This window comes from Sphingopyxis granuli (assembly GCF_001559015.1).
Taxonomy (GTDB): Bacteria; Pseudomonadota; Alphaproteobacteria; order Sphingomonadales; family Sphingomonadaceae; genus Sphingopyxis; species Sphingopyxis granuli.
Genome location: NZ_CP012199.1, coordinates 2,990,733 through 3,048,403 on the forward strand (window position 1 = coordinate 2,990,733; position 57,671 = coordinate 3,048,403).

45 protein-coding genes (2 of these 45 cut by a window edge) are annotated in these 57,671 nt (G+C 63.0%); 12 read left to right on the forward strand and 33 right to left on the reverse strand.

The window, feature by feature from the left end; all coding sequences use genetic code 11:
- From pyrH to rpsB, 3 genes are all read right to left on the reverse strand, one after another.
- On the reverse strand, nt 1–80 hold the beginning of the coding sequence (gene pyrH / locus SGRAN_RS13885) for a UMP kinase (RefSeq protein WP_067111641.1). Its footprint begins 643 nt before the window's first position; the window shows 80 of its 723 coding nt (coding positions 1–80); the start codon lies at nt 78–80; the stop codon falls past the left edge of the window.
- Nucleotides 81–195: 115 nt separating this feature from the next.
- Complete coding sequence (gene tsf, locus SGRAN_RS13890; protein WP_067184572.1) at nt 196–1,122, reverse strand: translation elongation factor Ts; 927 nt, start codon at nt 1,120–1,122, stop codon at nt 196–198.
- A 133-nt stretch (nt 1,123–1,255) separates the two neighbouring features.
- Nucleotides 1,256–2,080: a 30S ribosomal protein S2 gene (gene rpsB, locus SGRAN_RS13895; protein ID WP_067111647.1), complete on the reverse strand. Its 825-nt coding sequence runs from the start codon at nt 2,078–2,080 to the stop codon at nt 1,256–1,258.
- Nucleotides 2,081–2,402: 322 nt separating this feature from the next.
- Here rpsB and SGRAN_RS13900 point away from each other — a divergent pair, with 322 nt between their 5' ends.
- The gene (locus SGRAN_RS13900) at nt 2,403–2,660 is read left to right on the forward strand and encodes a hypothetical protein (protein WP_067111649.1); all 258 of its coding nucleotides are present in this window, start codon (nt 2,403–2,405) and stop codon (nt 2,658–2,660) included.
- On the opposite strand, the gene SGRAN_RS13905 is transcribed toward SGRAN_RS13900, so the two are convergent.
- The gene (locus SGRAN_RS13905; protein ID WP_067111652.1) at nt 2,644–3,414 is read right to left on the reverse strand and encodes a CDP-alcohol phosphatidyltransferase family protein; all 771 of its coding nucleotides are present in this window, start codon (nt 3,412–3,414) and stop codon (nt 2,644–2,646) included. The two genes, SGRAN_RS13900 and SGRAN_RS13905, sit on opposite strands and share 17 nt — an antisense overlap.
- Before the next feature lie 11 nt (nt 3,415–3,425).
- Nucleotides 3,426–4,160, reverse strand: a complete 735-nt coding sequence (locus SGRAN_RS13910) for a phosphatidylserine decarboxylase (RefSeq protein WP_067111655.1) — start codon at nt 4,158–4,160, stop codon at nt 3,426–3,428.
- A gap of 157 nt (nt 4,161–4,317) precedes the next feature.
- Here SGRAN_RS13910 and SGRAN_RS13915 point away from each other — a divergent pair, with 157 nt between their 5' ends.
- Together SGRAN_RS13915 and SGRAN_RS13920 are read left to right on the forward strand one after the other, a co-directional pair.
- Nucleotides 4,318–5,532: an NADP-dependent isocitrate dehydrogenase gene (locus SGRAN_RS13915; RefSeq protein ID WP_067111658.1), complete on the forward strand. Its 1,215-nt coding sequence runs from the start codon at nt 4,318–4,320 to the stop codon at nt 5,530–5,532.
- A 50-nt stretch (nt 5,533–5,582) separates the two neighbouring features.
- On the forward strand, nt 5,583–7,367 hold the full coding sequence (locus SGRAN_RS13920) for a cation:proton antiporter domain-containing protein (RefSeq protein WP_067111661.1): 1,785 nt from the start codon (nt 5,583–5,585) through the stop codon (nt 7,365–7,367).
- A gap of 18 nt (nt 7,368–7,385) precedes the next feature.
- Here SGRAN_RS13920 and SGRAN_RS13925 read toward each other — a convergent pair whose 3' ends face one another.
- Nucleotides 7,386–10,322 carry a M16 family metallopeptidase gene (locus tag SGRAN_RS13925; protein ID WP_067184575.1) on the reverse strand — a complete coding sequence of 979 codons (2,937 nt, stop codon included), beginning with the start codon at nt 10,320–10,322 and terminating at the stop codon, nt 7,386–7,388.
- Between the two features lie 86 nt (nt 10,323–10,408).
- Here SGRAN_RS13925 and SGRAN_RS13930 point away from each other — a divergent pair, with 86 nt between their 5' ends.
- Nucleotides 10,409–11,287, forward strand: a complete 879-nt coding sequence (locus SGRAN_RS13930; protein WP_067184578.1) for a carbon-nitrogen hydrolase family protein — start codon at nt 10,409–10,411, stop codon at nt 11,285–11,287.
- A gap of 547 nt (nt 11,288–11,834) precedes the next feature.
- On the opposite strand, the gene SGRAN_RS13935 is transcribed toward SGRAN_RS13930, so the two are convergent.
- Both SGRAN_RS13935 and SGRAN_RS13940 read right to left on the reverse strand, forming a co-directional pair.
- Nucleotides 11,835–12,077, reverse strand: coding sequence for a hypothetical protein (locus SGRAN_RS13935; RefSeq protein ID WP_076077951.1), 243 nt, complete (start codon nt 12,075–12,077; stop codon nt 11,835–11,837).
- A 174-nt stretch (nt 12,078–12,251) separates the two neighbouring features.
- Nucleotides 12,252–13,034 (reverse strand): NUDIX hydrolase, encoded by a 783-nt coding sequence (locus tag SGRAN_RS13940; protein ID WP_404950377.1) that lies wholly within the window; start codon nt 13,032–13,034, stop codon nt 12,252–12,254.
- A gap of 119 nt (nt 13,035–13,153) precedes the next feature.
- Here SGRAN_RS13940 and SGRAN_RS13945 point away from each other — a divergent pair, with 119 nt between their 5' ends.
- A complete protein-coding gene (locus SGRAN_RS13945; protein WP_067184584.1) occupies nt 13,154–13,774 on the forward strand; it encodes a DUF4126 domain-containing protein in 621 nt (206 codons plus the stop codon).
- A gap of 3 nt (nt 13,775–13,777) precedes the next feature.
- Here SGRAN_RS13945 and SGRAN_RS13950 read toward each other — a convergent pair whose 3' ends face one another.
- The 4 genes from SGRAN_RS13950 to SGRAN_RS21775 all read right to left on the reverse strand — a co-directional run bounded on the left by SGRAN_RS13950 (nt 13,778) and on the right by SGRAN_RS21775 (nt 21,801).
- On the reverse strand, nt 13,778–15,010 hold the full coding sequence (locus SGRAN_RS13950; RefSeq protein ID WP_067184587.1) for an NAD(P)/FAD-dependent oxidoreductase: 1,233 nt from the start codon (nt 15,008–15,010) through the stop codon (nt 13,778–13,780).
- A 70-nt stretch (nt 15,011–15,080) separates the two neighbouring features.
- Nucleotides 15,081–17,522 carry a porin family protein gene (locus tag SGRAN_RS13955; protein ID WP_067184590.1) on the reverse strand — a complete coding sequence of 814 codons (2,442 nt, stop codon included), beginning with the start codon at nt 17,520–17,522 and terminating at the stop codon, nt 15,081–15,083.
- Between the two features lie 338 nt (nt 17,523–17,860).
- Nucleotides 17,861–18,394: a hypothetical protein gene (locus tag SGRAN_RS22270; protein WP_148650879.1), complete on the reverse strand. Its 534-nt coding sequence runs from the start codon at nt 18,392–18,394 to the stop codon at nt 17,861–17,863.
- A 128-nt stretch (nt 18,395–18,522) separates the two neighbouring features.
- A complete protein-coding gene (locus SGRAN_RS21775) occupies nt 18,523–21,801 on the reverse strand; it encodes a TonB-dependent receptor domain-containing protein (protein WP_210434142.1) in 3,279 nt (1,092 codons plus the stop codon).
- A 429-nt stretch (nt 21,802–22,230) separates the two neighbouring features.
- Between SGRAN_RS21775 and SGRAN_RS13965 the strand changes: the two genes are divergently transcribed.
- Both SGRAN_RS13965 and SGRAN_RS13970 read left to right on the forward strand, forming a co-directional pair.
- Nucleotides 22,231–22,746 carry an RNA polymerase sigma factor gene (locus SGRAN_RS13965; RefSeq protein WP_067108402.1) on the forward strand — a complete coding sequence of 172 codons (516 nt, stop codon included), beginning with the start codon at nt 22,231–22,233 and terminating at the stop codon, nt 22,744–22,746.
- Entirely contained in the window at nt 22,743–23,771 is a 1,029-nt protein-coding gene (locus SGRAN_RS13970) for a FecR family protein (protein WP_067184594.1), read from the forward strand. The genes SGRAN_RS13965 and SGRAN_RS13970 overlap by 4 nt, the downstream gene beginning before the upstream one ends.
- Nucleotides 23,772–23,828: 57 nt before the next feature.
- Here the strand turns inward: SGRAN_RS13970 and SGRAN_RS13975 are convergent, their stop codons facing one another.
- The 21 genes from SGRAN_RS13975 to hcaB form a co-directional block, all read right to left on the reverse strand.
- Nucleotides 23,829–24,266, reverse strand: coding sequence for a DUF2147 domain-containing protein (locus tag SGRAN_RS13975; protein WP_067184595.1), 438 nt, complete (start codon nt 24,264–24,266; stop codon nt 23,829–23,831).
- Nucleotides 24,267–24,471: 205 nt separating this feature from the next.
- Nucleotides 24,472–27,843, reverse strand: a complete 3,372-nt coding sequence (locus SGRAN_RS13980; protein WP_082737267.1) for a TonB-dependent receptor domain-containing protein — start codon at nt 27,841–27,843, stop codon at nt 24,472–24,474.
- A 93-nt stretch (nt 27,844–27,936) separates the two neighbouring features.
- On the reverse strand, nt 27,937–29,034 hold the full coding sequence (locus SGRAN_RS13985) for a FecR family protein (protein ID WP_067184597.1): 1,098 nt from the start codon (nt 29,032–29,034) through the stop codon (nt 27,937–27,939).
- On the reverse strand, nt 29,018–29,584 hold the full coding sequence (locus SGRAN_RS13990; RefSeq protein WP_067184599.1) for an RNA polymerase sigma factor: 567 nt from the start codon (nt 29,582–29,584) through the stop codon (nt 29,018–29,020). The genes SGRAN_RS13985 and SGRAN_RS13990 overlap by 17 nt, the downstream gene beginning before the upstream one ends.
- Nucleotides 29,585–30,068: 484 nt before the next feature.
- Entirely contained in the window at nt 30,069–33,530 is a 3,462-nt protein-coding gene (locus SGRAN_RS13995; RefSeq protein WP_067184601.1) for a pyruvate carboxylase, read from the reverse strand.
- Nucleotides 33,531–33,565: 35 nt separating this feature from the next.
- Nucleotides 33,566–34,504 carry an electron transfer flavoprotein subunit alpha/FixB family protein gene (locus SGRAN_RS14000; protein WP_067184603.1) on the reverse strand — a complete coding sequence of 313 codons (939 nt, stop codon included), beginning with the start codon at nt 34,502–34,504 and terminating at the stop codon, nt 33,566–33,568.
- Nucleotides 34,501–35,250, reverse strand: a complete 750-nt coding sequence (locus SGRAN_RS14005; RefSeq protein ID WP_067184608.1) for an electron transfer flavoprotein subunit beta/FixA family protein — start codon at nt 35,248–35,250, stop codon at nt 34,501–34,503. The genes SGRAN_RS14000 and SGRAN_RS14005 overlap by 4 nt, the downstream gene beginning before the upstream one ends.
- 101 nt (nt 35,251–35,351) lie before the next feature.
- Nucleotides 35,352–36,527, reverse strand: coding sequence for an acyl-CoA dehydrogenase (locus SGRAN_RS14010; RefSeq protein ID WP_067184609.1), 1,176 nt, complete (start codon nt 36,525–36,527; stop codon nt 35,352–35,354).
- A gap of 221 nt (nt 36,528–36,748) precedes the next feature.
- Nucleotides 36,749–38,920: a TonB-dependent receptor gene (locus SGRAN_RS14015; RefSeq protein WP_172709657.1), complete on the reverse strand. Its 2,172-nt coding sequence runs from the start codon at nt 38,918–38,920 to the stop codon at nt 36,749–36,751.
- A gap of 396 nt (nt 38,921–39,316) precedes the next feature.
- Nucleotides 39,317–41,404, reverse strand: coding sequence for a 3-hydroxyacyl-CoA dehydrogenase NAD-binding domain-containing protein (locus tag SGRAN_RS14020; RefSeq protein ID WP_067184611.1), 2,088 nt, complete (start codon nt 41,402–41,404; stop codon nt 39,317–39,319).
- The gene (locus SGRAN_RS14025) at nt 41,397–42,536 is read right to left on the reverse strand and encodes an acyl-CoA dehydrogenase family protein (protein ID WP_067184612.1); all 1,140 of its coding nucleotides are present in this window, start codon (nt 42,534–42,536) and stop codon (nt 41,397–41,399) included. Before SGRAN_RS14025 ends, SGRAN_RS14020 begins: the two co-directional genes overlap by 8 nt.
- Nucleotides 42,537–42,538: 2 nt before the next feature.
- Complete coding sequence (locus SGRAN_RS14030; RefSeq protein ID WP_067184615.1) at nt 42,539–43,732, reverse strand: acyl-CoA dehydrogenase family protein; 1,194 nt, start codon at nt 43,730–43,732, stop codon at nt 42,539–42,541.
- Between the two features lie 15 nt (nt 43,733–43,747).
- On the reverse strand, nt 43,748–44,956 hold the full coding sequence (locus SGRAN_RS14035) for a 3-oxoadipyl-CoA thiolase (protein WP_067184616.1): 1,209 nt from the start codon (nt 44,954–44,956) through the stop codon (nt 43,748–43,750).
- A 4-nt stretch (nt 44,957–44,960) separates the two neighbouring features.
- On the reverse strand, nt 44,961–46,178 hold the full coding sequence (locus SGRAN_RS14040) for a CaiB/BaiF CoA transferase family protein (RefSeq protein WP_067184623.1): 1,218 nt from the start codon (nt 46,176–46,178) through the stop codon (nt 44,961–44,963).
- A 189-nt stretch (nt 46,179–46,367) separates the two neighbouring features.
- On the reverse strand, nt 46,368–47,795 hold the full coding sequence (locus tag SGRAN_RS14045) for an aldehyde dehydrogenase family protein (protein ID WP_237233512.1): 1,428 nt from the start codon (nt 47,793–47,795) through the stop codon (nt 46,368–46,370).
- A 34-nt stretch (nt 47,796–47,829) separates the two neighbouring features.
- Nucleotides 47,830–48,375, reverse strand: coding sequence for a 3-phenylpropionate/cinnamic acid dioxygenase subunit beta (locus SGRAN_RS14050; RefSeq protein WP_067184627.1), 546 nt, complete (start codon nt 48,373–48,375; stop codon nt 47,830–47,832).
- A 24-nt stretch (nt 48,376–48,399) separates the two neighbouring features.
- The gene (locus SGRAN_RS14055; protein ID WP_067184628.1) at nt 48,400–49,782 is read right to left on the reverse strand and encodes an aromatic ring-hydroxylating dioxygenase subunit alpha; all 1,383 of its coding nucleotides are present in this window, start codon (nt 49,780–49,782) and stop codon (nt 48,400–48,402) included.
- 33 nt (nt 49,783–49,815) lie between these two features.
- Entirely contained in the window at nt 49,816–50,583 is a 768-nt protein-coding gene (locus SGRAN_RS14060) for an HpcH/HpaI aldolase family protein (protein WP_067184629.1), read from the reverse strand.
- 5 nt (nt 50,584–50,588) lie between these two features.
- Nucleotides 50,589–51,392 (reverse strand): 2-oxo-hept-4-ene-1,7-dioate hydratase, encoded by an 804-nt coding sequence (gene hpaH / locus SGRAN_RS14065; RefSeq protein WP_067184635.1) that lies wholly within the window; start codon nt 51,390–51,392, stop codon nt 50,589–50,591.
- Nucleotides 51,393–51,396: 4 nt separating this feature from the next.
- Nucleotides 51,397–52,251 carry an alpha/beta fold hydrolase gene (locus SGRAN_RS14070; RefSeq protein ID WP_067184637.1) on the reverse strand — a complete coding sequence of 285 codons (855 nt, stop codon included), beginning with the start codon at nt 52,249–52,251 and terminating at the stop codon, nt 51,397–51,399.
- A gap of 57 nt (nt 52,252–52,308) precedes the next feature.
- Entirely contained in the window at nt 52,309–53,121 is an 813-nt protein-coding gene (gene hcaB / locus SGRAN_RS14075) for a 3-(cis-5,6-dihydroxycyclohexa-1,3-dien-1-yl)propanoate dehydrogenase (RefSeq protein ID WP_067184641.1), read from the reverse strand.
- Nucleotides 53,122–53,514: 393 nt separating this feature from the next.
- On the opposite strand from hcaB, the gene SGRAN_RS14080 reads away from it, so the two are divergent.
- From SGRAN_RS14080 to SGRAN_RS21780, 5 genes are all read left to right on the forward strand, one after another.
- Nucleotides 53,515–54,429, forward strand: a complete 915-nt coding sequence (locus tag SGRAN_RS14080; protein WP_067184647.1) for a VOC family protein — start codon at nt 53,515–53,517, stop codon at nt 54,427–54,429.
- Between the two features lie 105 nt (nt 54,430–54,534).
- On the forward strand, nt 54,535–54,849 hold the full coding sequence (locus SGRAN_RS14085) for a non-heme iron oxygenase ferredoxin subunit (RefSeq protein ID WP_082737270.1): 315 nt from the start codon (nt 54,535–54,537) through the stop codon (nt 54,847–54,849).
- A 3-nt stretch (nt 54,850–54,852) separates the two neighbouring features.
- Nucleotides 54,853–55,872, forward strand: a complete 1,020-nt coding sequence (locus SGRAN_RS14090; protein ID WP_067184653.1) for a 2Fe-2S iron-sulfur cluster-binding protein — start codon at nt 54,853–54,855, stop codon at nt 55,870–55,872.
- Between the two features lie 170 nt (nt 55,873–56,042).
- Nucleotides 56,043–56,969 (forward strand): LysR family transcriptional regulator, encoded by a 927-nt coding sequence (locus SGRAN_RS14095; RefSeq protein ID WP_067184656.1) that lies wholly within the window; start codon nt 56,043–56,045, stop codon nt 56,967–56,969.
- Nucleotides 56,970–56,976: 7 nt separating this feature from the next.
- Nucleotides 56,977–57,671, forward strand: the 5' portion of a protein-coding gene (locus SGRAN_RS21780; RefSeq protein WP_082737271.1) for a 2Fe-2S iron-sulfur cluster-binding protein. Its footprint extends 280 nt past the window's final position; only the first 695 of its 975 coding nucleotides appear in the window; its start codon is at nt 56,977–56,979; the stop codon falls past the right edge of the window.

A 57,671-nucleotide genomic window follows, 5' to 3' on the forward strand; every position in this document is an offset into this window, starting at 1 on the left:
TCGATCCCGAACGGCGTCGTGCCCATCAACGCCTCGCCCGACAGCTTGAGCAGGATGCGTTTCATGCCGGGCAATGCCATGTCGAGGAGAACCTTCACCAAGGGGTCGAAAAACCAATGGCGCGCACCCTAGTCAGAGTGCGCGCCATTGCCAAGCGGACTGCCGCACCGATCGGGCGGCAGCCGCGGATCGTCATCAGCGGCCGGCGGCAGCGGCGACTTCGGCGGCGAAGTCGCTCTCTTCCTTCTCGATGCCTTCGCCAAGCTGGAAGCGCACGAAGCCCTTGAGGGTGATGTCCGCGCCGACGTCCTTGCCGGCGGCGGCGACGACTTCGGCGACCGGGGTCTTGCCGTCGATCACGAACGGCTGCGACAGCAGCGCGTTTTCCTTGCGGAACTTGGCGATCGTGCCGTCGACCATGCGCGAGACGATATCGGCGGGCTTGCCCGACTGGGCGGCCTTTTCCTCGGCGATCGCGCGTTCGCGAGCGATCAGTTCGGCGTCGAGTTCGTCGCCGTTGAGCGCGAGCGGGTTGGCGGCGGCGACGTGCATCGCAAGCTGCTTGCCGAGCGGTTCGAGGACATCGGCGCCGGCGCTCGATTCAAGCGCGACGAGCACGCCGATCTTGCCGAGACCCGGCGCGGCGGCGTTGTGGACATAGCCGGTGACGACGCCCGAGCCGACCGAGAGGATGGCGACGCGGCGCAGCGACTGATTCTCGCCGATCGTGGCGATGTTCTGCGTCAGCGCCTCGGCGACGGAGCCGCCCGCGGGATAGGCGGCGGCGCCCAGCGCGTCGATGTCGGCGATGTCGCCGGCCAGCGCGACCTGGGTCACGTCGCGGACGAAGCCCTGGAACTGTTCGTTCTTGGCGACGAAGTCGGTCTCGCTGTTGACCTCGACCATCGCGCCGCGGGTGCCGTCGGTGACGACGCCGACCAGCCCTTCGGCGGCGACACGGCCGGCCTTCTTGGCGGCGGCGGCGAGACCCTTGGTGCGCAGCCAGTCGATCGACGCTTCGATGTCGCCGTCATTCTCGGCGAGCGCCTTCTTGCAATCCATCATGCCCGCGCCGGTGCGTTCGCGCAGTTCCTTGACGAGGGCGGCCGTGATCTCAGCCATGGGGTGATCCTTTCCAAAAGGGGGGCGGGCCATCGGATCGGCCCGCCGCTGCGCCGCGCGCATGGCGGCGCGACAAGACAGGAGGATGACAGGGACGGCGCCTGTCGCGGCGCCGGCCCGTCACGCAGCGCGCTTATGCGTCGCTCTGACGCTCGGTTTCGGCAGCCGCTTCGGCCGGAACCTGCTCGTCCTCGGTCGCCGGGGTTTCGGCGAGCACGGGCTCGGCGATCGGCTCGACCGCCGCGCCGAGGTCCTCGCCGCGATCGACGCGCGCCTGCTGGCCGCCGCGGGTCGCCGCCTGGGCGACCGCTTCGCAGTATAGGCGGATGGCGCGCGCGGCGTCATCGTTCGCCGGAACCGGGAAGGCGATGCCGTCGGGCGAGACGTTCGAATCGAGGATCGCGACGACCGGGATGCCCAGGACATTCGCTTCCTTGATCGCCAGCTCTTCCTTGTTCGCGTCGATCACGAACATCACGTCGGGAATGCCGCCCATGTCGCGGATGCCGCCAAGGCTCAGTTCAAGCTTGTCGCGCTCGCGCGTCCTGTTGAGCACTTCCTTCTTGGTGAGGCCCGAGGTGTCGCCGGCAAGCTGTTCCTCGAGCGTCTTGAGGCGGCGGATCGAATTGGAGATCGTCTTCCAGTTGGTGAGCATGCCGCCCAGCCAGCGGTGGTTGACGAAATGCTGACCCGATGCGCGCGCGGCGTCGGCGATCGGCCCCTGCGCCTGGCGCTTGGTGCCGACGAACAGCACCTTGCCGCCCGCCGCCGCGGTCGAGGACACGAAGTCGAGCGCGCGCGCGAAGAGCGGCACGGTCTGCGACAGATCGAGGATGTGGATGCCGTTGCGCGCGCCGAAGATATACGGCTTCATGCGCGGATTCCAACGGTGGGTCTGGTGGCCGAAGTGGGCGCCCGCTTCGATAAGATTCTGCATCGTGACGACAGGTGCCGCCATGGTCTTTCTCCTTCCGGTTAGTCCTCTGGAAGGCAAGAACCGAGACATCCGCGAAGGGATGGACCCGGCACCGGTATGTGCGCCTTCCATGTGGAATGCGCGGGCCGTTAGCCGCATCGCCGCCGGGAATCAAGGAAAAAGCCGCTGCCGGGTGCACGCCCGCCGCATGAACGCCGGGCGCAGTCAAAACGATTCATCGACGATAAGCACCGCTTCATCGCAGGATGATTGAGAACATATCATGAACATGGAACGAAGCGGATAGCGAAACCGTCATGCCGATGCGGGAGGTTTCGCAGACCGAAACCGAAAGGACAAGTCGATGCTTCAGGTCGCTGCCGCTCTCCTCTTCACCCTTGCTGCGGGGCTTGGCCTCGCCGTGATCCTGGCGATGCTGACATCGAATGGCGATGCGATCCTTTCGGCGCTTGCGGGCGACGGAGCTTTCCCGGCCGACGGCGTTCCGGCCTCCCCGGCTCCGGCCGCCGCGACGACGCGCCAGCGCCCCGCCCGCCGTCTTCCCGTCGGTTCGGTTTCGCGCGCGATGGCCGCGCAGCCGCTGTTCAGCCGCGCAGCCTGACCCGCGCATAGCTCGCGATGCCGAACGGCAGCAATGCGACGTAGATGACGCAGATCGCGAGCAGGCTGTGCCAGGGTGCGGTGACGAGCGCGGCACCGAGCAGGCCGACGCCGGCGAGCGCGAAGAGCCGCCACGACCGGCGCAGACGGATCGACGACCAGCCATAGGTGGGGATCGCGGAGATCATCAGCATCGCGATCGCGAGCACCCACGGCATCACGACATACCATTCGCGGAACAGCGTCTCGCCGGTCACCAGCCACAGATAGACGGGGACGAAGGCCAGTCCGGCCCCGGCCGGCGCCGGAATGCCAGTCAGAAAACCCGCCGCCTTGTGCGGCTGGACATCGGCGTCCATGCGCGAATTGAAGCGTGCGAGGCGCAGCGCGCAGCACACCGCGAGCGCCAGCGCCGCGGTCCAGCCGAATTTCGGCGCATCCTGCAGCGACCAGAGGAACATCACCATCGCCGGCGCGACGCCGAAGGCGATCACGTCGGACAGCGAATCGAGCTCGGCACCGAAGCGGCTCTGGGCGCGGAGCAGCCGCGCGATGCGTCCATCCATCCCGTCGAGCACCCCCGCGAAGATGATCGCGGCGAGCGCCTTTTCCCACTCCTCGCCGATCGCGAAGCGAACCCCCGTCAGCCCAAAGCAGAGCGCCAGCGCCGTGACCGCGTTGGGCGCGAAGGCGCGCAGCGGCAGGCCGACGATCCGGCGCTCGGCTGCATCCGCCTGTCGATCGGCACCATCCATCGCCGCCGCCCCTATTGCCCGATGCCGTCGATCGTCTCGGCGTGACCGATCCGCGCGATGACGGTTTCGCCTGCCAGCGCGCGCTGGCCGAGCAGCACCTGCGGCGTCGTGCCTGCGGGCAGATAGACGTCGACGCGGCTGCCGAAACGGATCAGCCCGACGCGCTGTCCGGTCGTCACCTCGTTCCCCATGCTGACGAAGGGCATGATCCGCCGCGCGACGAGACCCGCGATCTGGGTAAAGCCGATCCGCACCCCGTCGGCGCGCTCAACGACGAAATGCTGGCGCTCATTCTCCTCGCTCGCCTTGTCGAGGTCGGCGTTGACGAACTTGCCGGGGATATAAACGAGCTTGCGCAGCGTCCCCGCGACCGGGGTGCGGTTGATATGGACGTCGAAGACGCTCATGAAGATCGACACGCGCAGCATCGGCGCGTCGCCGAGGCCGTCGGGTCCGGCGATCTCGATCGGCGGCGGAACCTCTGCGATCTGGGTGACCAGCCCGTCGGCCGGAGCGATGACAAGGTCGCGCGCCGTCGGGGTCACGCGCACCGGATCGCGGAAGAAGGCGGCAACCCAGATGGTCAGGCCGAACATCAGCCAGCCGGCGATCTCCCAGCCCAGCAGCCAGAAGCAGAGGGTGACGACGCCCGCGATCAACAGGAACTTGCGCCCCTCCGGATGGATCGACGGCCAGCGCCACTTGATGCCGCCGCCGGGACGGTTCGAGGAAATGGTGGAGGACATAGCGGTCTTTCTAGGGGGGCGGTTCCAAAGAGACAATCGAGTTGTGCAATCGTTCCGCGCCTCGCCCGATCAGGCGCATCACCACGGCGGTTGAACAATCGGGCCGCATTGCCTAAGGCGCCCTGCAATTCGACTCCCCACAGGAAAAGGCACGCACATGGGCAAGATCAAGGTAGCCAACCCGGTCGTCGAACTCGACGGCGACGAAATGACCCGGATCATCTGGCAATGGATCCGCGAGCGGCTGATCCTGCCCTATCTCGACATCGACCTGCACTATTACGACCTCGGCATCGAGGAGCGCGACCGCACCGACGACAAGATCACCGTCGAGGCGGCGAACGCGATCAAGAAGCATGGCGTCGGCGTCAAGTGCGCGACGATCACCCCCGACGAGGCCCGCGTCGAGGAATTCGGCCTGAAGAAGATGTGGAAGTCGCCGAACGGCACGATCCGCAACATCCTGGGCGGCGTCGTCTTCCGCGAGCCGATCGTGATGAAGAATGTCCCGCGGCTAGTTCCCGGCTGGACCGACCCGATCGTCGTCGGCCGCCACGCCTTTGGCGACCAGTATCGCGCGACCGATTTCCGCGTCCCCGGCCCCGGCAAGCTGCGCATGGTGTTCGAGGGCGAGGACGGCACCGTCATCGACGAGGAAGTGTTCCAGTTCCCGTCGTCGGGCGTCGCGATGGGCATGTACAATCTGGACGATTCGATCCGCGATTTCGCGCGCGCCAGCCTCAACTACGGCATCGCGCGCCAGTGGCCGGTCTATCTGTCGACCAAGAACACCATCCTCAAGGCCTATGACGGCCGCTTCAAGGACCTGTTCGAGGAAATCTATCAGACCGAATTCAAGGCGAAGTTCGACGAACTGGGCATTACCTATGAGCATCGCCTGATCGACGACATGGTCGCGTCGGCGCTGAAATGGTCGGGCAAGTTCGTGTGGGCCTGCAAGAATTACGACGGCGACGTCCAGTCGGACACCGTCGCGCAGGGCTTCGGCTCGCTCGGCCTGATGACCAGCGTGCTGATGACCCCCGACGGCAAGACGGTCGAATCGGAAGCCGCGCACGGCACCGTCACCCGCCACTATCGCATGCACCAGCAGGGCAAGGCGACCTCGACCAATCCGATCGCGTCGATCTTCGCGTGGACGGGCGGGCTCAAGCACCGCGGCAAGCTAGACGGCACGCCCGAGGTGACGCAGTTCGCCGACGACCTCGAGAAGGTCTGCGTCGCCACGGTCGAAAGCGGCAAGATGACCAAGGACCTCGCGCTGCTGATCGGTCCCGACCAGAACTGGCTGACCACCGAAGGCTTCTTCGAGGCGATCGTCGAGAATCTCGACAAAAAAATGGGCGGCTAACCAACCAAAAAAGTTGAGATACGACCGGCCGACCTGCATAAGGTCGGCCAATGGTCACCGAAGCCGAAACATCCGCCATCGGCAACGCCCTCGTCGTGCTGGGCGCGGCGGGCGTCGTCATACCCGCCTTCGCGCGCTTCCGCATCTCGCCGGTCATCGGCTTCATTCTCGTCGGGCTGCTCGTCGGGCCGTCGGGGCTGGGAAGCTTCACCGCCGATTATCCCTGGCTGAGGCACGTCACCATCTCGTCGCCGGACGATATCGCGCTGTTCGGCGAACTCGGCATCATCCTGCTGCTCTTTTCGATCGGCCTGGAGCTTTCGTTCCGCCGCCTCTGGCAACTCCGCAAGCTGGTGTTCGGGATCGGCGCCGCCGAACTGCTGTTGGGCGGAGCGATCCTCGGCACGGCGCTGATGCTGGTCAGCGATCAATCGACGGCATCGGCCTACGGACTGGGCATCGCGCTCGCGCTGTCGTCGACGGCGCTCGTCCTTCCCATCGCCGGCACACAGTCGGCGGTCGGCCGCGCCTCCTTTTCGATGCTGCTGTTCGAGGATCTGGCGCTCGTCCCGATCATCTTCATCCTCGCAGCCCTGTCACCGGCGGCGTCGGGCGACAGCGCCGAACTGCTGCTGACCACGCTGTGGCAGGGGGCGCTGGTCGTCGCGGCGCTGGCGATCGGCGGCTGGTTCCTGCTGCCGCGCATCTTCGCGCAGGCGGCGCGCGCCAAGGATCCGGAACTGTTCCTGGCCGCCAGCCTGCTCGTCGTCATCGTCGCCGCGCTGGCGACCGCGGCGGTCGGCCTGTCGCCGATCGTCGGCGCGCTGCTCGCCGGGCTGATGATCGCCGAGACCGAATATCATACCGAGGTCGAGGCGATCACCGCGCCGTTCAAGGGACTTGCGCTCGGCGTGTTCCTGATCAGCGTCGGCATGGGGCTCAATCTGCGGACGATTGCCGGACTGTGGCCGCAGCTCATCGCCGCGGTGGTCGGCGTGGTGCTGATCAAGGCGGTCGTCACCGCCGCGCTGCTGCGTTTTTCGGGCGCGGCGCGGCGCGGCACCGCGGCCGAGGTCGGGCTGTTGATGGCCAGCCCCTCGGAAACCACGCTGATCGTGCTCGCGACCGCGCTCCAGGCGCAGATCATCAGCCGCACCACCGCCGAATTCTGGCAGCTCGTCACCGCGATCGGCCTGACCATAACGCCGCTGCTCGCACGCGTCGGCCACGACATCGCCCGGCGCATCGAGATACGGGTCGCCGAAGCCGAAGCCGACGACGACGGACCGCCGCCGCGGCGCACCGTCGTCGTCGGCTTCGGCCGCGTCGGTCGCATCGTCGCCGGATTGCTGAAAGAGCATGAGCGCCCCTATATCGCGGTCGATGCCGACATCGACGCCGTCGCCGCGGCGCGGCGCGACGGCTTCGCGGTGCGCTTTGCCGACGTCGGACGGCCGGGCAGCCTCGACCGGCTGGGCATCGATACCGCCGAAGCGGTCGTCCTGACCATGGACGACCCGGTGCAGCAGCTTCGCATGACGCGGCGGCTGCGGCGCAAATATCCCGACCTGCCGATCATCTCTCGCGCGCGCGGCGCCGACCATGCCGCCGCCCTCTATCAGGCCGGCGCCACCGATGCCGTTCCCGAAACGCTCGAAAGCTCGCTTCAACTCGCCGAAGCGGTGCTGATCGACCTCGGCGTCGCGATGGGGCCGGTGATCGCGTCGATCCACGACGTGCGCGCGAAGATGCGCCACGACATCATGACCAAGGGCCACCTCGACCGCGAGCCGCGCATCCAGAGGCTGCGGCCGTTGCCCGGCGAGGACGGCTAGGGAGCAGGCCCTTTTCCGCTACTGCCCGCCGGCCCGTCCATCCGCGCGGCCAAGCGCCGACGCGTCGGCGAGCGACATTCCCTGCGGCAGGACGACCCCCGACCACTGGCGGTCGGGCTTCAGATAGCGCCGCGCGAGACGCTGGATGTCGGCCGCGGTGACGGCGGAGATATCCTCCCCGATCGACAGCGCCGCCGCCGCCACGCGCGGGTCGCGGGTCGCGCCTTCGAGCAGGAACATCCAGTAGAGATTGCCCGTCGAGGCGCGCGCGACCTGCTCGCGGATCGGGCCCGCATTGCGCGCCAGTTCGTCCGCGCTCACCGGTCGCGCGACGAGGTCGGCGGCGATGCCGCGGGCGATCGCATAGAAACGGTCGATGTCCTTCGGCGCCAGCAGACTGCCGACCAGCAGATAACCGCCGCTGTCGAAGGCGGTCGGCCAGTGGCTGTCAACGACGGGCCCGTAGCTGGCCCCCTGCTCGGCGCGCAGCCGATCGAAGAGCCGGTCGTTGAAGATCGCCGCCAGCACGTCGAGCGCGCGCGCGTCGCGCGGCGCCGCGAGACCGCCGCCCGTCGGCCACGCCGTCATTGCCGCCGCCTGCCCACGCTCGCCGCGGTGATAGGCGATCATCGGCGTTTTGCTGTGTTTCGCGAAGGCGACCGCCTGCCCTTCGGTCGGTGCAAGCGGGCTGCGCGGCGGCAGCGCCCCCAGCGTATCGGCGAGGATCTGACGATAATCGACCGAAGAAAGATCGCCGAACAACTGAACCTCGATCGGCCCGCTCGCGAGCCGCGGTTCCCAGAAGCTGCGGAAAGCCGCGGGCGTCAGCGCCTCGATCTGCGCCTTGTCGGGCGCCGCCCAGCGCGCGTCCCCGGCGGTCAGCCAGCCGCGCAGATTGCGGTCGAGCACCGCATTGGGCGTCGCGTCGTTGACGTCGTAACCGGTCAGAAAGCCGACGCGCAGCCGCTCGACCGGCGCAGCGTCCCAGCGTGGGAAGGCGAGCTTGCCGGCGATCAGCTTCATCTGGTCGGCGAGGTCGACGGGCCTGCTTTCCGCCGCCAGCTCGAAGGCATCGTCGTCGATATCGAAATTGAGCTGAATCTGCCGCCCGTTGGTGATCTGGTCGATCTCGTTCTGACCCCAGGGCCCGATGCCGCTGGCGACCAGCGCATAATCGCCCGTCCACAACAGATTGGGCGCGTCGGCAGCAACGCTGCGGTTGCCCGATCCGAAACGGACGTTGACGCGCACCTTGCCGGGCTCCACCGCATTGTTCGACACCAGCGCGGTCACGCCGTTGGCGAACTCGATCCGTTCGGCACGCAATCCGGGAATCTGCGTCGCCGACACGATCGTACCGGGCTGGCCGATCGCGGGCAGTTCGCCGATGTCCACCTTCGCCACCGCCAGCCGGTCATCGCGAATCTGTGCGGGGACGGCGAGCGCGGCGAGCAACGCCTTGTCCCCGCCCTCGACCGCCGTCGGCGTCGTCAGCACGACGCGCGTCACCGGCGCCGCAAAGATCGCGCGGCTGATGTCGAGCATCACCTGCGGCGTCGCCGACGCACGGATCGCCTTGAACATATCGACCTGCCCCTGCGGGCTGGTCACGGTTTCGCCGATGTCGACCGCTCGCACCATGTCATCAGCCAGGCGGGCGCCGGGTTCGTTACGCGCATTTTCGAGCTCCTTGGCGAGGAACGCCTCGATCTCGTTCGCCTCGCGGTCGATGTCGGCCTGCGACGGCGGCGTCTGGACCGCGTCGGCAATCACGCCGCGCACATCGGCGAGCGCGGCCTTCCAATCGCCGAGCGGCACGATCTGCGCCATCGTCACATCGGCGCTGCGGCTGACATATTCCTGCCCGACCGTGGCGACGAGGTAGCTGCCGCCGCTGCGCGCCCGGTTTTCGAGCCGCCGGTTGACGAGCGCCTGCGCCAGATATTCCAGATAGAGGCGCCGCGTATTCTCAACCGTGTCGATCCGCTTCTTCCACGGACGGATCATCGCGAGCGTCAATGCCGCGGGCTGGCCCGGCTCGACGATCTCGCGCGCGACCGCCGCCTTGGGGTCGGGTGTACCGAAATCGGGCGGCGTCGGATTCGATCCATCGGCGCTCCAGTCACCGAAATATCGGGCAATCAGCCGCTCGAATTCCGCCGGATCGGCATCGCCGACAACTACGATGACCGCGCGGTCAGGGCGATACCAGCGATCGTGAAACGCCGCGACGCTGTCGGCGCGCGCGCCGGCGAGCGTTTCCTGGGTGCCGATCGGCGAGCGGTCGGCAAGCGGCTGGCCGGCAAAGAGATGGGCGTTGGTGGCATCGGCGATGCGCTTTTGCGGCCCGTCCGATTCGCGCAGTTCGGAAACCACGACGCCGCGCTCGGCCTCGACCGCCGCGGACGAGATGCGCGGCTCGCGGATCATGCCCGACAGCAGTTTCATACTCTCGTCGAGATTGGCGGCCGTCACGCTGGGCAGGTCGAGTTGATAGACCGTCTGCGTCGGTGTCGTCTGGGCGTTGGTATCGCTGCCGAAGGAAACGCCGAAACGCTGCCAGATGCGCTTCGCCTCGCCATCGGGGATGTGGACCGATCCACGGAAGGTCAGATGTTCGAGGAGATGAGCGAAGCCACGCTCCTTCTCGGTCTCGAACAGCGATCCGACATCCATCCGCACCCGGATCGACACCTGCCCCGGCGGGACCCCGTTATTGCGGACCGCATAACGCAGCCCGTTGGCGAGCGTGCCGAAGCGCCACCCGGCATCGCGCGGAATGTCGCTTCCGGCATAGAGCCAATCGTCGCCAGCGGCCTGTGGGGAAGAGAGTGTCGAGGTCGCAGCCTCTTGCGCCGGAGCGCGCACGGGCGCGAGCAGCAGCATGGCGGTCGCGCATGCAGTCAGCAGAACAGGAAAGCGGCGCCGCGCGGCGCGCGTGAGAAAAATCGACATCGCGCCAGTGTATCGCCTTCGAACCTTGCTGGCCACTGAACCGTCGCCCTCTTGTCCCCGGAAAGACATCGGCCTAGCCAATCGGGATGGAACAGCAAGCCGCCGCCCCGCTCGCCGCGCTCGTCCAGATGACGAGCGGCATCGACCCCGATGCGAATCTGGCGACGATCGACCGCGCGATGGCGGCAGCCGCGGCGCAGGGGGCTTCGATGGTCTTCCTGCCCGAAATGTCGCTATTGCTCGACCGCGATCGCCAGCGGTCGGCGCCGCATATCCGGCGTGAAGCGGACAGCGCTTGGCTGCCTGCTTTGCAGGCGATGGCGCTGCGCCATGGCATCTGGCTGCACAGCGGTTCGATGCCGCTGCTCGCCGACACGGGCGACCGGCGCGTCAATTGCAGCCATGTCATCGCCGCCGACGGCAGCATCCGGGCCCGCTACGACAAGATCCACATGTTCGACGTCACGCTGCCGTCGGGCGAGAACTGGACCGAATCGGCAGCCTATGCCGGCGGCGACGCGCTGATCGTGGTCGATACGCCGCTCGGCCGACTGGGGCTGAGCATCTGTTTCGACCTGCGCTTTCCCGAACTCTATCGCGCGCTGGTCGACCGCGGCGCCGAAGTGATCGCGATTCCCGCCGCCTTCACCGTGCCGACCGGCGCGGCGCATTGGCATGTCCTGCTCCGCGCGCGCGCGATCGAAACGGGCTGCCACGTCATCGCGGCGGCGCAGGGCGGCACGCACGCCGACGGGCGCGCCACCTATGGCCACAGCCTGGCCGTCGATCCATGGGGCCGCATTCTGGCCGAGATCGTCGAAGCCGGAGGCGACTCGACGCTCGCGCTGGTACCCATTGCGAAAGAGGCCCGACAGGAAGCCCGTACCGCCATTCCCTTGGCGCGCTCGCGCGCCGCGCGGCGGGCGATGATCGACAGCGTCTGCGATGGAGATCGGAACGACTGACTGACGGTTTCGGAAATGCTGGGGCCGTTCAAGCGCGCCGCAAACGGCGCTGCCCTTCCGGCAGTCAATGAAAATACGTGCTTCAAACTGTAGAGCGACGTGCGATAAATCGGAATCGTGCCCAATCCGTTCGTGCTGAGCTTGTCGAAGGGCAGTTATTTCTTTCGACGCTGCCGACGGAAGAACGGTGCTTCGACAAGCTCAGCACGAACGATGACGGGGTGTCGCGGATCAAACACATGCCCCTCCGGATTCTGATGACTGTAGATTGCCCACTTCGTCATTGCGAGCGGCGAAGCCGCGCGGCAATCCAGAGCGGTTACCGCACGCTCTGGATTGCCGCGCGGCTTCGCCGCTCGCAATGACGAGTCGGTTTAATGTCATCATGGTCCAGCAACGGCAGCATCGGCGCCAATGCGACGGCAAGCGAAGCATCACGATGCATGAATGCCGTCAGAAACCGACGCAGTCGCGGACACCAGATATGCAAACGGCCCCGAGCAGGAGCTCGAGGCCGTTCGGAAACTGGTTCCGACAAGAGCCGCGATTACGGGCTGGTCGGGTTGTCGTCGTTGTTGTCCGAAGCGATCACGATGCCGACAACGATGGCAGCCAGGGCGAGAAGGCCGATGATCCAACCGCTACCCGTGAGTTCACTTTCGCCTTCGGCGGTCGAGGTCGCACGAGCCCCGTCGAACGCGGCAGCCGCAGGAGCAGCCGAAGCCACGACCGGAGCCGCAATCATCGAGGTCGCCGCGAGGGAGACCGCAGCTTTCTTAAGCAGATTCATCTTATTCTCCGTCCACTGGATCAATGGTCTTGTCGAATCACACCAGAAAGCTCTCGCTCCCGATCTGGTTCTGCAATGCCCTCCTAGGCGTAACCATCGGCAATTGCAATGCTGTTTTGGCCTAGCCGATCATTTCCTATCAAATTGCTAACGCGTCGATAAATCGCACTCGTGTCAGCTACGCCGCGCGCGCTCGAAGGCCTCGGAAGTCACCGGATAGCCGAGCCCTTCCGGGATACACAGATACGGCCGTCCACCGCGATCTTCGATCCAGGGTGTGATCAGCTCGATCGGATATTCCCCCGCATGTCTTGCAAAATCCTCGAAATCCGTCCGCTGCGCCAACCGCTCCAGATTGCGCCGAGTCGGAAAGATCACCGATGCCTCCCCACGCTCGGCCATCGCCAGCGTCGCATGCGCACTCGCCCAGAAAATCTGGCTGTGCTCGGCCTCTTCGACGGTGAGTTCGTGGCCATGGGTTGGCGCCGGCACCGCATAGAAGCGCGTGTCAAAGGTCCGCGCCTCCTTGAAATTGGGGCACCAGCGCGCGAAGGGCACGAGCGCGTCGAGCGCGATCCGCTCGTCGCGCGACGCCAATATGTCCGACAGCAGCGTCCCGCCCAGCAACGCCCGCCGCACGGCCGCGATTTCGCGGTCGCGCAGCCCGTCCCAGCCGACCGCGAGCCCCGTCTCCTCGATCGTCTCGCGCAGCGCGGCAACCCGGGCCGCGCCCTCGGGATCATGCGGCGCAAAGCCGTGACGCTCGGCAACCAGATAATCGTCGGGGTCGATCCGACCGCCGGGGAACACCAGCGCGCCGGCGGCAAAGGCCATGTTCGTCGCGCGCTTCACCATCAATATCTCGTCGGGACCGCCATGGTCGGAAGGCCGCATGATCACGAGCGTCGCGGCGGGGATCGCTCCCTCGGGCACCGGCGGCGACGCGTGGGGTCGCAAGGTGGAATCATTCATGATCCAGGCGATACGCCGCGTGCCCGCGCTTGTCATCCCGGCATTGCGGGGACGCCCTTGCAGGTGCAAGATGGCGCCGACAGCGCTGCAGCGGGAGCGGACCGTTGGGAATCTTGGAGATATTGGGAGTCGCCGGAAGTCTGAGTCTGCTGGCGGGATGGCGACTCTATCTGACGATCCTCGTCACCGGCATCGCGATGCATTTCGGCTGGTTGCCGCTGCCCGAACATCTGAAGGCGCTCCAGATCCTGGCCAACCCATGGGTGCTGGGCGTCGCCGCGATCGGCACCCTCGCCGAATTCCTGGCCGACAAGGTGGCGTGGGTCGATTCGATCTGGGACGGGGTTCACGGCATCGTCCGCCCGCTCGGCGGCGCACTGCTCGCGCTGGCGCTGGTCGACTCGTCCAACCCGGCCTGGCAGGTGGTGGCCTTGCTGCTCGGCGGCGGCGGCGCGTTGTTGAGCCACGGCGCGAAGGCGACGACACGCGCGGTCGTCAACGTCAGCCCCGAACCCTACAGCAATGCGGCCGTTTCGACCGGCGAAGACGTCGCGACGAGCGGGCTGCTGGCGCTCGCCATCGCCTATCCTCCGCTTGCCATTGGGATTGCGGTGCTTCTGTCGGTTGCGGCGGTGATCGTCATCGTGGTGCTGCGCCGTCTGCTGCGCGGCATCAGGACGACGCTGAAGCAGGCGCTTGGCGATGCGCCGCCCGGGGCTGTGTGAGCATCAGGGTGCGAGGAGTTCCTTGAGCGGGGTCCGGGTGTCGGCGAGTTGCCCGGGGGTTGCCAGCAGCCCCGCGGTGACGATCATGCGGCCCTGGACATAGTCCTTCGTCGCATTGACGCAGTCGATCGCGATCACCCTGCCCTGCTTCAGATAGACGACCGAGAAGCTGCGCGTCGCGGGGTCGCCGCGCAGCACCGCCCGGTCGTGCCCGGTCGACAGGCCCGCGGTCTGGAGCTTGAGGTCATACTGGTTCGACCAGAACCACGGGATCGCATGATAGGGCGCTTCGTCACCGACGATGCCTTTGGCGACGACATTGGCCTGGTCATTGGCGTTCTGCACCGATTCGAGCCGGATCACCGCGCCTTCGGCAAAGGGGTTTTCGTGCGCCGCGCAGTCGCCGATCGCGTAGATGTCGGGAAGGCTCGTCTTGCAATGGCGATCGACGAGCACGCCCCCGCTACCGCTCGCGCCCTCGGCACCCGCCGCGAGCAGCGGTTCCACCGCCGGGACGATGCCGATGCCGACGATGACGAGGTCGGCGGGGATGACCTCGCCGTCCGACAGGCGAACGCCGGTGACATGCGCCTCGCCCTCGATCGCCTCGACGCAGACGCCGAGCCGGAGGTCCACCCCATGCTCGCGATGCTCCTTTTCGTAGAAGCGCGACAGCGCCTCGCCCGCGACGCGCGCGAGCACCCGGTCCTGCGCCTCGAGCAGCACGACCTTCTTGCCCGCCTTGGTCAGCACCGCCGCCGCCTCGAGCCCGATATAGCCGCCGCCGATCACGACGATCTGCCTCGCCGTCTCCGACGCCGCCTTCATCGCATCGGCATCGGCGCGGGTGCGCACCCCCTGCACCCCCGGCAGGTCGCCGCCCGGGATCGGCAGCATCCGCGGCGCGCCCCCCGTCGCCCAGACGAGCTTGCCGTAGCCGATCGTCTCGCCGCCGTCGGTCGTGACGGTGTGCGCCGCCGGGTCGACACCGACCACGCGCTTGCCGAGCAGCATCGTCACGTCGCGCTCGTCCCAATATCTGGCCGGGCGGAGCTGGATGCGCTCGAATTCCTTCTCGCCCGCGAAATACTCCTTCGACAAGGGCGGGCGCTCATAGGGAAGCTCCGGCTCGTCGCCGACAATCGCAACGCTCCCCGCAAACTTCTGCGTCCGCAGCATCACCGCAACCTGCGCACCACCGTGACCGCCGCCCACAATCAATACCTCAAAATGCATCGATAACGCTCCTGCCCCCAGGGTCGCGCGTCCCTTGCACGGCCGGCAAGTCATGACAAGCCGGGCGCGGCTAGAAGCGTTTCCTTGCGGTCAGGCTCAGCGTGCGGCCGAGCGGGTCGATTTCGTTGCGGCTGTAGCCGGAGGGCACGCGGCCGTCGGCGAGCGTCACCCGGCGGTATCCGTTGAAGAGATTGCGGACATCGACCGAAATCTTGAGACCGTTCAGCGCGCCTTTCTTGCCCGACAGTGCGAACAGGCGATCGGGTTCGACGAACGCGGACAGGTTGAAGGTCAGCGGCGGCTTGAACCGGAAGGCCGCATCCGCATCGTCGGCCGCGCCGCGCAGGCGGCCCGGGCTGCTCCAGTTGCCGCTGAGGTTCGCGCCGATGCCGCGCTTGCCCACCGAAAGCTGCATCGAAAGATTGTGGCGCGACTGCCCGCCGGCGCGAAGCTGGTCGATCGCGGGGAGCCCGGAGCGCGTGAGCAATTCGCTTTTCAGGCGGAAGCGGTGGTTGAGGGAGACGCTGATTTGCAAAGGTTCTGGCGCGGCCTTGCTGCGTTCGCCCGCGCGCGCCTGCCCCAGGCGCAGCGCGATGCCGGAGGAGAGTTCGGCGTCGGTATCGCGGGCGATGTTGATCGCGCGGGCGTCGATCGCGACCAGCCGCCCCTCCGCATCGCGCGTCACGCGCTCGGGAAAGGCCGCCTCGATTGCGGGTGTCAGCTCGGGAAACCCCGCGACGCCGCCCTTCGCGACCGACTGGCGATAGCCGAGGTTGAGCGTCAGCGCCTGACCGCCGAGCGGGCGCAGCGTCGCGGCCAGCGACACGCTCTGCCGGCTGCCGCCGCGCAGGTCGGGATTGCCGCCGGTGATCCACAGCGGCTCGGCCACCTCCTGCCGCGCATAGTCGAAGACGCGGGTCACCGTCGTTTCGATCGGCGCGTCGAGCTGGTCGAAGGACGGCGCCGCCTCGGCGCGGTCGATCGACCCGCGAAGCTGGACGATGGACCACGGCGACCAGCTGACATTCGCGCCATAGCGCTTTTGCGCGCGGCTGCCCGTCATCGCCTGCGTGCTGGCGGACAGGTCGAGCGACAGGTCGCCGAGCCACGCCGGCCCCGCCTCCCCGCGCCGCGCGATCGGCAGGCTGAGCGTCATCTGGCCGCTCGTCTGGTGGCGGGTCGTGCGGCGCTCCACCGCCCCCGCGTCCCCGCCCTCCTGCCAACTATGCGAGCGGTTGCGGCTGGCGTTGGCGGTCAGGTTCCAGACCATCGGCCCGGCGGGCAGGTCGATGATGGTCTTGTGGACGTTGAGCCGCGCGCTGAGATTTTCGCTGCGCGTCCGGCCGCGCGTGGCGAGCAACAGCGATTCGTCCCACGGGCCATAGGGGTCGAAGGCCGCGTCGGCGGCGATCGCCTGCTGAATGCGCGTGCGGTCGATGCCGGTCTCCAGCAGGTTGCTCGCCAAGTTGCGCCCATAGTTGACGCCGAAATTGGTCTGCCAGCTGCCGATACTGCCGTTCAGCGTCAGCGACGCGCCGAGCGCGGTCGAATCATTGGCGTTGCGCAGCGCGCGCTCACCCGCGAAGGGGCGGGTCAGCAGAACGTCGTCGGCAAAGGGCGACCAGGGGCTTCCCGCCGGGATCAGCACCGACACCATCGGCAGGCCGCGCTCCCCCTCGCTGCTGCTGCGGCTGGCGTTGAGGTTCAGCGCGGCGGTGAAGGCGCCGAGCGGGCGAGTGACGCCGATGGCGAGCGAGGCGGTGCGGCGCGACGATTGCAGCGTTTCATAGGCGTTGGGATCGACGGGGTGGAGCGCGTTCGCGGTCGCGGCGAAATCGGCGAGGCCCGGCACGCCTGCCCCCGCCCCCGCGCCCGCCAACCATTCGGGCGGGATCGCGGCGGCGGTCACCGGCTCCCCGGCGATCAGGCTGAGCGCGGGGTCGATCTCTCCGCCATCGGGAGCGGAGACGAAGCCGACGCTGTCGAAGACCCCCTCGCGTGGTGGCAGCGCGCGCGCGCTCTTGCGAAAGGCGCTGTCGGCGCCGATCCGCGCCGTGGCGTTCCAGCGCGTATCGCCGCTGATCGCGGTGCGGTTGGCGGACAGCTTGCCGCCAACCTGGCCGCCGGCGGTCGCGAAATCGACGCCCGCGTCGGCGTTCCACATAGAGAAATGCTTTTTCAGGATCAGGTTGACGACGCGCTTGCCGGCGGGTTCGCCATATTGCGCCGCGGCCTCCGGCTTCAACACCGCCAGCCGTTGCAGCGCCTCGGCCGGGTAGGAAAGGATCGAGCGGTCGAAACCCGCGGGCTTGCCGTTGATCAGGATCACCGGCTCTTCGCCGCTCGGATCAATGAAGGGCGACAGGCGGGCCAGCAGGTCCTGGATGCTGTCGGCACCGTGGCTGGCGATTTCCTCTTCGTCGAACTCGCTCTCCGCCGCGACCTTTGCCTCGCCATAGCGGTCGGCGGTGACGACGATCTCGTCGGCCTCATCCGCGCGGCGCGGCGGCAAAATAACGCCGGGCGGGGCAGTTCCTTGCGAAACCGGCCCCGCCGCGACGTCCCCCTTATCCGTTTCGGCATGGGCGGGGGCCGCATGGACAGCCATGCCCAGCAACAATGGGGTGGAAACTCGTTTCAGCGCAAACACATTGCGATGCCCGCCTGACCATTTTACCGAGATCGCGCCGGAAGCGGTTCGCCGTCGTCGGCCCGGAAAGGCCGCATCGCTGGAACGATGCGGCCAGGTTTATCCGGTGGAGTTGCGGGTGTTCCGGTCAGCTATGATCAGGACACCCGCGTCACTGCAAAAAGTACAATGGACACAAATCAGATCATCCATATGTGTCTTTACGTGATGTTTCCGCCAGCCGGCGAAGCGAGATACAGCTTCCCGACAATTGTGCATGCCCCCGTACCCGGCGTACCCGGCGCGAGCGTTGCATTCACGTCAAGATAGGGGCCACCGGCATCCTGGGACAGCGTAGTTTCAATATCACCCACGCAATCCCCAGGGGTAATAGTTGTATTAACATATACGTTCTTGATAATGTACTGCTTGCCAAGTCCATCGCCGTTCGGTTTGTCAACTAGATGCGGATTCGACGACTGAATGAAGATAGTGACGCACCCAGCATCACCCGCCGTGATTGAGATACTTGTGGGACCGTCAAGAGAATTGGTCGAAGCAGTGAAACCGTTGGCCGTTCCAACGCATGCCAACAGAGGTCCACTACCTTTTTGCACAAGGACGGTGCCCAGCGCAGCAGATCCGCCAAAATCCCAAGTTCCCGTCGGCGAATACGTCGATGCACTTGCAACCTGTGCACCCATCATGGCCGCCGATGCGGCAAACACAGCAATAGCTTTCTTAAATTTAGACATATCCACTCTCCCAATTAAAGCCGAATCACTTATGTAACGGCATATTTCTTATAGCATAAATCCAGATTTCCTCCTATACTTGTTTGCAGATTTTCTCAGAAATATTATTTTAAATATTTCTAATAATCTTAGAATTTTTTCGATACACTCAGACCAACTATACGGGGATCTAAAGTGAACACGTTTGCACTTAATCCAGTATCATCTGAATTTGTGAAGAAATCTGTAATCGGAGCTTTATCAAACAGGTTCTTCACATAGAGCTGCATCGCAAATCCGCTTTCGGGCCGCGTTAGCGTCATTGCCAAATTTGCGTTATCCCAGGCCTTCAGCCGATCGTATGCCGTGTTGTAAATTCGTGCATAGCTTTTGGATTGGCGATAATAGTCGCCCCGAAATGTCAATTCCCAGTCGCCTCCTTCGATAAAGAAAGTGTATTGCGCGCCGATATTGAAGGTAAGTCGAGGCGAATTCGGCAGCTCGTTGCCAGACAAGTCGGCTGCAAATCCGCGACCCATATTCGGAGCGCCGCTGCCGCCGTCTGCGATGTTCAACCCGACAGTCTCAGGATTGTACGGTGCGAACGGATCATAGGTGAAACCGAAAAGAAGATCATACGGCAAGCCGCCAGATATTGCTGGGTTATAGTCTCCGATTCTATTGCTGCCGGGGCAGAATGCGGGAAGAGCCAGCTCATGAAAAATCGGATTGCCCGCTAACACCTTTTCAACAAGGACGCGCGGCGCAACGCAGTTCGAGGGAGCTTGAAGCCAAGGCCGAAGCACAACCCAATCTTCGTTGCCTTGTGTTCGGTTCATCACGTCGATCGATTCTGAACCATCATTGAGGCGTGTCTTCAAAAATCCGAGATTGGTATCGATGCGAAATGCCCGAGATGGGCGCCAGGCCGCTTCGAATTCCAGTCCCCAGCTAGTCGCGTTGAAATTTTCGTTAAATGCAATTCGGTCGACAATCTGGGAAATCTGGTAATCTTTGTAATCATAATAGAATGCAGTTGCGTTCAGCGTGAATCTACCCCCGTCAAAGCTATTCTTCGTTCCAATTTCAAACGCGTTTAGATGTTCAGGTTTGAAAGTCTGAGCTAGGGGCTGATATTGTACAATGGCTGGATTGATATCCACTCGGGGCGGGTTTGTTCCACCACCTTTATAACCACGCGATGCCGAAGCATATATGAGTGTGTCGTCCGTAAACGACAGATCAGGCTTCCAATCGAGAACAAGCCTGCCCGTAAACTTATTCCATTTCTGATGGATATCATCTAGGGCAGGATAACCGCTATTCACCCGTCCGCCGGTGTTCTGACCAGGAAAAGGACCCTCTGTTCCGCCAGCAAGCATTAATTGGCTTGGTACTTGTGTCGAAATCTTTCGATCTTGCGTATAGCGGAGGCCGGCTGTCAGCTTCAATGAAGCTGTTGGCTTCCAGTAAAGCTCTCCAAACACCGCTTTTGATTTAATACGGATACCATTCTGACTGAGAAAATAGTTATGTCCTTGATTGTTAACGCTCTCAATCGGATTTGGATCGACATATACACATTCCGTCGCCTCATAGCCGAGCGGACAGTCCCGCGGCGTCGGCAGGAACGTCGCCGGATGGCGATCAGCATAAAAATATTGGGCAATTATCGTAAAGAAGTTATTGAATACGTAATAATCATCATTTGACTTAAAATCTAGATAATTGGCTCCAACATTAAAATTAAATGGTCCGTCATAATTCGATTGCAGTCGAATCTCTTGGGACCACTGCCTATTCCTGGATTTACTTATGTCTGCAGAGAGCAATCGATCCGAGCACCCGAGTTGCACGTCACAGAACACACCGCCTGGCGTTGCGCCCGGATATAGATCCGGATCTTTTGGGCGATCCAAGAAATCGTTTAGAATACTAGAATCGTTAAATATAGGTTCAGTCACAAATCGATTATAATCTTGTGATGAATAATATCTGTCGCGAGAATAAGCGGTCTGCGAGATAAATTTCAATCCATCTGATGGTTCAATCTCCATATTGAACTGAACTACGTCGTTTTTGGCGCGGAACACCGGATCATAGCTAGTGGCGATCTCTCTCAGATTGCGAGACTGAGAGACCGTGGCATATGGATCACCTGGCTTGATCAGATTCACAGTCAGGCGCTTGTCGTTTTTCCCAATGACAATGCCTTTCGCTGCCAGATAGTAAGCAAGCGAATAGCCGTTAGGAGCGCCGTACGCCGCATCCTCGTAGAGGGAACCAGGAAGGCAACCCTGGCTCATGCGCGCTGCGACGATCGGATTATCTATCGAAGCATTGCCGACGGTGAACAATCCAGGATCGGTAGTGCATAGGCTCTTGCCTGTCCGGGACCGATTATCGTCCTCCTCAAAATGTTGCCAAATGACGTTCGCGCGGAAACGGTCGCTAGGCTCCCACGCTAGGGTCGCGCGCGTCGACCACAGGTCGCGACCATTCACCCGGTTCTGTGTGAACGTGTTATAATCGAAGCCGTCCCGCTTCGTCATCGCGCCCGCGACGCGCAAACCCAGCGTTTCGCCGATCGGGACATTTAGCATTCCACTAAGCCGGGTCGTATTGAAGCTACCGACTTCGCCCTTCACTTCTCCGCCGAAGTTAGGTCCAGGCAGCGCCGGAATCATGTTGACAACGCCGCCCGTTGCGTTGCGACCATAAAGCGTGCCCTGTGGCCCACGCAGCACCTCGACGCGCTGCATGTCGAAGAATTCGGATTCGAAGAGCCGATTGCGAACAAGGGGAGTGTTATTGAAACTGACGGCAACGGCTGGGTCGCTTGATGCCGAAATAGCCTTAGTCCCGATCCCGCGGATCGAGAAATTATACATGCTGAAATTGCTTTTGGAGAAATTGACGTTCGGCACTGCGCGTAGCAGTTCCGATCCGCCCTCGATCTTCCGATCATCCAACGCCTCCGACGACAGCGCTGTCATCGCTATCGGCACGTCGATGGTCTTTTCTTCGCGCTTCTGCGCCGTGACGACGATTTCGCTGTCGGCGACCGCCGGCTCAGCGGCAGATGCGCGGGGCTGGGCGGCGTTTCGCACCGGCGTCACAACGAAGATGTTGCCGTCGCGGCGATAGGTCAGGCCGGTGCCCCGCAGCAATATGCGCAGCGCCGTGTCGGGATCGGCGCGATTCTTGACTCCCTGCGTCACCTTGCCGCGCACGACCGCGGTGTCCGCCATCACGGTCATGCCGTTCTGCAGCCCGAAATCCTTCAGGGCACGGCCGAGCGGTTGCGCTGGAATATTGTAATTGACCAGGCTGTCTCGCGCGGCGGCGGGCGTCGCAGCCATGACAAGACCGCCAATAGCGACGCTTCCCAAAAGAATGTGCTGTAATGCAGACGCGCGAAGACGCATGTGTTTACTCTCCCCTGTTATAGTTATCGGGGCTCGACTCTACACATGATCCACCCCGCCACTAACATAGACGTAAATTGCGCTCGGGAGGGGGGTCGGGCTTCGAAATTTTTTTTGGGGCGCGGTTTCGGCGGGGGTGGGGCACTGCCACCCGCCCACCTTCGTCATCCCGGACTTGATCCGGGTTCCATTGGCTCGAGCCCTGCGTGAATGGATCCCGGATCAAGTCCGGGATGACGATCAGAATAAGTCCGGGGTGACGATTAACGAGGGGGCGGGAAAGATATTTCGCACCCCGACCCCCCTGTTTGCCGCGCCGCGCGTCTACTCCGGTAAGCGCACGCAGGGTGCGACACGATCGTGGACGTTACGAATGACGGGTAAGACGGGCGATGGCTGGCATCTCCTGCCCTTTCGGGGCATGGGTTGATGATGGCTGCGCGGCGCGAAGACCCCGATATCGGCGCATGGATGACGACCTATGGCCCGGGTCTTCGGCGGTATTTCAGGCGCCGCGTTTCCGAAGCGGATGTGGACGATCTGGTGCAGGATGTTTTCCTGCGGCTGCAATCGGCGCGGCTGAACGCGGCGATCGACAATGTCGAAGGCTATCTGTTCGCCACCGCGCACAATGTGCTGGTCAGCCGCTACCGCGAACAGGCGGCGCGCGTCACCCTGCTGCATGAAGAATGGAGCGACAGCCTGGGAGGCAGCGACCCGCTGTCCCCCGAGCGCATCGCCATCGGACAAGAGGAATATCGACGCGTGGTCACAGCGATCTGCAATCTGCCGCCGCGGACGCGCGAAGCCTTCGAACTGCACCGGTTCGATAATCTGACCTATCCGGCGATCGCGGAACGCATGGGCATCAGCCGCGAGTCCGTGAAGGACCTGATGCACCGCGCGCTCGTCCGCATCGCCGAAGAGATGGAGGCCGGCCAATGAGCGGCGACCGACCCACCGGGCGCGCCGCGCTTCGATCCGAAGCCGCGCACTGGTACAACCAGCAGCTTTCCGGCGACATGACGGCGGAGGAGGAATATCGCTTTCAGGACTGGATCGGCCAGTCCGCCGCGCACCGCGACGCCTATCGGTCGATCGACCGCGCATGGTCGATTGCCGGCACCGCCGCGTCGGACCCCGCCCTGTCGGGCGCGGCCTCCCCATATGGCGAGCCGGACGGCGAGGACGCGCCGGCGCCGGGCTGGCGGGGGCGGCTGCGGGGGCTGGGCCGGCGGCGGGGGCTTGCGGTCGCCGCTTCCGTCCTGCTGACGGTCGGGATCGGCTGGACCACCCTGCCCGGCCTGCTGTTCACCGAGCGCGACCACGCCGCGCAGGCCTTCCAGACCGAGACGGGACAGCGGACCACGATCACCCTTCCCGACGGATCGGTCGTGACACTCGATTCCGACACCGAGATGCGCTTCGCCGACGCCCCCGACCAGCGCCGCGTCGACCTGGTCCGCGGCCGCGCCTTCTTCCAGGTCGCCAGCAACCGCGCCCGGCCCTTCATCGTCAACGCCGACGGCAAGACGGTGCGCGCGGTCGGAACCGCCTTCGAGGTCAGCATGGACGGGGGCGAAGTGGCCATCGTCCTCGCCGAAGGAAAGGTCCGGGTCGAAGAGCCCGCGACCGGCCCCGGAAACGGCACCGACATGACCCCCGGCCGCCAGCTGGTCATCAGCCCGGACCGCCGCTGGACGCTGAGCAACGTCGATGTGAAGAAGGAGACGAGCTGGACCGAGGGGCGGCTCGTCTTCATGCACGACCCGCTGTCGAAGGCGGTCGCGGAGGTCAATCGCTATTCGACGCGCAAGCTGACGTTCAAGGACGGCAGCATCCCCGACAAGCAGATCGTCGGCGTCTTCTCGGCCGGGGACATCGACGGCTTCGTGAAGGCGCTCGAGCTCTATGGCATAGCGAAGCGCGTTTCGACGACGAGCGACGAGATCATCCTGACCGAAGATTGATCGGCAGTTCGAGCCGGACGGAACGGTACGCCGGATTTCCGGCGCGCCGTTCCGGATTCAGCGCGCCCGGCTCCAGACCTTGGTCCGGCAGAAGACCGCCGCCTTGCACCCCTTCACTTCCAGCTTTCCGTCGGCCCGCAAGGTGAGAGAGCCCTTTGCGGCGCCATCGCCCGTCTCCGGATCGTAAAGCGGGCCACCCTTCCATTCGCGCGGGCCGCCTTCGAAGCCGCGCAGGACGACCAGCCCCTTCAATCGCCGGTCGCGCAAGGCGCGGTCGGGGTTCTTCACGTCGCGCTGGTCGGGATTGGCACGCAGGGGAGCGGCATCGTCCACCTTGCCGCAGATGGCCGCGCCGCAGCGATACAGCTCGACGCGCGCCCCCTGGCTGCCGGTCGACCACAGACCGGTGATGGCGCCGCCCCCCTGCTGCGCAGCGGCCACGGTCCCTCCCCCCGTGGCCGCGATCAGGATCGTCATAAGGATCGTCTTTTTCATGCTGCCTCTTTTCCGCTCCGAGTCTGTCACGACGTCGTTTTCTTTCCTGAAAGAAAGACGAATAGTTCGACAGAATTGAGGCAAGCCAGCTTGAATCGGGCGCGCGACGCCTGTCAGCACTCTCTCAGAAAAATCGGGCCGATGCTTGCCGGGAGCAAGCGCGGCATCGGCCCGAGGTTACCCAGTGGAGTGGGTGGAGAGGACTCTAGAATCTTTTGGCGATGCTGAACCCGATGATGCGGGGGTCGAGGGTGAAGATGTTGGTCGTCAGGCCCGTATCGTCCGAGTTCAGGAAGGCGTCGGTGATCGGCGACTTGTTGAAGACATTCTTCACATAAGCTTCGAACGTCAGATCCTCGGGCCCATCGATACGAAGAGACAAGTTGAAGTTCGACCAACCTTTCAACCGGTCATAGGGCGCCAGATTATAGACGCGAGCCCAGCTTTTCGCCTGCCAATAGGCGTCGCCCCGGATCGTCGCGCTCCAGTCCGGATCGACGTCGATCGTATATTGGGCGCCAAGGTTGGCGGTCCAACGCGGCGAATTAGGAAGTTCGTTGCCGCCCAGGTCGGCCTTGAGACCGGCGCCGCCGTTCAGTTCGGGATAGTTGGCGGGATCGTAGAGCGCGCCGCCATAGGCGGGATCGCGAATTTGCGAGCCGATATAACCGCCGATCAAACCCCTGACACCGCTGCACAAGCCGTAGAATTGGGCGAAACCATCATTGGTGCGAGCCCATTCCGCCGCGACTTGCGTCGGGATGACACAATTGGACGGCAACTGCATCCAGGGCCGGACCAGCGTATAGTCGGGATTGCCCTGCGTGCGGTTCATGATGTCGATCGAGGTCTCCCCCTTGCCGATCTTCGTGCGCAGATAGCCGAGGCTGGCATTGATCCGCAGATTGCGGGTCGGCGCGAACACCGCTTCGAGTTCCGCGCCCCAGACCTTGGCGTCGAAATTCTCGTTCACCGCCGTGCGGTCGCGAATCTGCGAGACCTGATAATCCTTGTAGTCATAATAGAAGCCCGTGGCGTTCAGGGTCAGCGCACCGTTCAGCAACGTGTTCTTGGTGCCGATTTCAAAAGCGTTGACGAATTCCGGATCGAACGTCTTCCCATATTCCACCCCCGTCAGCGATAGCACGGGGAGCTGGTTGAAAAGCTCGATGAAGGCCAGGTTAAGCGGATCGACGCCGTCGGCAACGGCGTTGGCGAGCCACTCTTCCTTGGTCGCGAAGCCGGGGCTCGGCGGATTGGCCCCGCCGCCCTTGTAGCCGCGCGAATAGAAAGCATAGAGCATCGTGTCGTCCGTGAACCCCAGTTCGGGCTTCCAATCCAGACCGACGCGTCCTGTCCATTCGCCCCATTTCTGCTTGATCGGAGCGAGTTCCGGATATCCTGAGGAAACCGTCCCGCCACCGATCAACGAACGCGCCAGCAGGACTTGCGACGGAACGGGCGTGAAGGTCTTGCGATCGTCGGTGTACCGAAAACCGGCCGTCAGCTTCAGATTGTCCTGAACATTCCAATAGGCTTCGCCGAAAAAGGCCGTGGACTTGAGCTTATAGGGATTCTTCGACCGGAAATAATTATGTCCATTGCCGTCGATGCTCTCGACCGGATTGGGATCGACATAGGGGCACATCGCCAGCGGATCGTCCGCGGGAACTGGGCCGCCGCCGGAGGGGGGCGCTGATCCGCCCACCGAATTCGAGCTGAAACATGTGCCGGGGGTCCATGGATTCGGATAAGAAGGATAGAAACCGGCACCCCAGGCCGTCGCTGTCAGCACGTTGAACATCACATAATAGTCGGTCAGCGTCTTGAAACGCGTGTAGTTGACACCGGCACTGAAATTGAACGGCCCGTCGAACGACGACTGGAGACGGAATTCCTGATTGAACTGCTTGGACTTGGCCTGGCTGATATCAAAACCGGCTATCGTGTTGGTACAGCCGATCTGCGGATCGCAGAAGATGCCGCCAGGTGCCAGTTTTTGATAGGGACTAGGCGGTAAAGCGGGATCGCCTCCCTGGATAAGCGACGTCGTATCGGTGAAAACCGGCAGGCTCTTGAAGCGGTTATAGTCCTGGAATGAATAGGTCCGGTCTTCATTATAGGCCGTCTGGGACGTGAAGGTCAGCGTAGGGGTGATGTCCACGTCCAGGTTGAATTGCAGGAGGTCGGCCTTCGCCCGGTAACGCGGATCGCGGATCGACTCGATCGTGCGCAGATCGGGAATCTGCCGGAGGCCGCCATAAGGATCGACGGCTTGGATGATCGATTGCTGCTCCCCCGTAATCGGATCGCTACCGATACCCAGCCCCGCCTGCCTCAACATGACTGCGCCCAAAATGAAACTGTAGGAAAGCCCGTTGGGCGTGTCGAATGCACCATCGTCATAAAGGCTGCCAGGCTTGCATCCTTGTCCGAACACCGCACGGCGAAGTTCCGTGCTCCCGAAGTTATTCGCTCCATCGGCAAGGTCCACCCCGCCCACATGTGTCGGTCCATCGTCACGATGGCAGAGCTGCTTGCCGGTACGCGAGCGGTTGTCGTTCTCGTTGAAACGCTCCCAGATCATGTTGGCGCGGAACCACGGCGCCGGTTCGAATGCGACGGACGTGCGGAGCGACCAGAGATCGCGGCCGTTGATGCGGTTTTTCGTCGTCGCATTATAATCATAACCGCTGCGCTGAGTCATCGAACCCGCGACGCGCACCGCCAGCACGTCATCAACCAGCGGAACGTTGAGCATGGCGAGCAGGCGGCGGCTGTTGTAGTTGCCGACCTCGCCCTTGATATTGCCCTCGAACCCGCCGAAGTCGGGCTTGGCCGGGATCAGATTGACGACACCGCCCGTCGCGTTGCGTCCGTAAAGCGTGCCTTGTGGTCCGCGCAGTACCTCGACGCGGTCCATATCGAAGAATTCCTGCTCGAAGAAGCGGTTGTGGATCAGACCGCTGTTGTTGAAGGCAACGGCCACCCCAGGATCGCTGGTCGCGGACACCGCCTTGGTGCCGACACCGCGGATCGACAGGTTGTAGCCAGTGAAGTTCGACTTGCTGAACGTCAGGTTCGGCACGGCACGCATGATGTCGGGGCCGCCCTCGATCTTCTGCTCCTCCAGAGCCTTCTGCGACAGCGCAGTAACTGCGATCGGCACATCCTGCACCGATTCCACGCGCTTCTGCGCCGTGACGACGATCTCGTTGCCGCGATAGTCATCGGCGGCGGCCTGCGCGCCGTTTCCCACCGGCTTCACCAGCCAGGCGCCCGACGGGTCGCGCACCAGTTCCGCATCTGCACCGGCGAGCAGGCGGCGCAGCGCCTCTTCGGCGCCGAGGGTGCCTTTGACGCCGGCGGTGCGCCGCCCGCGCAGGTCGGCGGCGTTGAACATCACCTCGACATGCGCCTGCCGCGAATAGGCGCGCAGGCCAGCGACCAGATCGCCGGCGGGAATGTTGAATTCGCTCTGTCGCGCGGCCGGCGCCTGGGCCTGCGCGGCCGAGACGGCCGAAAGCACGCTCGTCGAACCGAGCAGAACGGCGAACGCAATTTTCCTGAGCTGCATTTTTCCTCCCCCATGTTGTACCGCTCTGAACGCGGCTGCTATTGAGGAATACGAAGCGGCTTTTCTTTTCCGGTACGCTGCGCGCGCGGACGGTTAGATTTTTTTGAGAAGAAGTTCGCCCGGTCCATCCCGAACGCTCTGCACGTCGAAGCCTTGCCGCAGCAGGCGGAGGAAGCCTTCGACGTTGGTCGCGCGGAACGATCCATCGACGATGACGCCGGTCGCCGACGGATCGACGACGAGCTGGACCTGGTTGTAGCGGTTGAACTCCGCCGCGACCTCGCCGAGCGGACGGCCCTCGAAGATCAGCAGACCGTCGCGCCAGCTCAGCGCCATGTCGATCGCCGCCGCGCTGAGCGGGCGGACGATCGGGGCGGCGCCGGTGGCGGTGGCGGCCTGCCCCGCCGAGGCGAAGATGGGCCGCGCGGAGGCGCCGCCGGTCGCGGGCGGATCGATGCGGACACGGCCTTCGGTGACGACGACGTCGATGTCGCCGCCGCGCAGCTTGACGGTGAAGGCGGTGCCGACGGCGGTGACGCGCCACGCCCCGGCATGGACGACGAAGGGGCGCGCCGGATTCTTCGCGACCTTGAAGAAGGCTTCGCCCCGTTCGAGGTCGAGGCGGCGCACCGCCTTCGTATAGGCGATGTCGAGGCGCGAATTGGTGTTGAGGTCGACGCGCGATCCGTCGGCCAGCGGGAAACGCTGAAAGCCGCCGACGGCGGTGGCGTAAGTCTCGGCGGCAGTGAAATTCTGATAGATGGGGATGCTGACCAGCGCGAGCGAGGCGGCGATGGCGGCGGGCCAGAGCCAGCGGCGGCGCGGGTTATCCACCGCGCCGTCCCCCACCTCCGTTCGTGCTGAGCTTGTCGAAGCACCGTCCTGCTCTTGGCGAGGTCGAAAGAAAGAACGGCCCTTCGACAAGCTCAGGGCGAACGGCTTGGGGGGAGGAGAGACAAGTTCAGCACGAACGGAATTGGAAGCTTCCGCCTCCCCACTCCGCAGCGCCGACACGCGCAGGCGGCCCGCCTTGCGCCACACGGTTTCGAGGCGGATCACGGCGATGCGGTGCGCGGTTTCCTCCGCGACCCAATGGTCGAACGCGGCCTGATCGGCGTCGGACCAGCCGTCGCCTTCGCGGCGCACCAGCCATTCGGCGGCGGTCTGCTCGATGTCAGCGGCGCTTTTCATCGCTGTCCGCCTTTCCATCGTCCGTGCCCTGCGCCGATCGGGACGCGGCATTCCAGAAGCGATCCGCCAGGATCCGCATCGCCTTCACCATCTGCTTCTCGACCGTCGCTTCCGACACGCCCATCTTCTCCGCCGTCTCGCGCTGCGACAGTTCGTCGATCCGGCGCAGCACGAACGTCTCGCGGCAGCGCGCCGGCAGGTCGCCCAGCGCCGCTTCGAGCCGCGCCAGTTCCTGACGGCCGCTTAGAATGCGGTCGGCCGATATGTCATCCGATAATACGTTCAGCGCGTCCAAATCCGCCATCAGGTCGATCGGGACGACGCGGCTTTTCCGCAGCCGGTCGATCAGCAGGTTGCGCGCGACGCTGAACAGGAAGAAGCGCGCAACCGGCGGGCGCTGCCTGCCCGCGCCCTGATAAACGCGGACATAGACCTCCTGCCGCAGGTCGGCGACCTCCGACGCGTCGGGCCAGACGCGCCGCAGATAGGCGGTCAGCGCGCCCTCGAACGGCAGAATCTGTTCGGCAAACCATTGATCCAGATCGTCCATCGCGCGGCCGAATCCTCCCTCGCGCGAGGGTGTGCGGAAATGGGGCGATGTCAAGGCGGTGTGGACGCGAAGCCTCGCGGCGGCAGGAAACCAGGGAAAAGCATCGTTGTCGGTGGTTTGGTAGCGGAGGAGGGATGGATCATAAGCTATTATATAACTGATATATAATAATTTTATTAAGACTCACGTCATGAATACCCCCAGCGATACCCCCAGAATTTCAATGCGGTGAAACGCATATTTTTCGGGACAATTTGCCTATCTTTCAGTCCAGATCGCGGCACCTTCCCCTTCGGCAATCACCCACCAGCGCATTCGGCTTCCGGGTAGCGCCGAACACGCATGATATCCGCCAGTTCACCGCCAAGCATGAGATGAAGCGCGCTCAGGCCATCAAAAGCTGCATTGTCCATTCATATCCACGAAGAAGCTCGCTGCGGCTCCCGGAAGATCGTCAGGCGCGGCGATTGGATACCCATGAGGTTCAACAAGCCACCATCACGAGTAGCAGTTCTTTCGCATCGACCGTCTGTCCGGGCTTCAAAGCCAGTTCTGCCACGGTTCCATCCTTGGGTGCGGAGATTGCGGTTTCCATCTTCATCGCTTCGAGAGTCAGCAGCAGATCGCCCGCCTTCACCGCTTGTCCCTGGGACACTGCCAGCGTGGACACCACGCCGGGCATTGGGGCTGCGACATGGTTCTCGTTCGCCGGATCCGCCATGCGCCGCGCCGTGACCGAACCTGCTGCCGTGCGGTCGGCGATGGTGATGATACGCGGCTGACCGTTCAGTTCGAAGAACACGCGCACGCTGCCGTCTTCCTCGGTCGCGCCAACCGCCGTCAGGGAAATGACCAGCGACTTGCCGCGCTCGATCTCGACATTCACTTCGTCGCCCGGTTGCATGCCGTAGAAATAGACCGGGGTCGGCAGCACCGCGACCGGACCATATTTTCGGCGTGCCTCGACATAGGCGGTGAACAACTTGGGATACATGAGATAGCTGGCGAATTCCGGATCGCTCAATGAACGCCCACACTGCGATTCCGCTTCGGTGCGGGCGGCGGCCAGATCCTGTTCGCCCAGCAGGCTGGCCGGACGCACGGTGATCGGGGCTGCCTTGCCCAGCACGCGCTGCTGGACGTTTTCCGGCCACCCGCCCGGCGGCTGCCCCAGATCGCCGCGCAGCATCTCCACCACCGAAGCAGGGAATGCGATGTCGCGGCCCGGATCGAGCACGTCCTCGGGCGTCAACTCCTGCGCGACCATCATCAGCGCCATGTCGCCCACCACCTTGGACGAAGGCGTGACCTTGACGATATCGCCGAACAGCAGGTTGGCATCGTGATAGGCGCGCGCCACCTCATGCCAGCGCGTGTCGAGCCCAAGGCTGCGCGCCTGCTCCTTGAGATTGGTGAACTGCCCGCCCGGCATCTCGTGGAGATAGACCTCCGACGCGCCCGAACGCAGATCGCTCTCGAACGCGGCATATTGCGCTCGCACCGCCTCCCAGTAGAAGCTCAGTTCACGGATCGCCGCAGGATCGAGGCCGGTGTCCTTGTCCGTATGGCGCAAGGCCTCCACGATCGCGCCGAGGCAGGGCTGCGACGTGGTGCCCGACATCGAGTCCATCGCCGCGTCGACACTGTCCGCCCCCGCATCGATCGCCGCCAGAAGCGTTGCCGCCGCCGCACCCGAGGTATCGTGGCTGTGCAGCGCGATCGGCAGGTCGGTCGTCTCGCGCAGCGCCTTGAACAGCGCGGTCGCGGCGGCCGGCTTGAGCAGCCCGGCCATGTCCTTCACCGCCAGCATCTGGCATCCTGCCGCTTCGAGCTGGCGAGCCAGATCGACATAATAGGCAAGGCTGTATTTGGCGCGGTCCGGATCGAGAATGTCGCCGGTGTAGCACAGGGCGCCCTGCGCCAACTTGCCGCTCTCCACGACGGCATCGATGGCGACGCGCATGTTCTCCACCCAGTTGAGGCAGTCGAAAATGCGGAAGATGTCGATGCCTTTCGCCGCCTCGGCGATGAAGTATCGCACAACGTTGTCGGGATAGTTGGTGTAGCCTACGCCATTGGCACCGCGCAGCAGCATCTGCGTCAGCAGATTGGGCGCCTTCTCCCGGATGGCATGGAGCCGTTCCCACGGATCTTCGGACAGGAAACGCATCGCGACATCGAAAGTCGCCCCGCCCCAGCATTCGAGGCTGAAAAGCTGCGGCGCCATATGGGCATAGCTCTCCGCCACATCCACCATGTCGCGGCTACGCATGCGCGTCGCCAACAGCGACTGATGGGCATCGCGCATCGTCGTATCGGTCAGCAGCACCTGTGGCTGTTGCCGTACCCAGCGCGCCAGCCCTGCGGCACCGTCTCGCTCTAGGATCTGGCGCGCGCCATCGGGCACCGGCCCCGCCACGTCGGGTGCGCGTGGCCTGCGCGCATGGGCGGGCGGCAATGCCCGGTCTTTCACGTCGGGATGCCCGTTCACGCTCACATCGGCGATATAGGTCAGCAGGCGCGTCGCCCGGTCGCGCCGCTGACCCAGATCGAGCAGGCTCGGCGTGTCGTCGATGAACTTCGTCGTATAGCGATTGGCAATGAAGTCGGGGTGCGCCAGCACGTTTTCCAGAAACGCGAGATTGGTCGTTACCCCGCGAATGCGATATTCGCGCAGCGCCCGGTCCATACGCGCCACCACCTCCCGCGCAGTCGGCGCCCAGGCCGTCACCTTCTCGAGCAACGGATCGTAATGGCGCGTCACCACCGCGCCCGAATAGGCCGTGCCACCATCGATCCGCACGCCATAGCCGAACGCTCCGCGATAGGCGGTGATGCGGCCGTAATCGGGGATGAAACTGTTCTCCGGGTCTTCCGTGGTCACGCGGCATTGCAGCGCGTGGCCCGTCAGGCGGATTTCGTCCTGCGGCGGAACGCCGGTTTCTTCCGCCACGCCCAGATGGCCGCCCCCGGCGATCCTGATCTGCGCTTTCACGATATCGATATCGGTCACCATCTCGGTCACCGTATGCTCGACCTGGATGCGCGGATTCACCTCGATGAAGTAGAAGGCGCCGCTGTCCTCATCCATCAGGAACTCGACCGTACCTGCACCGACATAATCGGTCGCCCGCCCGATCTTCAGCGCGGCGTCGCACAGGGCCTGCCGCGTCGCCTCGTCGAGATAGGGCGCGGGGGCGCGTTCGATCACTTTCTGATTGCGCCGCTGGATCGAACAATCGCGCTCGAAAAGGTGGAACAGGTTGCCGTGGCTGTCGCCCAGCAACTGCACCTCGACATGGCGCGCGCGGCGGATCAGCTTTTCGAGATAGACTTCGTCGCGCCCGAAGGCGGCCTTTGCCTCGCGCTTGCCCGATTGCACTGCATCGAGCAGCCCGGCCTCGCTCTCGATCGGGCGCATCCCGCGCCCGCCGCCACCCCAGCTCGCCTTGAGCATCAGCGGATAGCCGATTTCGCCCGCGATCCGGCAGATTTCACGCTCGTCATCGGGCAGCGGTTCGCTCGCCGGGACCACGGGTACACCGGCCGCGATGGCGATATGGCGCGCGGAAACCTTGTCCCCCAGCGCGCGCATCGTCTCGGGGGCGGGGCCGATGAAAATGATCCCGGTATCGGCGCAGGCCTGCGCGAAATCGGGGTTTTCCGACAGAAAGCCATAGCCCGGATGGATCGCGTCCACGTCCGCTTTCCGGGCTATCTCGATGATCCGTTCGCCATCGAGATAGGCTGCGATCGGCCCGGCGCCCTCGCCCAGATGATAGGCTTCGTCCGCCTTGAAGCGATGCAGCGAGAGCTTGTCTTCCTCCGCATAGATCGCGACCGTCCGGATCTCCAGTTCGGTCGCCGCGCGAAACACGCGGATGGCGATTTCCGACCGGTTGGCAACGAGAATACTTGTGATCCGGTCTTGGCGGGCCGACGTCATGGGCAATTCCGATCTTGGTCTTGTCGTTGCGATCCTTACAACTTCCCCGTCAGTTCCGGGACGGCGTTGTAGAGGTCTGCGACGAGGCCGTAATCGGCGACTTGGAAGATCGGCGCGTCCTCGTCCTTGTTGATGGCGACGATGATCTTGGAATCCTTCATCCCCGCCAGGTGCTGGATCGCGCCCGAGATGCCCACCGCGATATACAGGTCCGGGGCGACGATCTTGCCCGTCTGCCCGACCTGGTAATCGTTCGGCATATAGCCCGCATCCACCGCCGCACGGCTCGCGCCGATGGCCGCGCCGAGCTTGTCGGCGAGCGGCGTGATGACCGCCTCGAACGTCTCCGCATCCTTCAGCGCGCGCCCGCCCGAGACGACGATCTTGGCGCTGGTCAGCTCGGGACGGTCGGACTTGACCGCATCGAGACCCACGAAGCTCGACAAGCCCGCATCGCCGGTGCCCGCCACGCTCTCGACGCTGGCCGAGCCGCCCTCGGCGCTCGCCTTCTCGAACGCGGTGCCGCGCACGGTAAGGACCAGCTTCGCATCGCCGCTTTCGACCGTGGCGATGGCATTGCCGGCATAGATCGGCCGGGTGAAGGTCTTGGGCCCCTCGACCGAGAGGATGTCCGACAGCTGCATCACGTCGAGCAGCGCCGCCACGCGCGGGGCGATGTTCTTGCCGGTGGTCGTCGCGGGCGCGAGGAAGGCGTCGTAGCCATTCATCAGCCCGGCGATCAGCGGGGCGACGTTTTCCGCCAGCTGCGCGCTATAGGCGGCATCGCTGGCGAGCAGCACCTGCTCCACCCCGGCGACCCTGGCCGCGGCATCGGCGACGGCCTGCGCTTCGGCCCCGTCACCGGCGACCAGCACATGGACCGGGCCGCCCAGCGCGGCAGCCGCGGTGACCGTGGCGAGCGTGGCATCGCCCAGCTTGCCATCATGATGTTCTGCGAGAACCAGTGCGCTCATGCGACCACTCCCTTTTCCTTCAGTTTGGCCAGCAGCGCGTCGACGTCGGCGAACTTCTCGCCGGCCTGACGCACGGGCGGTTCGACGACCTTGAGCACCGTCAGGCGCGGGGCGATGTCGACCCCGAAATCGCCCGGGGTCTTCACGTCGAGCGGCTTCTTCTTCGCCTTCATGATGTTCGGCAGCGAGGCATAGCGCGGCTCGTTCAGGCGCAGGTCGGTGGTCACGATGGCCGGAAGGGTCAGCTTGACCGTCTCCAGCCCGCCGTCGACTTCGCGCGTCACGGTAACCGCATCGCCCTCGACCTCGACCTTGCTGGCGAAGGTGCCCTGCGGGCGGCCCATCAGCGCGGCCAGCATCTGCCCCGTCTGGTTGCTGTCGTCGTCGATCGCCTGCTTGCCCAGCATCACGATGCCCGGCGCTTCCTCGTCGGCAATCGCCTTGAGGATCTTGGCCACCGCCAGCGGTTCCACCGCTTCGTCGGTTTCCACCAGGATCGCCCGGTCGGCACCCATCGCCAGCGCGGTCCGCAGCGTTTCCTGCGCCTTCGCCGGGCCAACGCTGACCGCAATGACCTCTTCGGCCTTGCCCGCCTCTTTCAGCCGCAGCGCCTCTTCCACCGCGATCTCGTCGAACGGGTTCATGCTCATCTTCACATTGGCCAGATCGACCCCGCTACCGTCCGCCTTCACCCGCGGCTTCACGTTGTAATCGATCACCCGCTTCACGGGCACGAGTATTTTCATTGGAACTCTCCATCCGGCGGCAATTGTCATGACCGGGACACAGGGACCATTTCCCTGCCGTGTTCACCAGGAACGAGGGGTGTCCCGTAAGGCCAACGACGCTAAAACGCTGCGATGCCGGTAATGGCGCGCCCGAGGATCAGCGCGTGGACATCGTGTGCGCCTTCATAGGTGTTCACCGTTTCCAGGTTCACCATGTGGCGGATCACCTGATATTCCTCGGAAATGCCGTTCCCGCCGTGCATATCGCGCGCCTGCCGCGCGATATCGAGCGCCTTGCCGACGTTGTTGCGCTTGACCATCGAGACCATTTCCGGCGCGAACCGCCCCTCGTCCATCAACCGGCCGACGCGGAGCGACGACTGGAGCCCCATGGCGATATCGACCATCATGTCGGCCAACTTCTTCTGGTGGAGCTGGGTTGCCGCCAGCGGTCGACCGAACTGCTTGCGGTCGAGGCCGTACTGGCGCGAGGCATGAAAGCAGAACTCAGCTGCCCCCATCGCGCCCCACGAGATGCCGTAACGCGCACGGTTGAGGCAGCCGAACGGACCGCCCAGCCCTTCGCCTCCGGGCATCAGCGCATCGGCGCCGACGCGCACCTCGTCCATCATGATCATGCCCGTGGTGGAGGCACGCAGCGAAATCTTGCCCTTGATCTTGGGGGCCTCAAGCCCCTTCATGCCCTTGTCGAGAATGAAGCCGCGAATCTTGCCGCCATGCGCCTCGCTCTTCGCCCAGACGACGAACACATCGGCGAAGGGCGAATTGCTGATCCAGGTTTTTGCCCCGCTCAGCACATAGCCATCGCCGTCCTTTTTTGCGACTGTGCGCATCCCGCCGGGATCGGAACCGGCATCGGGTTCGGTCAGGCCGAAGCAACCGATCAGCTGACCCGAGGCGAGGCCCGGCAAATATTTGCGCTTCTGCTCCTCGGAGCCGTAGGCCAGGATCGGATAGATCACGAGGCTCGACTGCACGGACGCCATCGAGCGATAGCCTGAATCCACGCGCTCGATCTCGCGCGCGACAAGGCCGTAAGCTACATAGCTCGCCGCCGCACCACCATATTCCTCGGGCAGCGTGACGCCCAGCAGGCCCGCCTCACCCATCATCCGGAACAATTCCGGCGCGTCGCGTTCTTCACGAAACGCCTCGATCACGCGCGGTTGCAACTCACCCTGCGCAAATGCGTGGGCGCTGTCGCAGATCATCCGCTCATCTTCAGTCAATTGATCTTCGAGATCGAACGGATCAGACCAATCGAAAGGCACCATTCCTGCCATAGAAAGTCTCCTTGTGGCCGGTCCATGTCATTGCGGCCAGTCGCTGAAACACACCGCGACCATTGTTCGGATTGCGCCCTCGTTCCCTGCGGCCACGATGCCAGCCAGAGGAGCTCAACTACTCCAGACAGGCTCGTCGATCACCAGCTGCCCGGCTTCCTGAACATGCCGTCTCCCAGGGAGAGGACGGGAGACGGTATGATCTAGTGTTCTTACAAGTTAAGTGTCGCCCTGAGTCCATAGGTGCGGGGCGGTTCGAGGTAGACTGACGCGCCTTGCGGGTTGAAGGGAAAGTTGCTGCCGACAGCTGTGGCGGCCTGGACGGGTTCGTCCTCGATGTTCTTGACCCAGGCACCCAGGCTCCACGATCCGTCATTGGCGTAGTAGGTGAACGAAAAGTTGGTCTTCGTATAACTATCCTGCCGTCCCCCCGGTGCCTGGCTGAAATCGCCGAAGAACGAGCTTTCGTAGCGCGTCGTCACATGCGCTCGGAAATAGCCGTCGGGCATTTGGAAATCGTGATAATAACCGGCGCTGACGGTCCAGTCGGGAGCGTACTGCAATTGCAGGCCATTAAAGCTTGCCGTGCCCCCGGGGAGGTTGGCAGGGCGGTCGAAGTCCTTGTTGCGGGCATGCAGATAGCCGATCGTGATGTTGAAACGATCATTGGCACTCAGATCGGCGACTAGGTCCGATTGCAGCCCGTATATTTCCACCTTTTTCGCATTGAAGGTCTGGGTGGCATTGCGCACGGTGTCGAACGCCGAGGCCAGCAGATCCTTATAGTCGTAATAGAAGAACTCATTGTTCCAGGTGACCGCGTTGCCGAACAAGCGGGTCTTTACGCCCGCTGTGTAAGCGGTCAGGTCAGACGCCTTGACCTGGTTCGACAGGGCCGGGGTGCTGGCGAAGTTGTTGAAGGTGCCGGGCTGATACCCTGTCTCGAGCGTGGCATAAAGCATGACTTGTTGCGTCAGATCGTAGTTCAGGCCGACCTTATAGTCGAAATTGCGGTAGGTTTCATCGGAGCTGTAAGGGGAAAGTCCGGCGCCATCGAAGAACAAGCCCCCACCTGTACGGTTGTCAACGCTGTAACGCCCACCAAAGATGGCTCTGAGATCATCGGTGATATTGTAAGTCAACTGGCCAAATCCGGCCAGACCCTTGATCACACTGCGACCCACCAGGCTGGTTGGAAAGCCTTGAGTGGTGATCACATCGAACGGGGCACCGACGAAGAACTCTCCCTCGGCCCGCATACGATAACCGTAGAGGCCGACCAGCCACTTGCCCCAGTCGTGATCGCCCGACAGGCGCAGTTCGTGCGTGGTCTGGTTGTATTCGTCGCGCTTGGATCCCGGCAAGCCGCTCAGCCAGAAATCGACTCCGACCTCCAGATGCAGCCACGACGGGATATAGGTGAGCGTCAAGTTGTCGCTGATGTCCCATTTGAGCTCACCACCGACCATGCTGTTGGAATAGCGGATGTCGCCTGCGTCAGGTTGACCGAAGGGAGACACCGCCAGCAGGCTTGGTGGAAGTTGGTCGTTCCAAGGATTCTTCTGGATGAAAGCGCCCGAACTCAAGGAACCATCGAGATTCACCCCTTGTGCGACTAGGTTGGAGGCGGTGCCATTCTTGTCGACGAAGGAGGCAAATACATAAGCCGTGAAGTCCTCGCGGGGTTCATACAGCAGTGAAAGCCGAGCCCCCCAGTCATCGGCGGCATTGGCGCCGGAGGTCATGTACCCGCTGTGTCGATTGTAGTCGAATGCACCGCGGATCGCCAGTTCGTCCGTTACGGGTACGTTCTGCACGAAGGTGGTATGGAACATCGAATAATTGCCGACTTCGGTCAGAACGTCCGTTTCCTGCTTGAAGGTCGGCCGTTTGAACCTGATGTCGATAATGCCGCCCAGCGCGCTGCGCCCGTACAACGTGCCCTGCGGTCCGGGCAGAACCTCCAGCTGCGCCACGTCGTAGATCGGCACGCTGGTGCCTTCACGCGGGATGTAGATACCGTTGAAGTGAAACGCCGTCGGCGGATCAACCTGCGGAAAATCCGCCGTTGCGCCCACGCCGCGAATGTAAATCTGCGTGGCTGCGTTCTGCTGCTGGAACCGCACCGAAGGTACCAGCGCCTGCACTCCGCGAATGTCGACCACGCCCTGCGCCGTCAGCGACTCACCGCCGATCGCCGTAATCGCAACCGGGGACTTCTGGAGCGACTGGTTACCCTTCTGCGCCGTTACGATGATGTCATCTAAGGCGGGAGCAGCAGCCCCCTCCTCGGCACGACCAACATGATCAACGTCCTGCGCAAATGCAGGCGTTGAAAAGGCGAGAAACCCACAGCAGGTCAATAGATATTTTGCCTTCCGCACAATCCTGTCTCCCTATTCGATCACCTTTCCGGAAAAAGGCGATTCAATTATTTGCGTATTTTTTTACATACACCCGAATATTGTCATTATTTCGACTATTTTATACTCTCACAAATCCAGTTATTATATGATCCCTCGATACCCTTGGATACGTTCTTGCTGCGCCAAGAAACGCGGGCCTTTTTTTCAGTGACGCGATGCTGGCGTTTTCTTCGACGCAATGGAAGGCGAGGTCGAAATACCCGAAATCACGATGGCTTATATCTCCCTTGCTAGAGCGGCTTGAGGAGGTTGAAGAAGGGCGACACAGCTAAGCCTGCTCCGTCACACAACAGCGTTCGAGAGCCGGCGCATTGCAGTAGGCTGGCGCGACCCGCCCAGAGCGGGCCGCCGGCGCTAATCGGAGGAAAAACCGCGCCCTTCCGCGGCAAGCTGACGCAACAATGCAGAGGGTCGAAGCGATTCCAGCCCTAGCTCGTCAGCCAGATCTTCAAGATAGCGGGCAATCTCTTGCAGTCCTACCTGATCGGCAAGATACATCGGGCCACCGCGCCATGCGGGCCAGCCATAACCGTTGAGCCAGATGACATCGATATCGCTGGCCGAATTGGCGATCCCTTCTTCCAGTATCTTCGCCCCTTCATTGATCATTGGGTAGACGAGCCGCTGAACGATTTCCCGATCATCGAAGCTGCGGCGAGAAACACCACGATCAGCGGAAATTCGTTCGATCAGCTGCGAAACATCCTCATCGGCATGGGGCGTGCGATCCCCTTCTTCATAGCGGTAGAAGCCTTTGGCGGCCTTCTGTCCGAAGCGCCCCATTTCGCAAAGTGTGTCCGCCACCGGCGCGGATTGGCCGGTTGCCTGGCGCATCCGCCAGCCAATATCGAGGCCGGCCATGTCGCTGGTCGCGAACGGCCCCATGCGAAAACCGAATGCGGTCAGCGCCCGGTCAACGTTCTGCGGAAGAGCGCCTTCCAGCAGCAGCTGCTCCGCCTGGGCATTGCGCACCGCCAGCATCCTGTTGCCAACGAAGCCGTGGCAGACGCCGACCATTACCGGCAATTTGCCCAGCACCGAGCCGAGCTTCATCGCCGTCGCCAGCACGGCTGGATCGGTGGCCTCTCCGCGAACGACTTCGAGCAGCCGCATGACATTGGCCGGGCTGAAGAAATGCAGGCCCAGAACATCTTCCGGACGGCCGCTGGCATTGGCGATCTCATTGACGTCGAGATAGGAAGTATTTGTTGCCAGGATCGTGCCCGCTTTCGTCAATTGCCCGAGACGACCGAAAATGTCCTTCTTCAGCGCCATGTCCTCGAACACCGCCTCGATGACGATATCCGCTTCGCCAGTCGATTCCATATCCAGACTGCCGTGGATCAGCTTCAGGCGCGCGTCGCGCGCATCCTCGCTGAGCGAGCCGCGCTTGACCGAAATGTCATAGTTCTTGGCAATCCGCTGAAGCCCGCGATCAAGCCCGTCCTGCCCGGTTTCGATGATGGTGACGGGAATCCCCGCATTGGCGAAGCACATCGCGATACCGCCGCCCATTGTCCCACCACCGATGATCGCGGCGCGATCAATGCTGCGCGGCTGGGCATCAGCCGCCGCGCCAACCGGCCGGACCGCGCGTCGCTCGGCGAAGAAGACATAGCGCAAGGCCTTGGAGCGCGTATCCTCGACGAGGCTGAGGAAAGCGGCGCGCTCCTTTGCCTGACCTTCCGCAAAAGGCAGATCGAAAGTTGCCCGAACCGCTTCCACGCAGGCCGCAACACTGGGGTGCCCGGCGTTGCGCTTGAGCAGCGCCGCAGCTGTCTCTTCGAACTCCTCGCGTGCACCCTGCGCGTCCGCATCCCGGCTGCGGCGCAAACCTGACTGCGCCAGCGACCGGGCCATGGCGATCGCCTGTTCCAGCGGGTCGCCCTCGCAAACCGCATCGGTCAGACCGGACGGGGCAGTACCACCGGCGGTGACTGGCTCTCCGTCGATCATTAGCTTCAGAGCCGCGGCCGCTCCGATCAGTCGCGGCAGACGCTGCGTTCCGCCCGCGCCCGGGATCAGCCCGAGTTTGACTTCGGGCAAGCCCAGCTTTGCGCCCGATTTCGCGACCCGGGCATGGCAGGCCAGCGCCAGTTCCAGGCCACCACCCAATGCCGTGCCGCCAATCGCGGCGACGACTGGTATTTCCATGGCTTCGATCTGTTCGAGCAGGTCCGGCAGCACCGGCGGCACCGGAGGCTTGCCGAATTCGCTGATGTCAGCACCCGCGATGAAGACCTTGCCCTCGGCGGCGACCACGACAGCCTCGACAGAGGGGTCCGCACCGGCCTGCGTAACAGCCCCTGCCAGTCCGGCCCGCAACGCAGCGCCGAGTGCATTGACCGGTGGATTGGCGATGGTCAGGACCGCAACGCCATCCGCTGCCGCGTACCGAACCGGGCCGTGTTCATGCCCGTTGCCATTGCTCGCATCAGCCATTGAACAGCCCCCGCGAGCGCGACAGGTGGTCCAGACAGTGCTCTGTGTCGGCAAACATCCGCCCTATCACCGTCAACCGCTTGAACAAATGACCCAGCTTGTATTCCTCGGTCATCCCGATGCCGCCATGAAGCTGCACGGCCTGTTCGCCGATAACCCGCGCGGATTCGTTGATCTGCACCTTCGCTGCGAAAACAGCGTCCCGTCGCGTGGCGGGCGGTTCCTCCAGGTTCATCAAGGCAAAAAAGACCATGCTGCGGGCCTGTTCCAAGGCGATGTACATATCCGCCGCGCGATGCTGGAGCGCCTGAAACGACCCGAGCGGTACGCCGAACTGCTTGCGATCCTTGAGATATTCGACGGTCATCCTGAGCGCTTCGTCCATCACACCGATGGCTTCGGCGCAGATTGCGGCCAACGCTTCGTCAAAGGCAGCGTCAATCGTCGGCGCTGCCGATGCCGAGACCAGCGCGTGCGCCGGAACGCGGACATCGTCAAAGCGCACTTCCGCCACGCGCATGCCGTCTGGCATCCGGCCACCTTTTCTGACGATGCCATCGGCCTTGGCATCCACCAGGAACAGCCCGATGCCATCCGCGCTTGCCCGCTCTCCCGCAATCCGGGCTGATACGAGCAGCCTGTCCGCCGCCTCGCCGTGAAGGACAAGGCTCTTGCAGCCGTTGAGGACATAACCATCGCCGTCCTGCCGCGCATTTGTCGCAACGTCGTGCAAATCGTAGCGGGCCTGCGGTTCGCCATGCGCCACGCCAAGCAGCAGTTCGCCCGTCGCCATGGCCGGGAAGATCTCGGCAGGCACGGCCTGATTGCCCGCATGGCGCAGCAAGGCCGCCGGCAAAACGATACCGGCAAAATAGGGTTCGAGCGACAGTGCCCGTCCCAGCGTTTCCATGATGATCATGGTTTCTGCCGGACCGCCGCCAAAGCCGCCGTATTCTTCGGGAACAGGCAGACCGAGCAAGCCTAGCTCGGCGAAATTTGACCAGATGTCCGTGCTGTAGCCTGCCGGCTGGCGTTGAAAACGCCGCCTGCTCTCGAAGTCATAGGCATCGGCCATCAGACGCTCGACGCTGTCGCGCACCATGCGCTGTTCATCGTTGAGATCAAAGTTCATCGTCACAGCCCCAGAATAGTCTTGGCGACGATCGTGCGCTGAATTTCGTTGGCACCGCCGTAGATCGACAGTTTCCGCAAGTTGAAATAGGTGGCGGCGATGGATTCGATGCCGGCATCGGCACTTTCGTTCTTCCCGTGTTTCGCATCCGGCTCGGCATCGCTCAGCGCCAGCGGCCCCGCGACATCCATCAACAAGGCGCTGGTCGCCTGCTGCAATTCGGACCCGCGCACTTTCAGGATCGAGGAGAGTGGATTGGGTTTGCCATGCTCGCCCGCCGCTTCGCTGACGACGCGCAGAACGGTCATTTCCAGAGCCTTGGCCGCGATTTCGGCGCGGGCCAGCTTGCGGCGGAAGGCATCGCTCTCGATGATAGGCCGCCCGCCGGAAAGAGAAGCAGTCGCGAGTTCGCGCACGCAGCGCAGGCGCATCTTGCTGAGGCCGACGCGCGCCTGCCCGTGGCGTTCATTGCCGAGCAGGAACTTGGCATAGTCCCAGCCCTTGTTCTCTTCTCCGACCAGATTTTCCGCCGGAACGCGCACCTCGTCGAAGAAGACCTCGTTCACTTCCACGCTGCCATCGATCAGTTCGATCGGACGCACCGTCACGCCAGGTGTCTTCATGTCGACGAGCAGGAAGGAAATTCCCGCCTGCTTCTTCACCGAAGAATCAGTGCGGGCGAGGACAAATATCCAGTCCGCATGCTGACCCAGCGTTGTCCAGGTTTTCTGACCGTTCACCACCCAGTGATCGCCATCGCGCTGCGCTGTTGTCTTCAGACTGGCGAGGTCAGAGCCCGCTCCGGGTTCCGAAAATCCCTGGCACCACCAGTCGTCAAGATTGGCAATCCGCGGCAGGAAACGACGCTTCTGTTCTTCCGAACCAAAAGTGTAGATCACGGGGCCAACCATGCTCGCCCCGAACGACAGCGGCTCGGGCGCAGGATAGCTCTGCACTTCGTCGCGGAAGATCATCTGCTTCACCGCATCCCACCCGGTGCCGCCCCATTCGACGGGCCAGTGCGGGACAGCCCAGCCTTGCTTGTTCAGCACCTGTGTCCAGGCGGCCAGCTCGGCCTTCTCGACCTCCTCGCCGTGATACAGCTTACGGCGCACATCATCGGGCACGTTCGTTTCCAGAAACTCCCGCACCGACTGGCGGAAATCGATCTCCTCTGCGCTGAAACGAATATCCATCAGGGCCTCCAACTCTTACGCCTCGACGCGCTCAATGATCGCCGCGATCCCCTGACCGACGCCGATACACATCGTGACCAGGGCATAGCGCCCCCCGACCCGGTGCAGCTGGCGCGTTGCGGTCAGAGCCAGGCGAGCGCCCGAGCATCCAAGCGGATGGCCCAAGGCAATACCGCCGCCATTGGGGTTGAGACGTTCGTCATCACCGGCCAGACCGAGCTGCTGGCAGCAGCCGAGAACCTGCACTGCGAAAGCCTCGTTGATTTCAATGACGTCAAGATCGGCAAGCCTGATCCCGGCCCGCTCCAGAACCTTGCGCGTGGCCGGCACCGGTCCCAGCCCCATGATGCGCGGCGGCACACCCGCCACCGCCCCCGCGACGATCCGGGCAAGCGGCCTCGCCCCGGCGCGCTCGCCGATCGCCGTCGAACCGATCAGCAGAGCCGCAGCACCGTCATTAATCCCGCTGGCGTTCCCGGCAGTGACCACGCCGCCCTCGAACAGCGGTCGCAGGCTCGTGAGCTTCGCCAGTTCGGTATCGGCTCGCGGGTGCTCATCGTCAGCAACAGCGACCGGCGGTGTCTTGCGCCCGGTCGAAACCTCGATCGGCAGGATCTCTTCATCGTAAAAGCCAGCCGCCTTCGCCCGCGCGTATTTCGCTTGCGAATTACAGGCGAACAGATCGCCGTCTTCGCGCGTGAGGTCCAGTTCACGCGCAACATTGTCAGCCGTTTCCGGCATGGAATCATTGCCATAGGGGTCGGTGATCGCCGGGTTGGGGAACCGGCTGCCGATAGTGGTATCGTAGATCTTCGCGGCACGGCTGTAGGCACTTTCCGCCTTTCCCATCACGAAGGGCGCGCGCGACATGCTCTCAACGCCGCCGGCCACGAACAGCTCACCCTCACCGCAACGCACGGTCCGCGCGGCATCCAGCACCGCCGCAAGCCCCGATCCGCACAGCCGGTTGACCGTCTGGCCCGCGGCCTCCACCGGCAGACCTGCAGCAAGGGCGATATGCCGCGCCACATTGCGGCTGTCCTCACCCGACTGGGTGACATTGCCCATGATGACATCTTCGACCTGCGCGCCATCGAACGACGAACGCGCCACGAGCTCTCGAACCACCTTGGCCGCGAGATCGTCCGGACGGACAGATGCCAGCTTGCCACCATACCGCCCGATTGGCGAACGAATACCGTCGTAGATATATGCGTCCAACATCCTCTTACCTGCTTTCGCTAACAGCGCCATCGGCCAGCAGTCGGGCGATCTCGTCTTCCGAGTAGCCCGCGTCACCGAGGATCGCCCGGCTGTCCTGCCCCCATGCGGGAGCCGGCGTCTTCGCTGCACCTGGCGTTCGCGACAGCTTGACAGGAACGCCGGTCGATTGTTCGTCCGGCCCCAGCCTCACGCGCATGTTCCGGTGGTCGGTGTGGGCATGGCTGAACGCTTCAGGGACGGAGCGCACCGGGCCAGCCGGCACGCCCAGCGCCAGCAATTCGTCGCACAGCTCGTCGGCCTGTCGTGCGCCGATGGCCTGCTCCAGCAAGGGACGCAGTTTGTCGCGATTGACGGTGCGGTCGCCATTGGTGCGGAAGCGGTCGTCATCGGCCACGCCATCAAGACCCAGATGGTCACAGAATTTGCGAAACTGGCGGTCGTTACCGATGCCGACGAAGATATCCTTGCCGCCGGCAGCCGTGAACTTGTCGTAGGGGAAAATCGTCAAATGCCCGCTGCCGACCAGTTGCGGCTCGCGGCCATCCATGAACCAGTTGGCCGCATGGGGATGCAGCAGGCTCAACGCGGAATCGTACAGGGTCGATTCCACACGCTGCCCCAGCGAGGATCGGTTGCGCTCGGCCACGGCGAGCATGATGCCGATTACCGCGTTCAATCCGGCAGTGATGTCGACAATGGAGATGCCCATGCGGGTGGCACCGGTGGCGGGATCGCCGTTGACGCTCATCACGCCGCACATCGCCTGGAGCACAGCGTCATAACCGGGCATACCGCCGAGCGGGCCATCGTCGCCAAAGCCGCTGATCCGGGCATAGATGAGCTGCGGAAACTTCTCCTTCAGCACATCTTCGTAGCCGAGGCCCCAGCGCTCCATCGTCCCCGTCTTGAAGTTCTCCACCAGCACGTCCGCGTCTTCAAGCAGCCGAAGCAAGACATCGCGCGCTTCGGGACGGGTGAGATCAAGCACGATGTCGCGCTTGTTGCGGTTGATGCCGACGAAATAGGCGCCGGTACCTTGCGAAAAGGGCGGCCCCCAGGTGCGCGTTTCATCTCCGGCGGGCGGCTCGACCTTAATGACCTCGGCGCCGTGATCGGAGAGGATCTGGGTACACAGCGGCCCCGCCAGAACGCGCGACAGATCGACGACATTCAGCCCCGCAAGGGCTCCAGCACCCGGCTCGCCTCCGGCCTTCGTTTTCATCGGAAAATCCCTCTCGTGGCGCTGACTAAAGGCAGTGTTGCCAATGCAGCGATCTCGCTTGTCTGTTGTTCGACCGAGAACATGCGGCAGGGCCTGCGCGTTTGAAAGGCGAGGTCGAAATACCCAAGATCACAGCGGGTAATGATCTGCTGCCTCGTCACCGCCGCGCGCCTGGCGGGATCGCGAGGATCAGCGGATGATCGCCTGTATCCCGGTATATTCGAGCAATACCTCCTTGCCGTTCTCGACCCCGATTCCCGACTGCTTGCGCCCGGAAAACGGGATCGACGGCGAAAGGATATGCGCGGTGTTGATCCACACCGTTCCGCTTTCGATACGCACGGCCACCTCTTCGGCCAGATCGGCATCCTTGGCCCAGACAGACGCCGCCAACCCGTATTCGGACTCGTTCGCCCTGCGGATGACCTCGTCAATATCGTGATAGCGCAGCAAGGGAACGACCGGACCGAAAGGTTCTTCCTGCACGATCCGCGCATCCTCGGGCGGGTTGTCGATAATGGTCGGGGCGATGAAGAAGCCGGGTCCGTCGAAGCTGCCCGGTTCAGACAGAAACCCGAGACCCGCGGCGCGGGAAGCCGCAATCAGTCCCCTTACCTTGTCGTACTGGATGCGGTTCTGGACGGGGCCAAGCACCGCGCCTTCCTGCTCACCAGGTGCAGGAGCAGTCGAACGGGCAATCTTGCCGATCGCAGCAGCAAAATCGTCGTAGATCGAGTCATGGACGTAAATGCGCTTGGCCGCGACGCATAGCTGGCCATTGTTGCGAAATGCCGCCCAGAACAGCTTCCCGGCGGTTTCCTCCACATCGACATCGGGCAGCACGATGGCCGGATCGTTACCGCCCAGTTCGAGCGTCAGCCGCTTCAGATTGGCCGCGCTGGAGCGCATGACCGCACGGCCCGTGGCGGTGGAGCCGGTGAACGCGATCTTGTCGATTCCCGGATGTTCCGAAATCCACGGACCGAGATTGTCCCCGCCCGATAACGCGTTCACGAGGCCCGGTGGAAGAATATCGATCAGGGCTTCACATAGTTTGAGCGTCGTCAGCGGCGTGAAGGGCGAAGGTTTCAGCACCACCGCATTGCCGGCCAGCAGCGCGGGAGCCAGTTTCCACAGCGCCATCGAGATCGGATAGTTCCACGGCGCGATCGCGCCGACCACGCCCAGAGGAACGCGGCGGACCGTAACCTCCTGCCCACCGGGTTCGGTGTGCCGTCCGACCGGCAGGTCCTGTTCGGCATAAAAACGAAACCACTGCGTCGCACGGAGAATTTCTCCGCGCGCATCCGCGAGTGGCTTGCCCTGCTCACGCGTCAGCAGGAGTGCCAGAGGCTCGACGATGCTCTCAATCCGGTCCGCAATCGCCCGCAGCAGGGCCTGCCGCTCAGCGATTGGCGTGGCCTTCCAGCTCATAAATGCCTGACGGGCAGAGGCGATGGCTGCGTCGAGCTGATCGGCGGAACAATCAGGCGCATGGCCGACCGGCTGCTCGGTCGCCGGATTGATGACCTCGATGGTCTTTTCCGAACCTTCGGTGCGACCATCGATGACCATCCGGAAGTCGCCCAGAAAGTCGATGTCATTCTGCCTTGTCATCAGCTTCTCACTCCCCTCTACTCTGCCCTCGGCATTACAGAAACGCGTTGAGGTTCTTGCTCAACAGCGTGTTCTGATTGAGGTGAATCGTGCGCTGGACAAGTTTCAGGCCTTCTGCGGTGCGCCGCCAAAGATCCTTGCGCTTGCCGACCTGAATGTCCTCGTCGCGCTCATTGCGTCCGCGACACAGCAGAAAGGCGGAGTAGACGACATATTCATCGCCCTTTTCGGTCAATTCCACTTCGACATTGCCGATCAGGTGAGTGTAGCGTGTGGCCGGATCTTCGGACCAGGCCGTCCCGGTCTTGAGGCGCGCCAGACGCTTGATGATGTCGTCGCGATCGTCGTTGAAATAGGCCGCCCGCGTAAGATCTTCGATGATGTTCGACTTGTCGGCGCGGAACCGCGTTTCCATGTTCGGCATGAAATAATGCAGGTCTTCGGCCAGCATCTCGACCCATTCATCATAACGTTCGGCATCGAGCAGTCGCGCCTCGCGAAAGAGCAACTGCTGGATTTCGATAATCAGGTCCGCCGTGGGCATCCTCGATGCCACGCGTTCCTTGGCAAGCTCGGTCATGTCATCCTCCGATATGCTATGGGGTCAAAGGCTCTTGAGGCCTTGGGGAAGGTCGCGCGTCTCGCGACCCTTGAGCCGGTTACTGCGCCGGTCGGGAACGTCGTCCCAGCTTTCCGCCGTCATCAGGTCGTGCCAGCGGCGATGGAATTCGCGCTGGTTGGAATCGGCGAACTGGCCACGATGAACAATGCCGGGCAACTCTGCGTGATCATCCTTGCGACTGATGCCGCAGCCGTAGTGCAGTCGGCCCTGCCGGGTGACGTAGCCCTTGTTGGTAATGGTGCTGTGTTCCCAGTTCTCGCCATCGTCCATTTCGAACGTGCCGCTGGGGCCGAAGGTCTGCATTACCGCCTTGGTGATCTCGTCCTTGATATCGTCGGGCATGTCGCGATTGACGATCGTCCAGCTGCGAACCTCCGTCATGGTCGGTCCCTTCGGCAACCAGGTACGGAAGGTGGAGATGCCGGGCAGGTAGGACAGGTTGGGAAACACCGAAGCCGATGCGATCGAACCGAAGATCTGCGAGCGCAGCGCGCCCAGCCGCTTTTCCATCCTCGGCTTCAGGACATCCATGAAGTATTCGGTCACTTTCGGGCGGCCCAGCAGTGCGATATCGCCGATGCCATCCAGCCCGAATTCCAGCCCGTGCCCGTTGGCGCTGCTGTGAAAGGTATTCTCGAAATCGATCGGCGGGAAGGCCATGCCGCCGGTCATCGCCTTCGAAGCCGAGTCATGCGTCCAGGCGGCATGATAGGCATCGCCGACGAAATTCTCCGCGGCCACTTTCCAGTTCATCGGGATCATGAACTTCATCGTCCCGCCGACCAGTTCGGAACCGCCTTCATCGCTGTCCAGAATGCAATCCAGATACCAGCGATAGTCGCCGAGATAATCCTCCAGACTGGGAGCGCCGGGATCGAAGGTGGCGAAGATCAGGCCCTTGTAGACGCCGACCTTGGCGACCGGCTGCATGCCCCATTCGCTCTTGTCGATATCGCCCGGATCATACACTTCCTCGGCATTCATCCCCATCAAATTGCCGCCGATATCGAAGGCCCAGCCGTGATAGTTGCAGACAAAGCGTCGCGCATTGCCGCCATCGGCATGACACACCTTGTTGCCGCGATGTGGGCAGGAGTTGATGAATACGCCAACCGACTTGTCCCGCTGGCGGGCAACGATCACGCCGTCCTCGCCCATATAGGTGGTCACGAAGTCTCCCGGATTGGGAATCTGCGATTCATGAGCGACGAACAGCCAAACACGCGCGAAGATCTGGCGCATCTCCTCCTCGTAAATGTCCCGATCGTAGAAGACCTTCCGCGAAACCCAGCCTTCATCCAGATTCATCAGGGAATCATATTCGATATGGGCGCCGCCGTGCTCAATCTTGGTGCCAACGTTCATCCTCGTCTCCATTCAAAAAGTCATGTCAGCCGTTCAGCCGACGGCATGAGTTTTCGCCAGGTTTTGCGCTTGCGCGGCCAGCAGGCTCGCATCGAGCCCGACCGCATTCAGTAGTGCTCCGCGTTCCGTCGCCTCCCGCAGCATTTCCGGGTCACGAGTCAGAATGCCAGGAGCCTTGCCAGCGGTCCGGATACGGTCGATCACGTGCAGGATTTCCCTGGCGACATCGGGATGGGCAGGCTGCCCGAGATGACCCAGAGATGCCGACAGATCTGCCGGGCCGATGAACACGCCGTCGACCCCCTCGGTTCCGGCGATGGCATCGATGTCGTCGAGCGCCTGCCGCGTCTCCACCTGCACGATGATGGCGATCTGTTCGTCGGCCTTGTGAAGATAGTCGGGGATCAGGCCCCAGCGCGCCGCCCGCGCGCCGCCCACGCCGCGTTCGCCGCCCGGCGGATAGCGGCAGGCCCGCACGATGGCGGCAGCCTCCTCCCCGCTCTGCACCATCGGCACCAGCAGCGACTGGACGCCCATGTCGAGATATTGCTTGATAATAACGGGATCGGCTGAAGGCACCCGCGCAACGGCCTGTGTGCCCGGATAGCCGGAGATCGCGCGCAACTGCGCCAGCACGCTGTCCAGCGAATGCGGTACATGCTCGCCATCGATCAGCAGCCAGTCAAACCCCGCCGCCGCACAGATTTCGGCACTGGTCGCGTCACCAAGGGTGAGCCACAGGCCGATCTGCCGCTTTCCCTGAAGCAATGCCTGCTTGAGCTGGTTTTGCGGGTTTTCCATGGCGACTATTCGAACCTCACGTTGATCGTGCCGAGCGGGCCGTAATCGGCGCAGATCTGGTCGCCGCTTTCGACCGGAACGATCCGCGTGAACGAACCGGCCAGCACCAGTTCTCCTGCCGCCAGATATTCGTCCCAGGCGCTCAGCTTGCGGGCGAGCCAGACGATGCCCTTGGCGGGATGGTTGAGCACCCCTGCTCCCACGCCGGTTTCCTCGACCACGCCATTCTTGAGCAACGCCGCGCCGACCCAGCGCAGATCGAGCGCATCGGGCCGCACCGGGCTCGACCCCACGACGATGCCGGCATTTGCCGCATTGTCGGCAATGGTATCGAGCACTCTCCGCTGGGAGCCGGTTTCGGGATCGATACGCTCGATCCGCGCATCGATGATTTCCACCGCCGGAACCACCCATTCGGTCGCGCCGAGCACATCGAAGATGCTGACATCCGGGCCGCCCAAATCCTTGTTCAGGACGAAGGCAAGCTCCACTTCCACGAAGGGCTGGATGAATCGGCCGGGCGCGACGGTGCTGCCATCGGCAATCACCATATCGTCCAGCAGCACACCGTAATCGGGCTCGGTGATATTGGCGATCTTCTGCATCGCGCGCGAGGTCAGGCCGATCTTGCGACCGATCTTGCGGCGCCCTTCCGCCAGCTTGATCCGCATCCATTCGCGCTGCACGCGATAGCTGTCCTCGAACGCGATGTCGGGAAAGCGCTGCGAAAACTGCTTCGTCTGCACGCCCGACCGTTCGGCCTCGTGCAGTTCGGCGGCAAGTTCGCGAATGGTTGCGTCGTCAAGCACGGGATCAGCGGGCCGTTTCGAGGAAGTGATTGCGAATGATCGGCAGCATCGCGTCCCAGCGCTGGATTTGCGCCCAGTGGCCGCAACGGTCGAGCACGAAGAGTTCGGCGCGCTGGAGATGTTCCAGCAGATAGAGGCTCGCCTGCAGCGGGATCACGCGATCATGGCGGCCATGGACCAGCGCGACCTCATGCGGGATCCGCTTGAGCGCGGATGGCGGCACGACCAGCGCGGGCATGCCGGTCTTCATGCTTTCGAACATAACTTCCTGCACCCGCCGGACTTCCGGATCGGTCGCGATCTTGAAGCGCTCCTGCGTGATTTCCTCAAGGTTGGGGACGAGCGACGGATCGTAAACGAAGCTGTTGATGACCTCGCGATAGCGCGGCAGGCGCGGGTCGGCGTAGAAGTTCACCAGCCGTACCAGTTCGGGCGTAGCGTCCATCTTGGCGCCAGCCGGCCCCATGGTCATGACCTTGTCGAAGCGGTCGGGCTGTTCCATCAGCATGTGCAGCGCCAACGCGCCGCCCATCGAATTGCCGACAATGTGGGTTTTCTCGATCCCCAGTTCATCGAGCACGCCAAATGCCTGCTCGATCCGCAGCCCCATCCAGGTCACGGCATGGGGCGGCAGCGGGTCGGGAATTTCGCTCTGGCCAAAGCCGGTCATGTCATGCGCGATGACATAGAAGTCCTTCACCAGATCGGCGAAGCAATGGCGCCAGTTCGATCCGGCTGAAGCGCCCGGACCGGCCCCGTGAACCAGTAGCAGCGGCGGATTGGCAGGATCGCCGCCGATCATCACATGGGTTTCGTATGGCTTGGTCGGCAAACGCTTTTCCACGAAAGCTTCACTCATTTGATCTCTCCTCTTGTCCCTTCCGGGAGGGTGTCATGCTGGATTGCGGGATCGGCACTACAGGCCTTCTCCACCCCTCACGCCAGTAATGCCGCGCACGCCAAAGCCGCCATCGGTATTGATGATCGCCCCGGTGGTCACCACTGAGTCATCCGAGGCGAGCAGCACGTACGGCCCGCAATATTGCTCAGGCATGGGCGAAACCTGCAGCGGCGTGATATCCTTCAGCAGCGTATCCAGCCCGTCCATCTGGCTAAGGCTCTGGCCGGAGGTGCCGGTTGCCGAAAGACCGCTCAATTCGGTTTTCATGCCCCCCGGGGCAACCGCGTTCACCCTCACCTTGGGGGCGAGTTCATGCGCCAGCTGCTTGACCAGTCCGACCAGCGCATGCTTCGACGCCGTATAGAGCGGCCCGCCACCGCCAGCGTAGAAGCCAGCATTCGAAATCGTGAAGATCACGCTTCCGCGCGACCGCACGAGTTCGGGCAAGGCCGCCCGTACGCCCAACAGGCCGCCCTTCACGTTGACTGACATCAGTTCGTCGAACGCGGCGCCGATCTGGTCGCCTTCGTATTGCGCCAAGGGCTGGAAGAAATCGAAAACACCTGCATTGGCAACGAACGTATCCAGCCGCCCGAACTTCTCGACAGTGCGCTGCACCGCCGCTGCATTGTCAGCAAAGCTCGCAACGCTGCCCGTTACGACGCAAACCGAATCCCCAAGAACCGCAGCCAACTCCTCCGCACGCCCGGCATTGACTTCAAGTACGCCGACCTTTGCCCCTTCCGCGACAAACCGCTCCACCAGCGCGCGCCCTATGCCCGCGCCACCGCCGGTAATCAAAGCTACCTTGCCGTCTAGCCAACCCATGCAATCCTCTTCCTGCGAGCGTCTTGCGGCTCGCGCTTCTTTATTTGCAGTCCAGCCCGGGCTCGCGAAATTTCGCTGATGCGGTTACGTGCATGCCAGGCTTTGCTGATCGCAGGACACAATAACGGCGGGGCAGAACGACGGAAGCGACCGCCGAAATATCCAGCATCATGAAAATTGATAACGCCGACGAAGCCGCAGATCTGGACGCAAGGCGGGCTCATCACCGAAAATGATAACCACTAGAGGACATCGTTATCAGCGTTTTACTGCGCCGCCGCCACCTGGTGTGCCATGACTGCGGAATGAATTTTCGGGCGCGAACCCGGGATTGGCAACACTTCTGCGGAACGGCTCTGCCCGGCCTGCGGGTCAAGTTGCAGGAGAGGAAATATGGACAAGGCAAGTGTCACGGAACTCGGATATATCGGCATCTCCGTAAGCGATGCCGCCGCCTGGCGCGATTACGCCTGCTGCATCGTCGGCATGGAACTGGTCGATGATGGCGAAGAAGATCGCTTCTATCTCAGGATGGACGGCTGGCATCACCGCATCGTTGTGCACACCAACGGTGGCGACGATCTGGAATATCTCGGCTGGCGGGTCGACGGGCCGAATGAGCTGGATGCGATCGCTGCCCAGCTGGATGCGGCAGGCTACAGCTACAGAGTGGCGAGTGCCGAGGAGGCCGCCGAAAGACGCGTGCTCGGACTGCTCAAGCTCGAAGACCCCGGTGGCAATCCCACCGAGATTTTCTGGGGCCCGGAACAGACCCTGCGTCGTCCGTTCCACCCCGGTCGCCCCATGCATGGGCGGTTCCTGACCGGCAGCCAGGGGCTGGGCCACTGCCTGCTGCGACAGGATGACGACGAGGCGGCCTATCGCTTCTACCGGACGCTCGGATTCAAGGGTGGTGTCGAATACCACCTGCCATTGCCGGACGGGGCAACCGCCAAGCCGACCTTCATGCACTGCAACGATCGGCAGCACGCGGTCGCCTTCGGCCTCGGCCCCATGCCCAAGCGCATCAACCACCTGATGATCGAATATACTGAACTCGACGATCTCGGCATCGCGCACGACATGATCCGGGAACGCCAGATTCCGGTGGCGATGCAACTCGGCAAGCATTCCAACGACCAGGCCCTGACCTTCTATCACGCGAGCCCATCGGGCTGGCTCTGGGAGCTTGGCTGGGGTGGAGTCAAATCGAGCGATCAGCTGGTCTATTACAAGGCAGACCTGTTCGGTCACGGGATCGAAGCATCGGGTTTCGGGCTCGACGTCGAACTGGGTGACGATGGTTGAGATCGGCAAGATCGCCGGACGCTTGATGTCCGGCGAGGCGTGCTGACAGTGCCGCCGAACAGATCACGCACCGGGCCATATAACGAATAACGGGAGCGGACAGGAATGGGACGTAAGGTTAGACTGTGCAGCGCCAGCGAAGTACCGCCAGGGGAGATGCTGAGCGTGGATACCGACGCCGGTGACATGCTCGCGGTTTACAACGTTGATGGTGACTTCTTCGTTACCAGCAACCTTTGTACGCATGGCGTGGCCACGTTAACCGAGGGCTGGCTGGAAGACCATACGATCGAATGTCCTCAGCATGGCGGCTGCTTCGACGTCCGCACGGGCGAGGCCACGCACTTTCCGTGCGAAAAGCCGCTGCAAACCTACAAGGTGACAAGAGAAGGCGATGAGATATTCGCGGATCTTGATTGACCGATGGGCAGCGCGCGCATTGAAATACTCGATCAAGGTGAATTCCAGGCGGAGGAAGGAGAACTCCTGCTGCGCGAAGCCCTCCGCAATCGGATAGGCTTTCCCTACGACTGCAATTCGGGAGGCTGCGGAAGTTGCCAGTTCGAACTCGTTTCCGGCGGTGTCGAGGATGCCTGGAGCGCAGCGCCGGGCCTGTCGGAAAGAGCACGATCGCGCGGACGGCGACTGGCCTGCCAATCGCGGGTCACGGGTGACTGCGCGATCAAGGTTCGCCTCAAACCCGAATTCGTCCCGACCCATCCGCCAGCCCTGCACTCCGCCCGCTACGAGGGATGCCGTCCGCTAACCAGCGACATGGCCGAATATCGGTTCAGATGCGACGGCTCTGCGGATTTCCTGCCCGGCCAATATGCCATGTTGCGCCTGCCCGGTGTTTCCGGTGATCGCGCCTATTCGATGTCCAACCTGCCGAACGCCGATGGGCTGTGGACATTCATCATCAAGCATATCTCCGGTGGACAGGGATCGGGCGTGCTGGCGGAGAAGATCCGGCCCGGAGACTTGATCGGGCTGGATGGCCCCTATGGCCTGTCCTTCCTGCGGCCGGATGCCGATCATGACATCGTTTGCATCGGCGGCGGTTCGGGTATCTCGCCGTTGAAGTCAATCTGTTCCGCTGCCGTGCGTCACCCCCCTCTCGACAACCGGACTATCCATCTCTTCTACGGTGCCCGTACGCCTTCCGATCTGCCGATAGATCGGACGTTTCGAGAGGATCCTCAACTGGCGGAAAGGGTCACGGTCGTACCCGCAATTTCCGAGGCCTCGCACGGAACGTCTTGGTCCGGCGAAACCGGGATGATTCACGAAGTCCTCCACCGCTGGCTGGAAACAGTCGGTGACGCAAAGCGGTTCGAATACTATTTCTGCGGACCGCCACCGATGATCGATGCGGTCCGCCGGTTGCTGCAAATCGATCTGCGTGTGCCCGAAACACAACTGCACGCGGACAGCTTTGTCTAGTCTGCCGGGCCTGGTCACCCGACGATTGCACGCGGATGCCGCGGGAAAGATCCGCTTGGGTGTGAAAGAGTTTGCGGATATCATACCGGAAAAAAGTACAGACCTGATGTGCTCGCGACTGGGGCCCAAACGGTGATTGATTGGGAATTGGATGCCGTAAGAAAGGGCAATTGTGGGAATTGATTGACCTCCTGAAACTGGATCTCAACCTGCTGAGAATCTTCCATCGCATGATGGTGGACAGAAAAGTTTCGGCCGCCGCCGAAGCGCTGGGCATTACTCAGCCCGGTGTCAGCAATGCCTTGAAGCGGTTGCGCGACATCACAGACGACGAGCTGTTTACCCGGGCACCAGGGGGCATGGAGCCAACAGCATTTGCGATCCAGATTGCGGAGCCGATTAGCTACGCACTGGCAATGGTCGACGCTGCTTTCACACAGCCGACAGATTTCAAGCCAGCCTCCGACCGGCGTCTCTTCAGACTCGGTTTGACCGATATCGGCGAAGCCTATCTTCTCCCGAAAATTCTAGCCAGAACTGCCGAAATCGCACCACATGTCAGCTTTACGACGATAAGGCCTCCCAAAAGCGAAATTAGGGAAGAAATGGAGGTGGGTTCGCTCGATCTGGCGATCGACGTCTTTCCCAACATGAAGGGCAATTTCGTTCACCGGCGGCTGCTCAAGGAGAAGCACGTCATTTGCATGCGCAAGGACCATCCCCTCGCAAACAAGGCGGAATGGACGATGGCCGATTACATCGCACAGGAACACGTCGTCGTAATCGCGCAGGGCACCGGGCACGGAGACATCGATGCCCTTCTCGCCCGCAAGGGGATTTCCAGGAATATCCGACTGATGCTGCCGCATTTTCTCAGCCTTGGTCCCGTAATGCACGCGACCAACCTCGTGGCCACTCTTCCAGAAGATGCCGCTTTGCTGCTGGAGGAACCATACGAGCTAATCAGCCTTCCCTTTCCGGGAATACTACCGATAGTGCATGTCGATGTATTCTGGCATCGCCGCCTGCACAGGGATCCGGCCAATGTGTGGCTGAGGAACCTCGTTTACGAGCTTTTCTCCAAACCGTCTGATTAGTGCGCCAATGGAAATCACCCTCATCCCCGACCGCCGCACCCTCGAAATACAAGCAGATGAGACCCTGCTTGACGCATTATTGCGACATGATGAACCTATTTCGCACAGTTGCAGGGATGGCCGGTGCGGCCTTTGCAAATGTTCGTTTTCCGTGCAGGGTCTGACCCCCGAACGCGGGACCAGCATTGAAATGTCGCCGGTGTTGGCTTGTCAAACCGTCCCCAACGCCGATTGCATAGTCGAAATCGCTGACCCGGACGACGTTCTGGTCCTGCCTCCCCAGATTGCCCGTGGCCGTGTTGAAGCGATCGAATCCCCTGTCGAGCGGGTTCGCCGTCTGATACTCAGTACGGACAGGACCCTCAAGTTCGAACCCGGTCAGTATTTTGAAGTGACCTGGTCGCCCGACATCACGCGCATGTATTCTGCAGCAGGCCTGCCGACGGACCCCACCCTGGTCTTCGATATCCAGCTACACAATCTCGGTCGGGCATCGGAACACGTCGCGGACGCGCTGAGGACCGGCGACACCGCCAAGATCAAAGGGCCTCTGGGAGCAGCGTATCTGCGTCGAAAATGCACCGCGCCGATCCTGTGCATATCCAACAATACGGGACTTGGCTCGTTGCTCGGCTTCCTGCGCGGAATCGCCAAGGCCGGGATGCGTAATCCGGTCTATGTCTATGCCGGCTTCCTGATGTC

Coding starts and splice junctions, on each gene's coding strand:
- tsf (WP_067184572.1), bottom strand. CDS start 1,122: ATGGCTGAGATCACGGCCGCCCTCGTCAAGGAACTGCGCGAACGCACC.
- rpsB (WP_067111647.1), bottom strand. CDS start 2,080: ATGGCGGCACCTGTCGTCACGATGCAGAATCTTATCGAAGCGGGCGCC.
- SGRAN_RS13900 (WP_067111649.1), top strand. CDS start 2,403: ATGCTTCAGGTCGCTGCCGCTCTCCTCTTCACCCTTGCTGCGGGGCTT.
- SGRAN_RS13905 (WP_067111652.1), bottom strand. CDS start 3,414: ATGGATGGTGCCGATCGACAGGCGGATGCAGCCGAGCGCCGGATCGTC.
- SGRAN_RS13910 (WP_067111655.1), bottom strand. CDS start 4,160: ATGTCCTCCACCATTTCCTCGAACCGTCCCGGCGGCGGCATCAAGTGG.
- SGRAN_RS13915 (WP_067111658.1), top strand. CDS start 4,318: ATGGGCAAGATCAAGGTAGCCAACCCGGTCGTCGAACTCGACGGCGAC.
- SGRAN_RS13920 (WP_067111661.1), top strand. CDS start 5,583: ATGGTCACCGAAGCCGAAACATCCGCCATCGGCAACGCCCTCGTCGTG.
- SGRAN_RS13925 (WP_067184575.1), bottom strand. CDS start 10,322: ATGTCGATTTTTCTCACGCGCGCCGCGCGGCGCCGCTTTCCTGTTCTG.
- SGRAN_RS13930 (WP_067184578.1), top strand. CDS start 10,409: ATGGAACAGCAAGCCGCCGCCCCGCTCGCCGCGCTCGTCCAGATGACG.
- SGRAN_RS13935 (WP_076077951.1), bottom strand. CDS start 12,077: ATGAATCTGCTTAAGAAAGCTGCGGTCTCCCTCGCGGCGACCTCGATG.
- SGRAN_RS13950 (WP_067184587.1), bottom strand. CDS start 15,010: ATGCATTTTGAGGTATTGATTGTGGGCGGCGGTCACGGTGGTGCGCAG.
- SGRAN_RS22270 (WP_148650879.1), bottom strand. CDS start 18,394: ATGTCTAAATTTAAGAAAGCTATTGCTGTGTTTGCCGCATCGGCGGCC.
- SGRAN_RS21775 (WP_210434142.1), bottom strand. CDS start 21,801: ATGCGTCTTCGCGCGTCTGCATTACAGCACATTCTTTTGGGAAGCGTC.
- SGRAN_RS13965 (WP_067108402.1), top strand. CDS start 22,231: ATGATGGCTGCGCGGCGCGAAGACCCCGATATCGGCGCATGGATGACG.
- SGRAN_RS13970 (WP_067184594.1), top strand. CDS start 22,743: ATGAGCGGCGACCGACCCACCGGGCGCGCCGCGCTTCGATCCGAAGCC.
- SGRAN_RS13975 (WP_067184595.1), bottom strand. CDS start 24,266: ATGAAAAAGACGATCCTTATGACGATCCTGATCGCGGCCACGGGGGGA.
- SGRAN_RS13980 (WP_082737267.1), bottom strand. CDS start 27,843: ATGCAGCTCAGGAAAATTGCGTTCGCCGTTCTGCTCGGTTCGACGAGC.
- SGRAN_RS13985 (WP_067184597.1), bottom strand. CDS start 29,034: ATGAAAAGCGCCGCTGACATCGAGCAGACCGCCGCCGAATGGCTGGTG.
- SGRAN_RS13990 (WP_067184599.1), bottom strand. CDS start 29,584: ATGGACGATCTGGATCAATGGTTTGCCGAACAGATTCTGCCGTTCGAG.
- SGRAN_RS13995 (WP_067184601.1), bottom strand. CDS start 33,530: ATGACGTCGGCCCGCCAAGACCGGATCACAAGTATTCTCGTTGCCAAC.
- SGRAN_RS14000 (WP_067184603.1), bottom strand. CDS start 34,504: ATGAGCGCACTGGTTCTCGCAGAACATCATGATGGCAAGCTGGGCGAT.
- SGRAN_RS14005 (WP_067184608.1), bottom strand. CDS start 35,250: ATGAAAATACTCGTGCCCGTGAAGCGGGTGATCGATTACAACGTGAAG.
- SGRAN_RS14010 (WP_067184609.1), bottom strand. CDS start 36,527: ATGGTGCCTTTCGATTGGTCTGATCCGTTCGATCTCGAAGATCAATTG.
- SGRAN_RS14020 (WP_067184611.1), bottom strand. CDS start 41,404: ATGGCTGATGCGAGCAATGGCAACGGGCATGAACACGGCCCGGTTCGG.
- SGRAN_RS14025 (WP_067184612.1), bottom strand. CDS start 42,536: ATGAACTTTGATCTCAACGATGAACAGCGCATGGTGCGCGACAGCGTC.
- SGRAN_RS14030 (WP_067184615.1), bottom strand. CDS start 43,732: ATGGATATTCGTTTCAGCGCAGAGGAGATCGATTTCCGCCAGTCGGTG.
- SGRAN_RS14035 (WP_067184616.1), bottom strand. CDS start 44,956: ATGTTGGACGCATATATCTACGACGGTATTCGTTCGCCAATCGGGCGG.
- SGRAN_RS14040 (WP_067184623.1), bottom strand. CDS start 46,178: ATGAAAACGAAGGCCGGAGGCGAGCCGGGTGCTGGAGCCCTTGCGGGG.
- SGRAN_RS14045 (WP_237233512.1), bottom strand. CDS start 47,795: ATGACAAGGCAGAATGACATCGACTTTCTGGGCGACTTCCGGATGGTC.
- SGRAN_RS14050 (WP_067184627.1), bottom strand. CDS start 48,375: ATGACCGAGCTTGCCAAGGAACGCGTGGCATCGAGGATGCCCACGGCG.
- SGRAN_RS14055 (WP_067184628.1), bottom strand. CDS start 49,782: ATGAACGTTGGCACCAAGATTGAGCACGGCGGCGCCCATATCGAATAT.
- SGRAN_RS14060 (WP_067184629.1), bottom strand. CDS start 50,583: ATGGAAAACCCGCAAAACCAGCTCAAGCAGGCATTGCTTCAGGGAAAG.
- SGRAN_RS14070 (WP_067184637.1), bottom strand. CDS start 52,251: ATGAGTGAAGCTTTCGTGGAAAAGCGTTTGCCGACCAAGCCATACGAA.
- hcaB (WP_067184641.1), bottom strand. CDS start 53,121: ATGGGTTGGCTAGACGGCAAGGTAGCTTTGATTACCGGCGGTGGCGCG.
- SGRAN_RS14080 (WP_067184647.1), top strand. CDS start 53,515: ATGGACAAGGCAAGTGTCACGGAACTCGGATATATCGGCATCTCCGTA.
- SGRAN_RS14085 (WP_082737270.1), top strand. CDS start 54,535: ATGGGACGTAAGGTTAGACTGTGCAGCGCCAGCGAAGTACCGCCAGGG.
- SGRAN_RS14090 (WP_067184653.1), top strand. CDS start 54,853: ATGGGCAGCGCGCGCATTGAAATACTCGATCAAGGTGAATTCCAGGCG.